This is a genomic window from Catenulispora pinistramenti (genome assembly GCF_018274385.1).
GTDB classification, from domain to species: Bacteria; Actinomycetota; Actinomycetes; order Streptomycetales; family Catenulisporaceae; genus Catenulispora; species Catenulispora pinistramenti.
Genome location: NZ_JAAFYZ010000049.1, coordinates 1 through 55,222, shown reverse-complemented (window position 1 = coordinate 55,222; position 55,222 = coordinate 1). Strand labels below are relative to the sequence as shown.

General features: G+C 70.5%; 53 protein-coding genes. 28 read left to right on the top strand and 25 right to left on the bottom strand.

Annotation, left to right across the window (positions count from 1 at the left end):
• From KGQ19_RS16610 to purM, 3 genes are all read left to right on the top strand, one after another.
• On the top strand, positions 1 to 804 hold an 804-nt coding region (locus KGQ19_RS16610), incomplete at its 5' end, for a maleylpyruvate isomerase family mycothiol-dependent enzyme (protein ID WP_230418742.1).
• Between the two features lie 87 nt (positions 805 to 891).
• Positions 892 to 2,409, top strand: a complete 1,518-nt coding sequence (purF, locus tag KGQ19_RS16605) for an amidophosphoribosyltransferase (RefSeq protein ID WP_212010068.1) — start codon at positions 892 to 894, stop codon at positions 2,407 to 2,409.
• Positions 2,410 to 2,495: 86 nt separating this feature from the next.
• Entirely contained in the window at positions 2,496 to 3,584 is a 1,089-nt protein-coding gene (gene purM, locus KGQ19_RS16600) for a phosphoribosylformylglycinamidine cyclo-ligase (protein WP_212010067.1), read from the top strand.
• Between the two features lie 199 nt (positions 3,585 to 3,783).
• On the opposite strand, the gene KGQ19_RS16595 is transcribed toward purM, so the two are convergent.
• Both KGQ19_RS16595 and KGQ19_RS16590 read right to left on the bottom strand, forming a co-directional pair.
• The gene (locus KGQ19_RS16595) at positions 3,784 to 4,056 is read right to left on the bottom strand and encodes a DUF3073 domain-containing protein (RefSeq protein ID WP_212010066.1); all 273 of its coding nucleotides are present in this window, start codon (positions 4,054 to 4,056) and stop codon (positions 3,784 to 3,786) included.
• A 242-nt stretch (positions 4,057 to 4,298) separates the two neighbouring features.
• Positions 4,299 to 5,387, bottom strand: coding sequence for a Glu/Leu/Phe/Val family dehydrogenase (locus KGQ19_RS16590; RefSeq protein WP_212010065.1), 1,089 nt, complete (start codon positions 5,385 to 5,387; stop codon positions 4,299 to 4,301).
• Positions 5,388 to 5,634: 247 nt separating this feature from the next.
• Between KGQ19_RS16590 and KGQ19_RS16585 the strand changes: the two genes are divergently transcribed.
• Together KGQ19_RS16585 and bldC are read left to right on the top strand one after the other, a co-directional pair.
• Positions 5,635 to 6,564, top strand: a complete 930-nt coding sequence (locus KGQ19_RS16585) for a DUF8083 family protein (RefSeq protein ID WP_212010064.1) — start codon at positions 5,635 to 5,637, stop codon at positions 6,562 to 6,564.
• Between the two features lie 403 nt (positions 6,565 to 6,967).
• Complete coding sequence (gene bldC / locus KGQ19_RS16580) at positions 6,968 to 7,171, top strand: developmental transcriptional regulator BldC (RefSeq protein ID WP_012784549.1); 204 nt, start codon at positions 6,968 to 6,970, stop codon at positions 7,169 to 7,171.
• A 369-nt stretch (positions 7,172 to 7,540) separates the two neighbouring features.
• On the opposite strand, the gene KGQ19_RS16575 is transcribed toward bldC, so the two are convergent.
• The 3 genes from KGQ19_RS16575 to KGQ19_RS16565 all read right to left on the bottom strand — a co-directional run bounded on the left by KGQ19_RS16575 (position 7,541) and on the right by KGQ19_RS16565 (position 11,711).
• Positions 7,541 to 9,073 carry a cellulose binding domain-containing protein gene (locus KGQ19_RS16575; protein WP_212010063.1) on the bottom strand — a complete coding sequence of 511 codons (1,533 nt, stop codon included), beginning with the start codon at positions 9,071 to 9,073 and terminating at the stop codon, positions 7,541 to 7,543.
• Positions 9,074 to 9,222: 149 nt separating this feature from the next.
• Entirely contained in the window at positions 9,223 to 10,242 is a 1,020-nt protein-coding gene (locus tag KGQ19_RS16570) for a cytochrome d ubiquinol oxidase subunit II (RefSeq protein WP_212010062.1), read from the bottom strand.
• Entirely contained in the window at positions 10,239 to 11,711 is a 1,473-nt protein-coding gene (locus KGQ19_RS16565; protein WP_212010061.1) for a cytochrome ubiquinol oxidase subunit I, read from the bottom strand. The genes KGQ19_RS16570 and KGQ19_RS16565 overlap by 4 nt, the downstream gene beginning before the upstream one ends.
• A gap of 57 nt (positions 11,712 to 11,768) precedes the next feature.
• Here KGQ19_RS16565 and KGQ19_RS16560 point away from each other — a divergent pair, with 57 nt between their 5' ends.
• A complete protein-coding gene (locus KGQ19_RS16560; RefSeq protein WP_212010060.1) occupies positions 11,769 to 12,158 on the top strand; it encodes a BlaI/MecI/CopY family transcriptional regulator in 390 nt (129 codons plus the stop codon).
• Between the two features lie 100 nt (positions 12,159 to 12,258).
• The gene (locus KGQ19_RS16555; RefSeq protein WP_212010059.1) at positions 12,259 to 13,179 is read left to right on the top strand and encodes a M56 family metallopeptidase; all 921 of its coding nucleotides are present in this window, start codon (positions 12,259 to 12,261) and stop codon (positions 13,177 to 13,179) included.
• A gap of 211 nt (positions 13,180 to 13,390) precedes the next feature.
• Here the strand turns inward: KGQ19_RS16555 and KGQ19_RS16550 are convergent, their stop codons facing one another.
• Together KGQ19_RS16550 and KGQ19_RS16545 are read right to left on the bottom strand one after the other, a co-directional pair.
• Positions 13,391 to 14,701: a M18 family aminopeptidase gene (locus KGQ19_RS16550; protein ID WP_212010058.1), complete on the bottom strand. Its 1,311-nt coding sequence runs from the start codon at positions 14,699 to 14,701 to the stop codon at positions 13,391 to 13,393.
• A 109-nt stretch (positions 14,702 to 14,810) separates the two neighbouring features.
• On the bottom strand, positions 14,811 to 17,033 hold the full coding sequence (locus KGQ19_RS16545) for an MMPL family transporter (protein ID WP_212010057.1): 2,223 nt from the start codon (positions 17,031 to 17,033) through the stop codon (positions 14,811 to 14,813).
• A 138-nt stretch (positions 17,034 to 17,171) separates the two neighbouring features.
• On the opposite strand from KGQ19_RS16545, the gene KGQ19_RS16540 reads away from it, so the two are divergent.
• The 3 genes from KGQ19_RS16540 to KGQ19_RS16530 all read left to right on the top strand — a co-directional run bounded on the left by KGQ19_RS16540 (position 17,172) and on the right by KGQ19_RS16530 (position 20,186).
• Entirely contained in the window at positions 17,172 to 17,834 is a 663-nt protein-coding gene (locus KGQ19_RS16540; protein ID WP_212010056.1) for a TetR/AcrR family transcriptional regulator, read from the top strand.
• Between the two features lie 57 nt (positions 17,835 to 17,891).
• The gene (locus tag KGQ19_RS16535; RefSeq protein ID WP_212010055.1) at positions 17,892 to 18,815 is read left to right on the top strand and encodes a LysR family transcriptional regulator; all 924 of its coding nucleotides are present in this window, start codon (positions 17,892 to 17,894) and stop codon (positions 18,813 to 18,815) included.
• Between the two features lie 225 nt (positions 18,816 to 19,040).
• Complete coding sequence (locus tag KGQ19_RS16530; protein ID WP_212010054.1) at positions 19,041 to 20,186, top strand: peptidoglycan-binding domain-containing protein; 1,146 nt, start codon at positions 19,041 to 19,043, stop codon at positions 20,184 to 20,186.
• Between the two features lie 77 nt (positions 20,187 to 20,263).
• Here KGQ19_RS16530 and KGQ19_RS16525 read toward each other — a convergent pair whose 3' ends face one another.
• Together KGQ19_RS16525 and KGQ19_RS16520 are read right to left on the bottom strand one after the other, a co-directional pair.
• A complete protein-coding gene (locus KGQ19_RS16525) occupies positions 20,264 to 20,569 on the bottom strand; it encodes a TfoX/Sxy family DNA transformation protein (protein ID WP_212010053.1) in 306 nt (101 codons plus the stop codon).
• 63 nt (positions 20,570 to 20,632) lie between these two features.
• Entirely contained in the window at positions 20,633 to 21,046 is a 414-nt protein-coding gene (locus KGQ19_RS16520) for a M67 family metallopeptidase (protein ID WP_212010052.1), read from the bottom strand.
• Positions 21,047 to 21,123: 77 nt separating this feature from the next.
• On the opposite strand from KGQ19_RS16520, the gene KGQ19_RS16515 reads away from it, so the two are divergent.
• Positions 21,124 to 22,563 (top strand): sugar porter family MFS transporter, encoded by a 1,440-nt coding sequence (locus KGQ19_RS16515; protein WP_212010051.1) that lies wholly within the window; start codon positions 21,124 to 21,126, stop codon positions 22,561 to 22,563.
• Between the two features lie 39 nt (positions 22,564 to 22,602).
• The gene (locus KGQ19_RS16510; protein WP_194893591.1) at positions 22,603 to 23,115 is read left to right on the top strand and encodes a tetratricopeptide repeat protein; all 513 of its coding nucleotides are present in this window, start codon (positions 22,603 to 22,605) and stop codon (positions 23,113 to 23,115) included.
• Positions 23,116 to 23,199: 84 nt separating this feature from the next.
• On the opposite strand, the gene KGQ19_RS16505 is transcribed toward KGQ19_RS16510, so the two are convergent.
• A complete protein-coding gene (locus tag KGQ19_RS16505) occupies positions 23,200 to 23,955 on the bottom strand; it encodes a class I SAM-dependent methyltransferase (RefSeq protein ID WP_212010050.1) in 756 nt (251 codons plus the stop codon).
• 173 nt (positions 23,956 to 24,128) lie between these two features.
• Here KGQ19_RS16505 and KGQ19_RS16500 point away from each other — a divergent pair, with 173 nt between their 5' ends.
• A complete protein-coding gene (locus tag KGQ19_RS16500) occupies positions 24,129 to 24,992 on the top strand; it encodes a TIGR03621 family F420-dependent LLM class oxidoreductase (protein ID WP_212010049.1) in 864 nt (287 codons plus the stop codon).
• A 45-nt stretch (positions 24,993 to 25,037) separates the two neighbouring features.
• On the opposite strand, the gene KGQ19_RS16495 is transcribed toward KGQ19_RS16500, so the two are convergent.
• The 4 genes from KGQ19_RS16495 to KGQ19_RS16480 all read right to left on the bottom strand — a co-directional run bounded on the left by KGQ19_RS16495 (position 25,038) and on the right by KGQ19_RS16480 (position 30,168).
• Complete coding sequence (locus KGQ19_RS16495) at positions 25,038 to 25,781, bottom strand: phytanoyl-CoA dioxygenase family protein (RefSeq protein ID WP_212010048.1); 744 nt, start codon at positions 25,779 to 25,781, stop codon at positions 25,038 to 25,040.
• Between the two features lie 42 nt (positions 25,782 to 25,823).
• Complete coding sequence (locus tag KGQ19_RS16490; protein ID WP_212010047.1) at positions 25,824 to 26,702, bottom strand: sterol desaturase family protein; 879 nt, start codon at positions 26,700 to 26,702, stop codon at positions 25,824 to 25,826.
• A gap of 91 nt (positions 26,703 to 26,793) precedes the next feature.
• Positions 26,794 to 28,368 carry a TROVE domain-containing protein gene (locus KGQ19_RS16485; protein WP_212010046.1) on the bottom strand — a complete coding sequence of 525 codons (1,575 nt, stop codon included), beginning with the start codon at positions 28,366 to 28,368 and terminating at the stop codon, positions 26,794 to 26,796.
• 228 nt (positions 28,369 to 28,596) lie between these two features.
• On the bottom strand, positions 28,597 to 30,168 hold the full coding sequence (locus KGQ19_RS16480; protein WP_230418740.1) for an MFS transporter: 1,572 nt from the start codon (positions 30,166 to 30,168) through the stop codon (positions 28,597 to 28,599).
• A gap of 147 nt (positions 30,169 to 30,315) precedes the next feature.
• Between KGQ19_RS16480 and KGQ19_RS16475 the strand changes: the two genes are divergently transcribed.
• Together KGQ19_RS16475 and KGQ19_RS16470 are read left to right on the top strand one after the other, a co-directional pair.
• Positions 30,316 to 30,771 carry a MarR family winged helix-turn-helix transcriptional regulator gene (locus tag KGQ19_RS16475; protein WP_212010045.1) on the top strand — a complete coding sequence of 152 codons (456 nt, stop codon included), beginning with the start codon at positions 30,316 to 30,318 and terminating at the stop codon, positions 30,769 to 30,771.
• A 181-nt stretch (positions 30,772 to 30,952) separates the two neighbouring features.
• Positions 30,953 to 31,780 carry an alpha/beta hydrolase family protein gene (locus KGQ19_RS16470; protein WP_212010044.1) on the top strand — a complete coding sequence of 276 codons (828 nt, stop codon included), beginning with the start codon at positions 30,953 to 30,955 and terminating at the stop codon, positions 31,778 to 31,780.
• A 61-nt stretch (positions 31,781 to 31,841) separates the two neighbouring features.
• Here the strand turns inward: KGQ19_RS16470 and KGQ19_RS16465 are convergent, their stop codons facing one another.
• Both KGQ19_RS16465 and KGQ19_RS16460 read right to left on the bottom strand, forming a co-directional pair.
• On the bottom strand, positions 31,842 to 32,561 hold the full coding sequence (locus tag KGQ19_RS16465) for a DUF6882 domain-containing protein (RefSeq protein ID WP_307856433.1): 720 nt from the start codon (positions 32,559 to 32,561) through the stop codon (positions 31,842 to 31,844).
• 90 nt (positions 32,562 to 32,651) lie between these two features.
• Positions 32,652 to 33,698 (bottom strand): helix-turn-helix transcriptional regulator, encoded by a 1,047-nt coding sequence (locus tag KGQ19_RS16460; protein WP_212010043.1) that lies wholly within the window; start codon positions 33,696 to 33,698, stop codon positions 32,652 to 32,654.
• A 92-nt stretch (positions 33,699 to 33,790) separates the two neighbouring features.
• Between KGQ19_RS16460 and KGQ19_RS16455 the strand changes: the two genes are divergently transcribed.
• Positions 33,791 to 34,192, top strand: a complete 402-nt coding sequence (locus tag KGQ19_RS16455; RefSeq protein WP_212010042.1) for a VOC family protein — start codon at positions 33,791 to 33,793, stop codon at positions 34,190 to 34,192.
• Between the two features lie 20 nt (positions 34,193 to 34,212).
• Here KGQ19_RS16455 and KGQ19_RS16450 read toward each other — a convergent pair whose 3' ends face one another.
• Positions 34,213 to 35,103 carry an AraC family transcriptional regulator gene (locus KGQ19_RS16450; protein WP_212010041.1) on the bottom strand — a complete coding sequence of 297 codons (891 nt, stop codon included), beginning with the start codon at positions 35,101 to 35,103 and terminating at the stop codon, positions 34,213 to 34,215.
• Positions 35,104 to 35,168: 65 nt separating this feature from the next.
• Here KGQ19_RS16450 and KGQ19_RS16445 point away from each other — a divergent pair, with 65 nt between their 5' ends.
• The 3 genes from KGQ19_RS16445 (at position 35,169) to KGQ19_RS16435 (ending at position 38,123) form a co-directional block, all read left to right on the top strand.
• A complete protein-coding gene (locus KGQ19_RS16445; RefSeq protein WP_212010040.1) occupies positions 35,169 to 35,489 on the top strand; it encodes an EthD family reductase in 321 nt (106 codons plus the stop codon).
• A gap of 133 nt (positions 35,490 to 35,622) precedes the next feature.
• Positions 35,623 to 36,336: a response regulator transcription factor gene (locus KGQ19_RS16440; RefSeq protein WP_212010039.1), complete on the top strand. Its 714-nt coding sequence runs from the start codon at positions 35,623 to 35,625 to the stop codon at positions 36,334 to 36,336.
• 8 nt (positions 36,337 to 36,344) lie between these two features.
• A complete protein-coding gene (locus tag KGQ19_RS16435) occupies positions 36,345 to 38,123 on the top strand; it encodes a sensor histidine kinase (protein WP_212010038.1) in 1,779 nt (592 codons plus the stop codon).
• Between the two features lie 67 nt (positions 38,124 to 38,190).
• Here the strand turns inward: KGQ19_RS16435 and KGQ19_RS16430 are convergent, their stop codons facing one another.
• Positions 38,191 to 38,421: a hypothetical protein gene (locus tag KGQ19_RS16430; protein WP_212010037.1), complete on the bottom strand. Its 231-nt coding sequence runs from the start codon at positions 38,419 to 38,421 to the stop codon at positions 38,191 to 38,193.
• On the opposite strand from KGQ19_RS16430, the gene KGQ19_RS16425 reads away from it, so the two are divergent.
• The 4 genes from KGQ19_RS16425 to KGQ19_RS16415 are packed head-to-tail and all read left to right on the top strand — an operon-like array spanning position 38,420 to position 41,922.
• Positions 38,420 to 38,791: a hypothetical protein gene (locus tag KGQ19_RS16425; RefSeq protein WP_212010036.1), complete on the top strand. Its 372-nt coding sequence runs from the start codon at positions 38,420 to 38,422 to the stop codon at positions 38,789 to 38,791. The genes KGQ19_RS16430 and KGQ19_RS16425 overlap by 2 nt on opposite strands.
• Position 38,792: 1 nt before the next feature.
• Positions 38,793 to 39,875, top strand: a complete 1,083-nt coding sequence (locus KGQ19_RS49640; RefSeq protein WP_307856432.1) for a peptidoglycan-binding protein — start codon at positions 38,793 to 38,795, stop codon at positions 39,873 to 39,875.
• A complete protein-coding gene (locus KGQ19_RS49635; protein ID WP_307856431.1) occupies positions 39,872 to 40,594 on the top strand; it encodes an ABC transporter ATP-binding protein in 723 nt (240 codons plus the stop codon). Before KGQ19_RS49640 ends, KGQ19_RS49635 begins: the two co-directional genes overlap by 4 nt.
• Positions 40,591 to 41,922 (top strand): ABC transporter permease, encoded by a 1,332-nt coding sequence (locus KGQ19_RS16415; RefSeq protein WP_212010035.1) that lies wholly within the window; start codon positions 40,591 to 40,593, stop codon positions 41,920 to 41,922. Before KGQ19_RS49635 ends, KGQ19_RS16415 begins: the two co-directional genes overlap by 4 nt.
• Before the next feature lie 7 nt (positions 41,923 to 41,929).
• On the opposite strand, the gene KGQ19_RS16410 is transcribed toward KGQ19_RS16415, so the two are convergent.
• A complete protein-coding gene (locus KGQ19_RS16410) occupies positions 41,930 to 42,664 on the bottom strand; it encodes a TetR/AcrR family transcriptional regulator (protein ID WP_212010034.1) in 735 nt (244 codons plus the stop codon).
• Positions 42,665 to 42,741: 77 nt separating this feature from the next.
• On the opposite strand from KGQ19_RS16410, the gene KGQ19_RS16405 reads away from it, so the two are divergent.
• The 3 genes from KGQ19_RS16405 to KGQ19_RS16395 all read left to right on the top strand — a co-directional run bounded on the left by KGQ19_RS16405 (position 42,742) and on the right by KGQ19_RS16395 (position 48,187).
• A complete protein-coding gene (locus KGQ19_RS16405; RefSeq protein WP_212010033.1) occupies positions 42,742 to 43,734 on the top strand; it encodes an ATP-binding cassette domain-containing protein in 993 nt (330 codons plus the stop codon).
• Complete coding sequence (locus KGQ19_RS16400) at positions 43,731 to 44,585, top strand: ABC transporter permease (RefSeq protein ID WP_212010032.1); 855 nt, start codon at positions 43,731 to 43,733, stop codon at positions 44,583 to 44,585. Before KGQ19_RS16405 ends, KGQ19_RS16400 begins: the two co-directional genes overlap by 4 nt.
• 83 nt (positions 44,586 to 44,668) lie before the next feature.
• Positions 44,669 to 48,187, top strand: a complete 3,519-nt coding sequence (locus KGQ19_RS16395; protein WP_212010031.1) for a DUF4132 domain-containing protein — start codon at positions 44,669 to 44,671, stop codon at positions 48,185 to 48,187.
• An 88-nt stretch (positions 48,188 to 48,275) separates the two neighbouring features.
• Here the strand turns inward: KGQ19_RS16395 and KGQ19_RS16390 are convergent, their stop codons facing one another.
• The gene (locus tag KGQ19_RS16390; RefSeq protein ID WP_212010030.1) at positions 48,276 to 49,493 is read right to left on the bottom strand and encodes an FAD-dependent oxidoreductase; all 1,218 of its coding nucleotides are present in this window, start codon (positions 49,491 to 49,493) and stop codon (positions 48,276 to 48,278) included.
• A gap of 83 nt (positions 49,494 to 49,576) precedes the next feature.
• On the opposite strand from KGQ19_RS16390, the gene KGQ19_RS16385 reads away from it, so the two are divergent.
• Both KGQ19_RS16385 and KGQ19_RS16380 read left to right on the top strand, forming a co-directional pair.
• Entirely contained in the window at positions 49,577 to 50,164 is a 588-nt protein-coding gene (locus KGQ19_RS16385) for a TetR/AcrR family transcriptional regulator (RefSeq protein ID WP_212010029.1), read from the top strand.
• A gap of 71 nt (positions 50,165 to 50,235) precedes the next feature.
• Complete coding sequence (locus tag KGQ19_RS16380; protein WP_212010028.1) at positions 50,236 to 50,667, top strand: YybH family protein; 432 nt, start codon at positions 50,236 to 50,238, stop codon at positions 50,665 to 50,667.
• Positions 50,668 to 50,728: 61 nt separating this feature from the next.
• Here KGQ19_RS16380 and dnaB read toward each other — a convergent pair whose 3' ends face one another.
• From dnaB to KGQ19_RS16355, 5 genes are all read right to left on the bottom strand, one after another.
• Complete coding sequence (gene dnaB / locus KGQ19_RS16375; RefSeq protein ID WP_212010027.1) at positions 50,729 to 52,111, bottom strand: replicative DNA helicase; 1,383 nt, start codon at positions 52,109 to 52,111, stop codon at positions 50,729 to 50,731.
• Between the two features lie 350 nt (positions 52,112 to 52,461).
• Positions 52,462 to 54,075, bottom strand: a complete 1,614-nt coding sequence (locus tag KGQ19_RS16370; RefSeq protein ID WP_212010026.1) for a N,N-dimethylformamidase beta subunit family domain-containing protein — start codon at positions 54,073 to 54,075, stop codon at positions 52,462 to 52,464.
• 173 nt (positions 54,076 to 54,248) lie between these two features.
• Positions 54,249 to 54,701 carry a 50S ribosomal protein L9 gene (gene rplI / locus KGQ19_RS16365; protein WP_212010025.1) on the bottom strand — a complete coding sequence of 151 codons (453 nt, stop codon included), beginning with the start codon at positions 54,699 to 54,701 and terminating at the stop codon, positions 54,249 to 54,251.
• Between the two features lie 18 nt (positions 54,702 to 54,719).
• The gene (gene rpsR / locus KGQ19_RS16360) at positions 54,720 to 54,956 is read right to left on the bottom strand and encodes a 30S ribosomal protein S18 (RefSeq protein WP_194895644.1); all 237 of its coding nucleotides are present in this window, start codon (positions 54,954 to 54,956) and stop codon (positions 54,720 to 54,722) included.
• Between the two features lie 86 nt (positions 54,957 to 55,042).
• The coding region (locus KGQ19_RS16355; RefSeq protein WP_212010024.1) for a hypothetical protein at positions 55,043 to 55,222 on the bottom strand (180 nt) is incomplete at its 5' end.

The following is a 55,222-nucleotide window of genomic DNA, read 5'->3' as shown; positions in this document are numbered from 1 at the left end:
CCCCGGCCGTCTGGGCGCTCCGCTATATTCCGCGACATGCCGAAGACCCGCCGTCCCGCCCCCGCCAAGGTCCGCCAAGCGGTCGCGAACCAGTGGCAGGCCCATGTCGGATATGCCGCGCGCCTGACGCCGGAGCAGCTGGCCGAGCCGTCGAAGCTGACCGGCTGGGACGTGAAGACGCTGGTCGGCCACGTGGCCTTCACCGTGCACACGGTCCTGGCCCGGGCGGCCGAGCCGGTGTCCGGGGAGCAGGCCGAGGTCTACGACTGGCTGACCGCGACGCCGACCGCCAGTGCCGCGGTCGACGCCGGCACCCGGGAGCTGGTGGCCGACGGCGTGGTGCTGGCCGACGAGGTCGCCGAGGCCGAGAAGCTCATGGCGCGCTACGGCGACGAGGACCTGATCGCCATGCGGTTCGGCCCGATGCGGTTCGACGACTTCCTGGTCTCGCGGATCGTCGAGGCCACGGTGCACGCCGACGACCTGGAGCGGTCCACCGGGATCGAGTTCCCGCACGACCGGGAGGCGCTGGCGATCACGGTCCGCCAGTTGGCCGACGCGATGGCCGCCAAGGTCCCGGGCAATTCCGTGGAGCTGCGGGTGCCGCCGTTCGCCGCGGTGCAGTGTGTGGCGGGTCCGCGCCACACCCGCGGCACCCCGCCGAACGTGGTCGAGATGGCGCCGCGGACCTGGATCCGGCTCGCCGCCGGCCGGATGACCTGGGCTGAAGCGATGGACGAGGCCCTGTTGGCGGCCAGTGGGCAGCGGGCGGACCTGAAGGAGTTCCTGCCCCTGATGGGATGAGCCATAGCCCCGCCGATGGGCATATTTGCAGATAGGAAGGTATATCGGTCGGGAGGATCATCACAGTCCGTGGCTTAGACTCGATGTGTGATCCACCCTTCCGGCTTCCGCCCCGGCGATGGCAGACTCACCCACGAACTCGACCCCCAGGACACCGGCCCGCAGGACGCCTGCGGAGTCTTCGGCGTCTGGGCCCCCGGCGAAGAGGTCGCCAAGCTCGCGTACTTCGGCCTGTACGCGCTCCAGCACCGCGGCCAGGAATCCGCCGGGATCGCCGTCTCGAACGGCAACCAGATCCTGGTCTACAAGGACATGGGCCTGGTCTCCCAGGTCTTCGACGAGGCCACCTTGCAGTCCCTGCAGGGCTACCTGGCCATCGGCCACAACCGCTACTCCACCACCGGTTCCTCGGTGTGGGAGAACGCACAGCCGACCTTCCGAGCCACCGCGCACGGCGCCGTGGCCCTGGGCCACAACGGCAACCTGACCAACACCGGCGAGCTGGCCCGGCTGGCCGCCGAGCGGCGGGCCGTGACCGGGGTCACCGACAAGCACGCCATGACCTCGGACACCGGCCTGATGACCGAGCTGCTGTCGTCCTACCCGGACCGGTCCCTGGAGGACGCGGCCGTCGAGGTGCTGCCGCAGCTGCGCGGCGCCTTCTCCCTGGTCTTCATGGACGAGACCACGCTCTACGCGGCGCGCGACCCGCAGGGCGTGCGGCCGCTGATGCTGGGCCGGCTGGACCGCGGCTGGATCGTGGCCTCCGAGCAGGCCGCGCTGGACACCGTCGGCGCCGGCTTCATCCGGGAGATCGAGCCCGGCGAGCTGGTCGCCGTGGACGAGAACGGCCTGCGCTCGCGGCACTTCGCCGAGCCGCGGCCCAAGGGCTGCGTCTTCGAGTACGTGTACCTGGCCCGCCCGGACGCCACCCTGGCCGGCCGGAACGTGCACGCCGCGCGCGTGGAGATGGGCCGCACCCTGGCCCGCGAGGCGCCGGTCGAGGCCGACCTGGTGATCGCCACGCCGGAGTCCGGGACGCCGGCCGCCATCGGCTACGCCGAGGAGTCGGGCATCCCGTACGGCTCGGGCTTCGTGAAGAACGCCTACGTCGGCCGCACCTTCATCCAGCCCAGCCAGACCCTGCGCCAGCTGGGCGTGCGGCTGAAGCTGAACCCGCTGCGCGAGGTGATCGAGGGCAAGCGGCTGGTCGTCGTGGACGACTCGATCGTGCGCGGCAACACCCAGCGGGCGGTGCTGAAGATGCTGCGCGAGGCCGGGGCCGTCGAGGTGCACCTGCGGATCTCCTCCCCGCCGGTGAAGTGGCCGTGTTTCTACGGCATCGACTTCGCCACCCGCGCCGAGCTGATCGCCAACGGTCTGAGCACCGAGGAGATCGCCAAGTCGATAGGCGCCGACTCGCTGGCGTACATCACCCTGGACGGCATGACCGCGGCCACGCACCAGAGCGCCGAGCGGCTGTGCCGCGCGTGCTTCGACGGTGTCTACCCGATCGAGCTGCCCGAGGAGGAGCTGCTGGGCAAGCACCTCCTGGAGATCGCGGTCGATCCGCTGGCCCACACCGACGCCCTGTCGCGCCCGTGACCGAGCGCGGCCGACGCCGACGCTGACCGCCGCTGACCGCTGCCGCCGCTGAGCGCCGCTCAAGGCGAACCACCGAAGGAACCCCCATGTCAGGAGCCACTTACGCCGCCGCCGGCGTCGACATCGAGGCCGGCGACCGCGCGGTCGAGCTGATGAAGGAGTGGGTCGCCAAGACCCGGCGGCCGGAGGTGCTGGGCGGTATCGGCGGCTTCGCGGGTCTGTTCGACGCCTCCGCGCTGAAGGCGTACGACCGGCCGCTGCTGGCCACCTCCACCGACGGCGTCGGCACCAAGGTGGCGATCGCGCAGCGCCTGGACCGGCACGACACCATCGGCCGGGACCTGGTCGGCATGGTCGTGGACGACCTGGTGGTGTGCGGGGCCGAGCCGCTGTTCATGACCGACTACATCGCCACCGGCAAGGTGGTGCCCGAGGTCGTCGCCGGGATCGTCAAGGGCATCGCCGAGGGCTGTGTGCTGGCCGGCTGCGCGCTGGTCGGCGGCGAGACCGCGGAGCACCCGGGCCTGCTCAAGCCGGGTGAGTACGACGTGGCCGGGGCCGGGACCGGCGTGGTCGAGGCGGACAGGGTGCTCGGCCCGGAGCGGGTCCGCGAAGGCGACGTGCTGGTCGCGATGGCCTCCTCCGGCGCGCACTCCAACGGGTACTCGCTGCTGCGGCACGTGTTCTTCGATGTCGCCGGCTGGCAGCTGGACCGCGAGGTGCCGGAGTTCGGCCGCACGCTCGGCGAGGAACTGCTGGAGCCGACCCGGATCTACTCGCTGGACTGCCTGGCCCTGATCGCGCACGTCCAGGTGCACGCGTTCTCGCACATCACCGGCGGCGGCGTGGCGGCGAACATCGCGCGGATCATCCCGGCCGGGCTGGAAGCGCGGCTGGACCGCGCGACCTGGACGCCGCCGGCGGTGTTCACCACGGTCGGCGCGCTCGGCGGGGTCGCGACGCTGGAGCTGGAGAAGACGCTCAACATGGGCGTCGGGATGGTCGCGGTGCTGCCGGCGGCCGCGGTCGACCCGGCGCTGGCGCTGCTGGCCGAGCGCGGGTTGCCGAGCTGGGTGTGCGGCGAGGTCGTCGCGGCGGCGGACGGCACGGCGACCGTCGGCGGCGCGAAGGGCGGCGACGGCGCGGCGTCCCTGCACGGCGACTACGCGGAGTAGTAAGTAGTACCCGTCACTTTTCGGGAAAGCCGATTTTCGGGAAAGCTGAAAGGGCGCCTCGGCGGTGACCCCGCTGGGGCGCATCATCTGTCCCACCGACCACACGCGCCTCACGCGTGGGCGTCTTCTCAAGGCGTGACGAAGGCCCGTCCCAGGGGGACGGGCCTACTCAACCGGTGCTCGGCGGCCCGGTCCAGCCTCAACTGCGGTGGTGACTGCGGTGGGAACCGCCGTCGTCCGCGCTGTCGTAGTCGTCATCGCCGTCATCGTCGGCGTACTTCGCGTACAACTCGTCGTCGTCCGCGTCGTCGTCGTCGTCCTGCTGCGACGGTGCCTCGGCGGTGTGCCCGTTGGACGTGTGCCCGTCCCGCTGCAGCTCCCGCTGGAGCTGCGTCAGGTCGGTCCCCACGTCGCGATACTTCAGGTCTCGGGCGACCCGCGTCTGCTTGGCCTTGGCCCGGCCGCGCCCCATTGGCTCGACCCCCTCAACGATCGGGGCTGGTCTGCCCCTGCTCCGGTCATACGGTCAGTCGTGAGAACTCACGGTACCTGTTTCCCCAACCGATCGGTACGAGCCATACGGCTGATCGGCACGAACAGGCATAGCCGACCGCGTTACTCGGGTGTCACAGGCACGACCCCACGATAGCGCTTATACCCGCATCGATGCCACGCGCCACCGGGGGTATCTGACGAGGCGTCCTGTCGGGAGGCTTACGGAAGGTATACGCCTCGCAAGCGACCCACGTCCCGCATGCGCCGCTCCGCGAGCCTGTCAGCGGCCACCGAGGGGGGCACACCCTCCTCCGACGCCAGGGAGTAGATCCGCATCGTGGTGTCGAAAATCCCCGACGCCCGGCGCTTGGCCCGCTCGAAATCGAAGCCGTTGATCTCGTCTGCGACCTGGATCACACCGCCGGAGTTCACCAGGTAGTCCGGTGCGTAGAGGATCCCGCGGGCCTCCAGCTGCTTCTCCACGCCGGGGTGCGCGAGCTGGTTGTTCGCCGCACCGCAGACGATCTTCGCGGTGAGCGCGGCGACCGTGGCGTCGTCCAGGGCGCCGCCGAGCGCGCACGGGGCGTAGACGTCTATGTCGGCCCCGATCAGCTCCTCGGCGCTCGCGGCGACCTCCACCTGCGCGAAGTTGTCGCGCAGCCACTGGATGGCGCCCTCGTACGGGTCGGTGGCGACGATCGACGCGCCGTCCTCGATCAGGTGCCCGACCAGGTAGCGGCCGACCTTGCCGACGCCGGAGATGCCGACCCGCTTGCCGGCCAGCGACGGGGCGCCCCACAGGTACTCGGCGGAGGCCCGCATGCCCTGGAAGACGCCGTAGGCGGTGAGCACGGAGGAGTCGCCGGCGCCGCCGGACTCGACCGAGCGGCCGGTGACGAACTTCGACTCCCGGGAGACGATGTCCATGTCCTGCACGTAGGTGCCGACGTCGCAGGCGGTGTAGTAGCGCCCGTTGAGGGACTGCACGAAGCGGCCGTAGGCGCGCAGCAGCGCCTCGGACTTGATCTCGTTCGGGTCGCCGATGATGACGGCCTTGCCGCCGCCGAGGTCCAGACCGGCGAGGGCGTTCTTGTAGGACATGCCGCGCGACAGACGCAGGACGTCCTTCAGCGCGTCCTGCTCGCTCGCGTAGGGGAAGAAGCGGGTACCGCCGAGGCCGGGGCCGAGCAGGGTGTTGTGGACCGCGATGATGGCCTTCAGGCCGGTCTCTTCGTCGCGGCAGTACACGACCTGCTCGTGGTCGTTGGCGAATACCTCGCTGACGTCGTTGTCAGTCTTGTCGGACACTGCGTCGCTCCTGGTGATGACTGGTGGTCGGGGAGGCTTGCTGTGGTACTCGGCCTCCGGCCTCCGCAGGGCCGCGTGGGGATCGCCCGGTTTCGATCCTGGGATCGGAGGCAGCATGGAGGAAGCCTATTCGGGCCGGGGCGCGCAGGGGCGCGTGGGGCTGAGATGGCGCGGGACGCGTCGGGATCGGCTGACCGACCGGCACATGCGTGACGCGCGGCGGCGCCATAGGTGAGAGCATCACTACGTGCGCGCATCCCCCGGCGGCGCGATTCCGGCGCCCTACATGGCCTACTTGCGGGTCTATGAGCCGCTGGCCGCCTTCCCGGCCGGAGAGCGCGCGCAGTGGGAGGACTGGCTGCGGCGGAACCCCGAGCCGAAGACCGTCGCCGAGGAGCAGAGTGCCGCCCTGCGCGGGCTGATCGCGGTCCCGCCGATCGCCGTCCCGGAGAACGAGGCGCGGGTCGCCTATGTCCTGGACGCCGGTGCTGACCCGCTGCTGTGCCCGTGGCAGTCACGGCTGCGGTCCTGGCTGGCGCTGACCGAACTCCGCGCGGTCCACGGCGACGGCGGCGTGCGGTTGTTCTGGCCGCAGGCGGTGCTCGACCGGGCCGACAGTGAGTACGAACGGTGGTGGGCCGACGACCCGGAGGCGCTGCCGCACATCCTGACGGCGTCCTGGCAGGTCCCGATCCGCTGGCTGGTCCTGTTCGGTCTGGAGGACGCGGTACGGGGCGGCGAGGACGGCGGCGGGGGTGCCGGTGACGGCGACGACGGACGCGAGGGCGCCGAGAAGGTCGCGGTCCCGACGCTCCACTTCCGCACCGCGATGAGCCAGGCGCGCAAGCGATGTGCCAGGGCGTTGAGAGTCCTGAAGCGCTCGCTCGGGGCGGGTCCGCTCGTGGAGGCTGTGGAGACGCTGGGGATGTGGCTGGAGGAGTTCCATCCGTTGTCCGTCGTAGAGCTCGATTACGGCGGCCTGATGGGGTTACTGGTAGCGCAGGGCGCGCTGGGCGCCGAGGAACGGGTGGACGGAGTGATCCTGGATTGTTCGGTCCGGTACGTAGCAGATGGTCTCGGCGCTCTGGCTCAGGGTGACGACACCGGCGTGACCGCTGCGTATCTGCGTTATCGCGCTAAGTGGGACGCCGTAAGGGTTCTAGCGCGCGCGAACTAGCGCTCAGCACCTGCGACGATCAGAGGCCTTCCGCAGCGGGTGCAGTCCGTGTCAAGATCGCCCTCGGGCCGGTCGCGACCGGCACCCCGGGGTCGAATCCGGGCATGGCGGGTGAAGCAACCAGCTGATGCCGTCCTCGATCGACACAGCGTTACAGGGGTGAAGCTGTCCGTATATCGGCCCCTACGTCCGCGGTCGGCCGGTGCGGGTTTTGTGTATCGATTTCATAGATATCGCCCACGGCCCCGGTCGGATGGTGTACTTGTACTGTGAACGACAAGCCGTTCGTCCTATAACCGACACGGCCGCACGGTCTTCCCGGGACCGGGCAAGCGAGGCTATCGGGGAGGGTCCACGAGAAATCGGGCGCGCTGGGTGCCCGTTTCCGTCAGGAGGAGTCCATATGACCGCACGTACGCCGGACGCTGAGCCTCTGCTCACGCCCGCCGAGGTCGCCACGATGTTCCGCGTCGATCCCAAGACGGTCACGCGCTGGGCAAAGGCCGGCAAGCTGACCTCGATCCGCACCCTGGGGGGTCACCGCCGCTACCGCGAGCAGGAGGTGCGCGCGCTGCTGAACGGTATTCCGCCGCAGCGTGAGGGCTGACCCGCCCAGGGAATCTCGTCGCAGTACCCAACGGGGGACGTACCGGCGGCGCTCCAGGGGGCGGGCCCCTTGGAGCGCACCGCTACCGCTTCCCCGACCTTGCCACCACCACGGGTCATGACCCACAGCGGCGCCCCCGCCCCGAACTCCCGTTGGCGCCCACGTGGGGAAAAAACGTAACGCCCGCCACCTGAGGGTGTCCCAGGAGGCGGGCGTTGTCGTGTGCGCGACAGCATTTTGGTGTGCGACACAACACTGTGAACCCACCAGTTGAACGTCTGCTTAGACGAACGCTTCACAAGCGAACAGGTGCCGATCCCGTCCGCAGACGGAACCGGCACCTGTGATCCGAGGCACCCGGGGTGGGGGTCAGCCGGAGAAGGCCTCGAAGGTGTGCGAGAAGTCGTACGCGCCCTGCTGGATCGAGGAGCAGGTGGGCGAGGCCCACGACGACGGCTGCGCACACGCCTGGTCCCGCGTCAGCGACCACATGGCCAGCCGGCCGATGTGGTGCTGCGCGGCGAACTGTTCGACCGCCTTGGCGTCGGCGACCTGGAACACCTCGTCGTTGGTGTCGTTGACACCGATCATCGGGGTGATGCCGACCATCGCCCACAGCTGGGCGTCGGTGGCGCTCGGGTAGACGGTCTTGAGCTGGTCGTGCAGGGACTGCCCGGCCTGGTCGGCGTACTGGCCCATCTTGCCGGCCGGGGACGGGGCGGCCCAGTCGCCGTAGTCCATCGCCATGACGTTGACGACCGAGACCTTCAGGCCGTTCTTGGCCGCCGCGCTGACCACGTTCAGGCCGTCAGCGGTCAGGCCGGAGGGCAGGACGGGCAGGGTCAGCGAGACGCTCAGGGTCTTGCCGGCCGCGGCGTAGTCCGACTGCAACTGCGCCAGCGCCTGCGCCCGGCGGGTGATCGAGGCCTGATCGGTGCCGGCCGCGCCCTCGATGTCGAAGTCGACGTGGGTCAGGTTGTAGGTGTCGATCACCGACTTGTAGGCCGCCTTCAGGCTCGGCACGTCGGTGCAGGCCTGGGCCAGCTCGGTGCCGTTGGCGCCGCCGAAGGAGGCGATCACGTCGCCGCCCTTGGCCCGCAGGTCGGCGATGCCGGCCTTGAGGTTGGTCTCGAAGGTCGGGTCGGCGGTGCCGTTCCAGGCCGGGGCGCAGCCGCTGCCGGAGGCCAGGACGAACGCCCCGGTGACGTACTTCGTGCCGGCCGCCGCCGCGATCGCGCCGAGGTCCTGGCGCTGGGCGGTGTCGACGTAGGGCGCGAAGGAGTAGGAGCCGCCGGCCGCCGGCGGGGCCGGCACCGAGGATGGGGCCGAGGTCGGCACGCTGCTCGGCGCCGACGAGGGAGCGGAGCTGGGCTTGCCCGACGGCTCGCCGATCGGGGCGGCGCTGGAGCTCGGCGCCGAACTCGGGGCGCTCGAACCACTGCCCGGCGCGGAGGTCGGGCCGCCGCCGGGCGCCCCGCCGGTGCAGGCCGCACCGTTGATCAGGCAGTTCAGCGGGGTGGCGGACCCGGCGGTGGCGTCCACCACGAACCCGAACATGGCGCTGGTCCCGGTCGCGATGTCGGCACCCCACGTGGGGCTGGTCACCGTGATGTGCTGCCCGGCGGCGGTCATCGTGCCGTCCCACAGGGAGCTGATTCGCTCCCCGGCCGGCAGGTCGAAGGAGACCGTCCAGTTGTGCACCGGTTGCCCGGTGCCGTTGGCGATCGTGTACTGCCCCTGGAAACCGGTGCCCCAGTCCGAGGTCTTGGCAAAGGCGGCGGTGACGGTTCCGCTGCTGCTTCCGGTGGCGCCGGCCGAGAAGGCGGCGACGGCCCCGGCGCCCACGACGGCGGCGGTGGCGAGCGATATCCCGATGACGCGGGCGCGCTTGGACAGTCCCATGATCGTGCGGTGTCTCCTTGCGTTCGGCGGACGTTCGGTGGCAGACCGAGCCAACCGCACGGACGAACGGGGGCGGAAGGTGGTTAAAACGATCCGGTGCGGATCTTGACCGCCTCTTGGCACTCGCACGGGTGTTCTTGGTGTCTCCTTTACTTAATTTGCGCCCCCTGTACCACTGGGGTGCTTTCGGGCCCTGAGAAGACCTTCAACAGCAGGTAAAAGGCTGGAAGGATGACCACCAGGCCGAAGCCCATGGCGATCAGCAGGGCGTGCAGGTTGGCCGGGCCCGCGGCTGAGTCGCGCGCCGTCGCGGTGCCCACCGCCAAGTCCGGGTACTGAGCCACCGCCCAGCCGAGCAGCACGCCGATCACCGCGGTCGCCGCGGTGGCGCGGGCCAGGACGTAGTGCCGCTTCCAGATCACCGCGATCGAGCCGAAGCCGCAGATAACTGCCACCGCCACGAACGGGATCGAGCGGTCGGTGAAGCGGTGCGCGACGGTCGGCGCGTCCTGATACAGCAGCGGCAGCAGGGCCAGGCTGACCACGCCGGCCAGGCCGGCCGCGCCGAGCGCCTTGCGGCGGAAGGCGGGGACCAGGTCTTCGGTGTCGGGCTCGGAACCGGCGTCGTGGCAGAGGTAGACGGCGGCCAGGAACGCGGTCACGATGACCGCGAACGCGCCGGCCACCAGTGTGAAGGCGGAGTCGAACGGGGTCAGCGGGCCGGACGTCGCGGTGATCTTGCCGGTGGCCAGCGCGGCGCCGCTGACGCCGAGCATGAACGGGGTGATCGAGGAGGCCACCGCGAAGACCCGGCTCCACAGGCTCTCCGGTCCGGCGGCGCCCTCGCCGTAGGCGCGGTAGACGTACGCCGCCCCGCGCAGCACGATCCCGGCCAGTGCCAGGGCCAACGGCAGTTCCAAGCCGCGGGCGATGAGGCCGAACGCGGTCGGGAAGCCGCTGAAGGTCGCGACGATCACGAAGATCAGCCAGACGTGGTTGGCCTCCCAGACCGGGCCGAGCGCGTGCGCGATGAGATTGCGCTGGCGGTCGGCGTGGCGGCCGCGGGCCAGCAGGTCCCAGACCCCGGCGCCGAAGTCCGCGCCGGCCAGCAGGGCGTAGGCGGCCAGGGCGCAGACGATCACGCCCAGCAGCAGGTTGACCGCGGTCATCGGGCCGCTCCTTCCAGTTCGGGGCTTCGCGCGGGCTGCCCGGTGTCGGTGTCGGAGCCAGGGGCGGTGTCGGCTCCGGGGTCGGTGTCAGGGTCCTGTGAGTCGGACTCAGGGCCCTGTGGATCGGGGCTCTCGGTCCCGCTGCCGAGCTCCGGCGGGGCACCGGTGGCCAGTCGGCGCAGGATGAGCAGCAGCGCCGTGGCCAGTCCCAGATAGACGACGATGGTCGCGATCAGCGACCAGCCGATGCCGCCGCTGGTGGTGGCCGCCTGGCGGACCGTCATCCGGCCGTAGACGATCCACGGCTGCCGCCCGGCCTCGGTGACCTCCCACCCGGCCAGCATCGCGGCCATCGCGGCCGGACCGGTGAGCGCGCCGGCCAGGAGCCAGGGCCGGGTCAGCGGAATCAGAGGACGGATTCCCTTGCGGCGCCGCCAGAGCGCCACGACCGTGAGCAGCGCCGCCAGAGCGAGGATCGCCATCCCGCCGGCCACCATCGTGTCGAAGGCCAGGTGCACCACGGGCGTCGCAGGCTGCTGCTTCGCCGGCAGGATGTCCAGGCCGCGGATGGTCTTGTCGGTGCGGAAACCGGTGAGCAGCGACAGGCCGTCGGGGATCTCGATGCCGAACCGGGTCTTGCCGGTGCTCGGGTCGTAGATCCCGCCGAGCGTCAGCGGCGCGTGGCTCTGGGTGTGGGTCAGCGCCTCCATCGCGGCGAGCTTGGCCGGCTGGTACTTCTCCACCACGCGCGCGGCCAGGTCGCCGACCACCAGCTGGAGCGGGGCCATGGCCAGCACCGCGACCAGCCCGACCCGGAAGCCGCGGCGGTGGTAGGCGTCGCGCCGGCCGCGCAGCATCCCGACCGCGTAGACCGCGGCGACCACCCCGCCGGTGCACATGATCGCGGCGAGCAGCATGTGCAGCGACTCCGGCAGCGCGCCGGGGCCGGTGAGCGGGGCCAGCGGCTCGGCCGAGACCACCTTGCCGCCGACCTCCTTGACGCCGGTCGGGACGTTCATCCAGGAGTTGGCGGTCACGATGAACAAGGTGGACAGCGTGCCGGAGATCGCGATCGGCCACAGCGTGAGCCAGTGCGCGCGCGGCGACAGGCGCTTCCAGCCGTACAGATAGAGGCCGACGAAGATCGCCTCGGCGAAGAAGGCGAACGCCTCCAGCGTGAAGGGCAGCCCGAGCACGCCGCCGTACCGGGCCATGAACGCCGGCCACAGCAGCCCGAACTCGAAGGACAGGACCGTCCCGGACACCGCGCCGATGGCGAACAGCACCGCCATCACCCGGGACCACTTGCGGGTCAGGGCGAGCCAGGTGGCGTCCCCGGTCTTCAGCCAGCGGCCCTCGGTGAACAGCAGCAACCAGGGCAGGCCGACCCCGAAGACCGCGAAGACGATGTGGAACGCCAGCGAGAACCCGGTCTCGACTCTGGCGTCGGTGAGCGTGCTGCCGAGCATGGGCGACTCCCAAAGTTCTACGATCCGTAGAAGTTCTACCGGTTGTAGAGTAACCCCATGGCGAACGAGCGCGCGGGCGGCCCCCCACGACTGGGCGAACTGGAACGCGCGGTGATGGACGTCCTGTGGAACGCCCCCGACGGAACCACCGCGCAGGAGATCGTGGAACGCCTGGCGGCCCGCGACGGCACGGCGGAGCTGGCCGCCACCACGGTGCTGACGGTGCTGGATCGCCTACGCCGCAAGGACTTCGTCACGCGCGAACGCGCCGGCCGCGCCCACCGCTACCGCGCGGCCCGGACCCGGGACGACGTGATCGCCTCCTCGATGCTCGCGGTGCTGGAGACCACGGACGACCGCCGCTCGGCGCTGGTGCGGTTCGCCGGGGCGGTGTCGGCCGAGGAGGCGGCGCTGCTGCGGGAGGCGCTGGCGGAGCTGGAGGAGTAGCGCGGCAGGTCTGAGAAACTTGTCGCGATGAGCACGCCCTCAATCGCCTCAGTGCCGACAGCCCCGGGCCTGTGGACCACCGGCCCGTGGGCGGCGGATCATGTTCGCTGACGCCTGGCCGTTGGCTGTTCTGGCGATTCTGTTGGCGTGGCCGATCCCGGTGTTCTTGGCTCGTGCTTCATGGCCGCGTCGGCATGCCCGGGCGGCGATCGCGTTGTGGCAGGCGGTCGGCATCGCCGGTGGCCTGTCGCTGATCGGTGCGCCGCTGGCAGTCGGAGTGGCGCCGCTGGACCGGCACCTGCGGACCGGCCTGTTCGTCCTGTGGCGCGATGCCTTCCACCTGCGAGTGCCCGCCTCGCTCGGGTTGGCGCAGGAGATCGCCCTGGCCCTGGCCGCGGTGCTGACCGTCCGGTTGGTCGGCGTGACTTTGCTCTCAGCGCTGCGCATAGAGCGCGACCTGCGACGCCAGCGCGACGCCGTCGACCTGGCCGCCGAGCACGCCGACCGCCAGCTCCGCGTCCTCGAACACGCCGCACCCGCCGCCTACTGCCTGCCGGGTACGCGACCGCGCATCGTCATCACCGAGGGCACGATCGCCGCCTTGGCACCCGACGAGCTCGAAGCGGTCCTCGCGCACGAGCGGGCCCACGCGCGGTGGCGCCACGAGCTCGTGGTCCAGCCCTTCGTCGCCTGGGAATCGGCGCTGCCGCTGCCCCCGGCCCGCCGCGCGACCGCCGCGGTCACCGGCCTGGTCGAGATGCTGGCCGACGACCACGCGGCCCGCAGCGCCGGCCGTCCGGCTCTGGCCCGGGCGCTGGTCGCCATCGGCGGCACCGCCGGGCCGGTCCCGAGTCAGCGCGCGGGCGACAGTCCGAAGCCCGGTGCCACCCCGACCCTCGATCGGGTCCAGCGCCTGCTCCGGGCCGCCGCGCCGAACCTCACTGAACGGCTGATCGGCCCGGCGGCCTGGTTCGCCGCGATCCTGCTCGTGGCCGGGCCGACCTGGTATGTTCTGCGCTGACATGCGGCGGTGTGAATCATTTCATACTAAGAGAAATGATTCGCCCCTTATATATGTGTACCGCGCGCTACAGACAACCGGCTGAGCCCTCCGCCCGGCAGGAAGCCCTACCCGCGGAACGCCGCCCCGCAGGAAGCCCTATCTGCGGAACTCCCCGCGGGAAGCCCTACCCGCGGGGGAGCCTTACCCGCGGAACGGCGCGCGGGAAGTCCTACCCCGCGAAGAAAGCCGCCGCCGCCGAGGCCAGCAGATGCGGGTCGTCCGCCCCGCCCATCTCCCGCGCCGAGTGCATCGACAGCGACGTGATGCCCACGTCGAACGTCGTCACCCCGAGCTTGGCCGCCGTGATCGGGCCGATCGTGGTGCCGCACGGCATCGAGTTCTTGCCCACGAAGTACTGCGTCGGGATGCCCGCGCGCTCGCAGACGTCCGTCCAGATCGCGCGGCCGAGGCCGTCGGTGGCGTAGCGCTGGTTCACGTTGGTCTTCAGCGCCGGGCCGCCGTTCAGCCGGGGCCGGTGGCCGGGCTCGTGGCGCTCGGGGTAGTTGGGGTGGACGGCGTGGCTCATGTCGCTGGACATCACCACGGTCGCGGCCAGGGCCCGCGCGTAGTCGTCCGCGCTGCCGCCGAGCTGGGCCTGCGCCACCCGGCTGAGTACGCTGCCCAGCAGCGGTCCGCCGGCCCCGGTGTCCGACTCGCTGCCGGCCTCCTCGTGGTCGAACGCGGCCAGGACCGGGATCGCCGAGAAGGGCTCGCCCGCGGCGGCAGCGGCACCCGCGCCGGCCGCCGCGACCAGGGCCTGCACCCCGGCGTGCACCGACACCAGGTTGTCCATCCGCGGCGCCGCGATCAGCTCGAAGTCGCGGCCCAGATACGTCGGCGGCGTGACGTCGTGCAGCATCAGGTCGTAGCCGAGCACGTCGGCCGCGGACACCCCGGCCTCCTTCGCCGCGAACTCCACCAGCGCGCCGTCCTCGATCGGCCCCAGCCCCCAGGCCGGGGTCAGGTGCTGCTGCTTGTCCAGCAGCAGCCCGTTGTCGTTCACGCCGCGGTCCAGGTGCACCGCCAGCTGCGGCACCCGCATCAGCGCCCGGTCGACGTGCACCAGCGTGGCCTCGCCCCCGCGCAGCACCAGCCGCCCGGCCAGGCCCAGGTCCCGGTCCAGCCACGAGTTCAGCAGCGGCCCGCCGTACAGCTCCACCGCCACCTGCCGGAAGCCCGCCGAGCCGGTGTCCGCCAGCGGCTTGACCCGCAGGTTGGGGGAGTCGGTGTGCGCGCCGACCACGCGGAAGCCGGCGTGCGCCGGGGCACCGGCCGGCAGGTACCAGGCGATGATCGCCGCGCCGCGGATCACGTAGAACCCGCCGCCCTCCGCGCGGTCCCAGGCGGCGGCCTGCCTGAGCTGGCGGAACCCGGCGGCCTCCAGGCGGGCGGCCGCGTTCGCGACCGCGTGGTACGGCGTCGGGGACGCGGCGAGGAACGACAGGAGGTCGTCCGTGTGGGCGCGATCGAATATCGGCATGCTCCGAGCATAAATCGAGGACTCCGCTGTCACCTGCGGCGACAGCGGAGTCCTCGATTTCGTTATGGCAGTGGAACCGTCGTGCGGGTATTACCGCCGCGGCCGGTCCTCAGCGGTGGGAGCCGGCTCCCACCATCTCGTCGTCCAGGTCGCTGATCCGCGGCCGGCCGGTGCCGCCGGAGTGCGAGGCGACCCCCTTGTGGCCGGGCCACCAGGCCTTCGCGCCCATCAGCGCGGTGAACGCCGGGACCAGGAACATCGACATGATGAACGCCGCGATGCTGATGCCGAACGACACCGCGAACCCGATCTGCTGCATCATCGACAGCCCGCCCAGCATCAGCGAGGCGAAGGTGCCGGCCAGGATCAGGCCGGCCGAGGCCACCGACGGCCCGGCGTGCTCGACGGCCAGCGCCGCCGCCTGCCTCGGCGCGTTGCCCTCGCGGGCCTCCTCGCGGAGCCGGGAGATCATCAGGATGTTGTAGTCGGTGCCGATCGCCACCACGAACAGGTAGACCATGACCGGCAGCATGAACATCATGCCGGGCTTGTTCTGGATGTTCTGGAACATCAGCACCGAGGCGCCCAGTGTTCCGGTGTAGCCCAGACCCACGGCCACCATCAGGTACAGCGGCGCGACCAGGGCCCGCAGCTGGAGCGCCAGCACCAGGAAGATCAGCAGGCCGGCCACCGGCAGGATCAGCGCCAGGTCGGAGTTGTTCGCCGACTGGATGTCGGCCAGCGCCGCGGTGCCGCCGCCGACCAGCGCCTTGGTCCCGGCCGGGGCCGAGCTGTGCGCGAGGTCCTTCAGCGGGCCGTTGACCGCGCTCATCGAGGACGACGCGAACGGCGAGTCCTTGGTCAGCACCTGGATGTGCGCCGCCGTGCCGTCCTGGTTGTACTGCACGGTGTCGCCCTTGGTGCCGGCCGGCGAGCCCGGCTTGACCGGGAACGGCATCAGACCGCCCAGCTGCGGCGAGGCCGAGCCCAGGCCGTTGGCGTAGGCCTGGACCTGGGTGTGGTCCAGCGGCTTGCCGTCGGTGGAGCTGACGATGACGTCGGTCGCGGACGTGGCGCCCTGGGCGAACCCGGCCTTCTGCATGTCGTTGATCGCGATCGTGGACTCCACGCCGGCCGGCAGTTGCGACTGCTGGTCGTAGTCGGCCTTGAAGCCGACCGCGCCGACCGCCAGGCCCGCCATGATGACGAACGAGACCAGGGCCACCGCCGCCGGCCGCTTGCCGACCAGGTTGCCGACCTTGCGGGCCGGGCCCGCGGCCGGGATCCGGCGCCACTTCTTGCCGGGCCAGAAGATCTTCGTGCCCAGCTTCACCATCAGCGCCGGGACCAGGGTCAGACCGGCCAGCAGCATCACCGCGACGGCGATGGCCAGCGCCGGGCCGAGCGAGGTGAAGGCCTTGAAGGTGGCCAGACCCAGGGCGCAGAACGCGATGATGACCGCGGCCGCGGCCGAGGCGATGGCCTCGCCGACGCGCTCGACGGTGGTCGCCACCGCCTCCTCGATCGTGTCCCCGGCCCGCAGCCGTTCACGCAGTCGGAACAGCAGGAAGACGATGTAGTCGGTGCCTATGCCGAACAGCACCACGACCAGCATGATCTCCAGGAACGACTGCACGTGCAGTCCGAACCCCTTGGCCATCAAGGCGATCACCGGCTGGGAGACCATCATCACCAGGAACACCGACAGGATCGGCAGCAGCACCGCGATGACGCCGCGGAAGATGAAGCCCATCAGGACGATGATCAGCAGCAGGGTGGCCATCATGACGATGCTGGTGGCCTTGTTCGAGGAGTCCGACGTGTCCAGGCCCATGGCCGCGTCGCCGGTCACCTCGGCCTTCATGCCGGTGCCGTTGAGCTTGTTCGCCAGGTCCGCGCGCAATGCCTTGACGGCGTTGCTGCTCCCGGTCTGGTCGCCTTCGTCGGCGGTCAGCTTGGCGAACATCAGCTGCGCGGTCTGCTTCGGTGCGACCTGACCGGCCTGCACCCCGGCCACCTCGGTGATGTGGTCGTCGGTCAGCGTCGTGGCCAGGTCCGAGACCTTCTGCTGCTCGGCCGTGGACAGCGTGCCGTCCCCGACCGGGCGGATCACGATGGTGGCGACCTGGCCGGTGGCCGAGGGGAACGCCGCGTCCAGGGCGTTCTTGGCCTGCACCGACTCGTACTTGGAGGGCAGGAAGGAGGACTGGTTGTCGTTGGTGACACTGGACAACTGCGGGCCGAGGGCGACGAGCGCCACGGCCGCGATGATCCAGCCGACGATGATCTTCCAGGGATTGTGGACGACGAAGCGTCCGAGCCGTCCGAACATGGGCGAACTCCTGAGGGCGGTTCGATTTCGAGATATGTCTTGTGCGTACTTTCACAAACTTACCGTGCGGCAAGTAGACTGAGCTTCGGGGATTGCCCCTCTTGGAGCTTCCTGAGACACAACTCACAGTCGGAATCGGTGCAATCGGTGTATACGCACACGAAGGCCGCGCCGGACGCCGGCGGAACCAAGGAACGCATCCAGCAGGTCGCGTTGGAACTGTTCGTGCTGCACGGATACGAGAAGACGTCACTGCGCGAGATCGCCGACCGGCTCGGCATCACCAAGGCGGCGCTGTACTACCACTACGCCTCCAAACAGGACCTGCTGAAGTCGGTCACGCAGCCGCTGATCGACGAGTTCGAGGCGATGGTGCACGCCGACCCGCCGGCCGAGGAACTGCTGCGGTCGTACATCGATCTGCTGTACCGGCACCGCGCCGTCTTCCAACTGGTCGCGAACGACCACTCCTGTCTGGCCGCCGCCGAACTCGTGGAGCGGTCGGTGCAGCTGCGGCGCGACGTCGTCCGGCAGTTGGCCGGGCCCGATCCCCGGCCGGCCGACTATGTACGCGCCGCGGCGGCGTTCGGCGCGATCTCGCAGGGGTTCATGGTCGCGCGGCGGGCCGAACCGGCCGCCGATCCGGCGGTGCCGGACCTTGAGGCGGCCGCGGAGGCGGCGGCCGGACTGCCGGGGCCGGCGGACTATCCGGACGGCGCGGAGCTCGCGCGGATACTGCTGGACGCGGCGCTGGCGGTGCTGCGCCCGGGGTCGGGCGACCGGGGCATTTCAGAACCCTGATTCAGGGGGCCGAAAAACCCTGATTCGCCGGACCGAACCGTGCCTATCCTGGTGGGGATGGATCTCGCGCTGCTGAGGACGTTCCTCGCCGTTCACCGCGCCGGCTCGCTGACTCGGGCCGCAGCGAGCCTCGGCGTGTCCCAGCCCGCGGTGACCGCGCAGATCAGGACCCTGGAACAGCGCGTCGGCCGCGAGTTGTTCGTCCGGCTGCCGCGCGGCGTGGCCCCCACGGCCGCCGCCGACGAACTGGCCCGCGCCGTGGCACCGCATCTGGACGCGCTCACGGCGGTCGCGCACGAGACGCTGATCCCGGACTCCGGCTCGCATGCGGTGGTCCGCCTCGGCTGTCCGGCCAGCCTCACCACGACGCTCCTGCTCCCGGCCCTCGCTCCCCTGATGGACGAGGGCCTTCGTGTCGTCGTGGCCGGCGGGCAGAGCGAGGAACTGGTCGCGCAGCTGGCCGCCGGGCGCCTGGACCTGACGTTGAGCGCCATCCCTCCCCGGCTGCCGGGCGTCACGGTGCTGCCGCTGGCCGACGAGGAGTACGCCCTCGTCGGTGCCCCGCGGTGGAAGCCGTTCAACCACACAGAACTGTTCAACCAGGCAGAGCCGTTCAACCGCACAGGGCCGTTCAACCGCACAGGTCGTGTGCCGGTACCGGTGCTGGATCTCGCCGAGGACCTGCCGTATATACGGCTCTACTGGTCCTCCGTATTCGAGGCCGAACCCCCTTCCGACGCCGCGCTGGTCATCCCCGACCTGCGCGGCGTTCTCGATGCGGCGGTCCAGGGCTACGGGGTCGCGGTGCTGCCCCGGCCGTTGTGCGCGCCGGCGCTGGAAGCCGGGACGCTGGTGCTGCTCGACGAGCCGGAGGTGCCGCCGATCCGGACATTGTTCGTCGCGGTACGTGGTCAGCGGGCCCGTTCCAAAGGCGTGGCCCGGGTGCGGGACCGGCTGGTCGGTGCCGCTTCCCGCTGGTAGCGGCGTCGCCGATGGCAAAGCGCAGGCCAAGTCTGGGTCAAGAACCGCCTCCCGGGCATGCCGCGGCCTGGGCCGGAAGGTCAGAGCGCATACGGGCTTTGCTTGGTTGTTCTACAGTGGGCGGGTCTGCCCGAGGGGGTTCCGAGAACCATGGAGTCTTGTCATCACTGCGGGACCGTCCTGCCCAGAACACCGGGCGCTCGCTACTGCCCTAATTGCGGCGAGATGTCGGTTCCGGTCTCAGATACCGCGTCCGATCCTTCCCAGGCCTACGCCGCGGCATCCGTCGGCACGGGCGGCCGGGGCGGGGCCGGCCTGCCGCCGTCCGAAGGCGGGATGACCTGGGAGCTGCCGTCGCGCGACGACGCGACGCAAGCCATTCCGGCACAGAGCGCGCCGCCCGAGCCCGACCCGTACGAGCACCTGTACCGCCCCGAGGGCGGCGCCGCGCGGGCCAACCCGAACGCCACCCAGGTCATGGCGCCGGTCGCGGCCGACTACGGGGCCCCGGCCGGTCGGCCCGGGTACGACCAGCCCGCCTATGACCAGCCGATCGACTACCAGGCCGGGGGCGGCGGGGCGTACGCCGAGCCCTATGACGGCGGTTACGCCGACGACTACCCGGGCGAGCCCGGCCGCGGACCCCGCGCCAGCCGCGGGGCGATGATCGGCATCGGGGTCGCGGCCGGTGCGGTGCTGGTGATCGTGGTCTCGCTGATCACGCTCGGCGGGCACAGCTCGACCCCGTCCGCCGGGCCGAGCGGAGCCCAGGGCTCGGTCACCACCCCGACCGGGACGCCCAGCTCCTCCGCGCCGTCGTCGGCGTCGGCGACCACCTCGACCAGCTCCTCGCCGAGCAGTTCGGCGAGCTCGCCCAGCCAGCACACGCCCGGCGTGATGCAGCTCGGCGACTCCGGGGCCGACGTGAAGTGGCTGCAGAGCCGGCTCAAGCAGCTCGGCGTCTACAACGGCCCGATCAGCGGCACCTTCGACCAGGCCACACAGGCCGCGGTCGCGGCGTTCCAGGCCAAGGCCCACCCGGCCGATCCGTCCGGCTCGGTGGGGCGCAGCACCAAGACGGCGCTGATCGCCGCGGGCAGCAAGCCCACGCTGACCGCCGCGCTGCCGAACATGCCCGGCGGTCCCTTCGGCGGTGACAAGCATCACAAGGGGGGCAGCGCCGCGGACGTCAAGCGGCTGCAGCAGGCGCTGGCCTCGGCGCTGAACATCGATCTGAAGGCCACCGGCCAGTACGACGTGGACACGTTCGGCGCGGTGGTGCAGTACCAGAGCGCGATGCACCTGATGGCCGACGGGGTCGTCAACGGGCCGGTGTGGGCGGACTTGCAGCAGGGGAAGATCACGGGCTGAGGCGGCGCGGTGCGGGGCGGGCGTGTGCTCGCTAGTCGCTAGTCGCGAAGCGGTCGGCGCTCGGCGCGCCGGCCGCTTCAGCGTTTCTTGGGCGCCCGCAGCTCCGAGGCGTCCTTCAGGCCGACCTCGACCAGCAGCGCGTCACGTTCGGAGCGCGGGATCGACGTCCAGCGCTGGCCGCGCAGCGCGCCCTCCAGCGCCAGCAGCATGTGCGCGCACTCGTTGCCCTCGGCGGTGTCGGCGATCAGCTGCCACACCTCGATGGCACCGCGGTCCCGGACCTCGTCCAGGGTGGTGACGCCGACGTCGCGGAGCCGTTGCGTCAGCACCGGCCCTATGTTCACGGCGTTCTGGATCGGGGTGACCGTCTCAGTCGAACTCACGCCTCCAGCTTGATCCAGCAGGGCTGAGGCGGCATCCGGACTGACCCGTCAGTGGATATGTCTTCAGATGATCGTGACGGGTTCCTCGGTCACGGCACCGTCGACGATCCGGAACGAGCGGAACTGGAACTCGCCGAGTTTGTCCGTGTCGCGCGTGGACACCAGGACGTAATGCGCGTTGGGCTCAGAGGCGTAACTGATGTCGGTCCGCGAGGGGTGGGCCTCGGTCGAGGTGTGCGAATGGTAGATGATCACCGCCTCCTCGTCCCGGTCGTCCATCTCCCGCCAGACTTTGAACTGCTCGGCCGGATCCAGACTGTAGAACGTCGGCGAGCGCTCGGCGTTGGTCATCGGCACGAAGCGCTCGGGGCGGTCCGAGCCCTCGGGTCCGGCCACGATTCCGCAGGCCTCGTCCGGGTGGTCCTTGCGGGCGTGGGCGACGATCGCGTCGTAGATCTCCTGCGGCACGTTCAGCATGCGACCCACGGTAGGGCAACCACCCGATCGGGCGCATCGCCGCATCGCCAGGCGGGATCGGCGGCAGGGGTAGGGGCATGACGACCAGGACCGGCCGCCCCGGCGGCCCACAGCCGGCGGCCGGCGGCGCGGGGACGAGCGTCGCGCCGCGCATCGTGTTCATCGCCGCGGCGGCGGCCCTGGGCGGATTCCTGTTCGGATACGACTCGGCGGTCATCAACGGCGCGGTCACCGGCATCCAGCACGACTTCAAGGTGGGCAGCGGCACCACCGGCTTCATGGTCGCCGCGGCCCTGCCGGGAGCCGCGGCCGGGGCGATCGCCGGCGGCTGGATGGCCGACCGCATCGGCCGGATCCGGGCCATGCAGATCGCGGCGGTCCTGTTCACGATCAGCGGCATCGGCAGCATGTTCTCCTACCAGCCCTGGGACCTGACGGTCTGGCGCGTCATCGGCGGCTTCGCGATCGGCATCGCCTCGGTGATCGGCCCGGCCTACATCGCCGAGGTCTCCCCGCCGGCCTTCCGCGGCCGGCTGACCGCCTTCCAGCAGCTGGCGATCGTGCTGGGCATCGCCATCTCCGCGGTCGTCAACTACCTGATCAACCTGGCGGCCGGCGGCACCAACACCGACCACCTGGGCGGTCTGGCGGCCTGGCGCTGGATGCTCGGCGCCGAGGTGGTGCCGGCGATCGTCTACGGCGTGCTCAGCTCGATGATCCCGGAGTCGCCGCGCTACCTGGTCGCGGTCGGCGCCGACGCCAGGGCCCGCGAGGTGCTCACCGAGGTCGAGGGCGGCGGGGCGAACGTCGAGGCCCGGATCGCCGAGATCCGCCGGCAGCTGGCCGGCGAGGTCAAACCGAAGCTGGTGGACCTGCTGACCCCGAGCCGCAGGAACCTGCTGGCGGTGGTCTGGATCGGGATCGGCCTGTCGGTGTTCCAGCAGTTCGTCGGCATCAACGTGATCTTCTACTACAGCTCCCTGCTGTGGCAGTCGGTCGGCATCAACACCTCCAACTCGCTGCTGATCTCGATGATCTCCGCGGTGGTGAACATCGCCGGCACCGCCCTGGCGATGGCCCTGGTGGACCGGATCGGCCGGCGTCCGCTGCTGCTGATCGGCTCGGTGGGGATGGCCGTCACGCTGGGCCTGTGCGCATGGATGTTCTCCTACGGCAGCCACGTCGACGGCAAGACGACCATGCCCAAGGCGCAGGGCATCATCGCCCTGATCGGCGCGAACGCCTACGTCTTCTTCTTCGCGATGTCATGGGGCGTCGTGGTCTGGGTGCTCCTCGGCGAGATGTTCCCGAACCGCATCCGCGCCCTGGCCCTGTCGGTCGCGGCCAGCGCACAGTGGCTGGCGAACTGGCTGGTGACGGTCTCCTTCCCCTCCCTGTCCCGCTGGAGCCTGTCCGGCGCCTACACGCTCTACGCACTCGCCGCCGCGATTTCCATCCCCTTTGTGTACTACTTGGTACGGGAAACGAAGGGAAGAACCTTAGAATCCATGGGATAGGTGTCGCGTAAGGACCCTTCTGCGTCGCAGGATGGACCCATGGGCCTTGACTTCCGTACCGACCCGGAGACGCTGCGCGAGATCGCCGACGACCCCGCGGCACTGTCCACCCGGATCGACACCCTGGCCGCCCTCGACTTAGAGGAGCTCCCCGACGCCCGCTCCGAGTACGCGACTCTGCTCCGCATCGCGGGCCGCCTGGACGAAGCCGTCCTCGAAGCCGAACTCACCCTCGCCGCCGCCGACATGTCCGGCGACCTCCGCCGCATGGTCCGCGCCCAACTCCTGGTAGGCCACGCCCGCCAATGGCGCGGCGAATGGGACCAAGCCGACACCATGTTCCACCGCGCGGAAAAACTAGCGCTCTACCTGAAGGACGACCGCCTGGTCGCCGCCGCGGCCCACCACTCCGGCCGCAGCTTCTACGACCAGGGCAAGCACGTCGAAGCGGCCCTGCGCTTCCGCCTCGCACTGGAGATCGACCAGCGGATCGGCAGCCCGAAGCTGGGCGCGGTGCGCGAGGCCTTTGAGGCGGCTATGGGGAAGTTGTAGCTGGAGCTGCTCGCGGCCTCCGCGCGCCGCCAACCTTCCGCCGAGCCACTAGCTCCGGCTCGGCCACTACCTCCGGCGCGGCCGCTACTTCCCGCCCAGCCGGAACCCGGCGACCTTGTACACCGGATCCGCCCGCCTGACCTCCTGCCCCGGCAGCGCCTCCAACGCGCGGCAGATCTCTGCCACTCGCGCCGGGTCTGCTCCGCGCGTCCAGGTGATGTCCTCGCGGACGCGCCGGGCCCACTCACGCGGTGGCCGTCCCTGTCCGTGGCCTACGTAGCCGGCCAGGCCCGCGGGTTTCAGGCCTACCGTGGCTGCCAGCTCGCGTACGCGTTCCACGTCGTCGCTCGCCGGTGGTGCCAGCTCCCTGCGCGCGGGGCGGAGGATCTCGCCGACGTCGCTGTCCGTCTCGTACTGTGCCGCGTTCTTGTCGACCGTGGTGATCATCATGCCGCCGGGGCGTAGGGCTCGCGCTGCCTCCGCGATCGCCGACGCCACCAGCGCCTCGTCGACCAGATGCAGTAGCCACATGAAGGTCACCGCGTCCACCGAGCCGGTCGCCAGAGGCAGTTGGGTCGCATCGCCGCGTACTACGTGTCCGCCGCCGCCGAGCCTCGGCTGCGCCAGGGCCAGCATCGCGGCTGCCGGGTCCACGCCGATCACCGTGCGGCCGGGTGCCGTCAGCAGCTCCGAGACGATGCCGGTCCCGCACGCCACGTCCACCAGCACCGCGCAGTCCGCGGGCAGCAGCTCCAGCACCGCGTCGGCCGCGGCTCCGGCCCGCGCCACGCCCCCGCGGGTCTCGTCGTAGTGGGCGGCTTCGAGGTCGTAGTCCAGCACCCTGGAGACGATACGTCGTGTACTCCCCGCAGAGTACGCGCGAGACCTCCCCTGGCCGGACGCACGTCGGTCCCCGACAGGGGCACGATCGGCTTAGACAGCCAGACAGCTAGACCCACGCAGACACGCAGACACGCAGACACGCACCCAGACCTCCGACTCAGGGAGCACCCATGCATCCCCGCACCTTCCGCTTCGCCGTAGTGGCGGCGCTGGCCCCGACCGCCCAGGCCTGGCAGGGGCTGGCCCGGCGGGCCGAGAACCTGGGCTACAGCACGCTGCTCGCCCCGGACACCATGAACACCCTGGAGCCGTTCACCGCCCTCGCGGCTGCCGCGACGGCCACCGAGACGCTGCGCGTCGGCACCTTCGTGCTGCCCGCGCCGTTCTACCCGCCCTCGGAGATCGTGTGGCGTGCGCTGGCCCTGGACCTGCTCTCCGGGGGCCGCCTCGACCTGGGGTTGGGGGCCGGCCGGCCGGGTGCGGAGGCTGAGGTCGTGCACCGGGAACGGCGGTTCGGTACGCCGGCCGAGCGGGTTAAGCAGCTCTCTGATGCGCTGCACATGGTGAAGGAGGAGATGGCCGCCGCGGCTGACGGCCACTCTCCGCTCAAGCCGGCCCAGCGGCCGCACCCGCCGATCCTGGTGGCGGCGGCCGGACGCAAGATGTTCCAGCTCGCCGCCGCCGAGGCCGACATCATCACCCTCGGCCTGCCGCCGGGGACGACCGAGGACGGGCTCGCGGCGAAGGTCGCCGAGTTGCGGACGATCGCCGGTTCGCGCTTCGACGACCTCGAACTCAACTACAACATCGCCGGAGTCGGCACCGACCTGCCCGCCTTCCTGAGCCGGGAGATGGGCGTCGACCCCGACGAGCTGATCCGCGACGGCGCCCCGTCGATCCTCACCGGCACCACCCAGGAGATGGCCGACAAGCTGCGCCGCCGCCGCGACGAGCTCGGCATCTCCTACATCGCGGTGAACGGGATGTTCCTGGAGAAGCTGGCGCCGGTGGTGGAGCTGCTGGCCGGGACGTGATGAGCGGGACGTGATGAGCGGGGCCGATGCCGTCCGTCCCCGAAACTAAATCAAGGCTCGAATAGGCCCGTATTCATACCAGGGCTCGGTGAGGATACGCGCGGGCTCCCCGCCGTGCCCGCGCCCGCTGACCCGGTAGTACAGCATCCGCCGCGTCGTCTCCGACGCGTAGTTCCCGCCGATGTTGTGGCCGAGCAGATAGTGCGCCAGCAGCAGATCGCCGGCGCGCGCGGTCACCTGTTCCGGCTCCGGCAGCTCGATGTCCGGGTACGCGCAGTACATCTGCACGCCGCGCTCCCGGAAGTACTCCGCGTGGGTCCGGTGCGTGCCCGGCCAGACCCACAAGTTCCCCGAGTTCTCGGACAGCTGATCGGTGACGAACACCCCGGCCAGCAGCGTGAAACTGTTCGGCTGGAAGCCCGGCGTCGGCTCGCTGATCGCGGCGTCGATGTGCGGGCGGCCCGGCTGGTGCGGGAACGGCGGGATGTTCAGCGCGACCTGCACCTGCTCCGGTGACTCCAGGAGCCCGGGGTCGGCCAGCGCCTCGGCGTAGGCGAAAGCGCTGACGCCGTCCGGCCCGGCGGCCGTCAGCGGCGCGGTCAACGCCGGCTCGTCCGCGGCCTGCGGAAAATAGAAGTGGTGCCCCACCTGGCCTTCGGACGGCGGTTCGGCCGCGATCAGCTCGTCGATCCGCCGCTGCGCACCGGCCACGAGTTCCGCCGCCACCACACCGGGTACGACCAGGTAGCCGCGCTCGCCGAACTCCTTCAACTGTTCGTCGCTCAACACACGGACCACACTATGTGCCGGTTCCGTTACCACCGAAGGGTTTTAGGCGACGTTCGTAGCTCCGGTGGCGACAGCGGCGACGGTGGCCGGCGACCAGCCCGGCCCGCGCAGCACGTACCCGAACCGAGCCCGCCAATCGGCCGCCCCGCGCACGTCCCGGGCGATCGCCGCGTATTCGTGGACTGCGACCCGCAGCGGATTGAACGTGCCGATGTTCTTCGTCAGCCCGTACCGCACCGGCTCGCCCTCCGGCTCGAAGGACCGGAACAGCCGGTCGAAGACGATGAACACGCCGCCGTAGTTCTTGTCCAGATAACCCTGGTTGGAGCCGTGGTGCACGCGGTGGTGCGAGGGCGTGTTCATCACGAACTCCACCGGGCGCCACATCTTGCCGATCCGCTCGGTGTGGATCCAGAACTGGTACAGCAGGTTCATCGACGCCGTCGCGAAGATCATGTACGCCGGGAAACCGGCCAGCGCCAACGGCAGCAGGAACACCGTGTTGCCGACGCCGGTCCAGGTCTGCCGCAACGCGGTCGACAGGTTGTAGTGCCGGCTGGAGTGGTGCACCACGTGCGAGGCCCACAGGATCCGGACGCGGTGGTTGGCCCGGTGCTCCGAGTAGTAGAAGAAGTCGTACGCCACGAAGAGCACGATCCAGCTTGTCAGCGAACCGCCGATCCGCCACGGCGCCACCGCGTGCACGCCGGCCACCGCGGCCACGGTCACCAGTCCCCAGCCCAGATTGCAGACGATCGAGCCGATGCCCATCGTCAGCGACGTCGTGGTGTCCTTGGCGGCGTAGCCCTGCTCGCCCGGGTCCGGGAAGAACCGGAGCGAGAGCAGTTCCAGCGCCATGAACAGCACATAGAACGGGACCGCGAGGGTGGTGAGGTCTATGCCGTCGATCACACGGCGCATGTTACTGAGCGGTAGCACGACTGGCTAGAGCCATCGCGCTACCGCTCCTTACGCGCTCCTTACGCCGTCCCTCAGATCCTCATGCCGCCCCTCAGAACGGCCAAGCGGGCCGGTCCCCGTCCGCGAGCAGCGCGAACATGCTGAAAACCTTGTCCGAGAACCCGCCGATCTCGAACCGGTTCCGCTTCCCGGGCGGCAGAGCCGAAGGCCCGTACCCGGCGGTGTTGATCGCGAAGACGGGCACCGTGTCGGGGATGAACGCGTCCGCGCCCTTGTTCTGGCTGTTGTAGTAGTACGGGAACGCCTGCATGTCGCTGACGATCACCACCCGGTCGTGCTCGTCGTAGCTGTTCGCCACGGCGTCCACCAGCCGCGTGCCGTGCCCGACCTCCCCGTAGCGCTTGGCGAACCGCTCGATCTCGCGCAGCACGCTGCCGCCCCGGGCGAGCTTGTGCGTGAACAGGCCGTCGGCGAACCCGATCAGGTCCACATCATCACCGCGTCCCGAGCCCGCGGCCCGGTCCGCCAGCGCGACCCCGATCAGGGCTCCGATGTCCAGGTGCGTGATCGTCGACCGCGCCGACACCCCGCGGGTCATCGACGCCGAGGTGTCCACCAGGACCAGCGTGCGTCCGGGCAGTTCCGGGACGGCCCCGATCGCCGAGCCCAGCGCACCCTCCAGCGCGTGACCCCAGCGCAGCGACGGCGCCGCCTTGTACGCGGACAGCCACCGGTACGGCAGCATCCGCGACCGGGCCACCTGCTCGGGGTCCAGGAACCGCGCGCAGACCTGCCAGGCCACCGCGTCGGCGACCTCGGCCTGGTCGAAGTTCCGCAGGTTCCGGGCCAGCGCCATCAGACCCATGGACGGGATGACCGACTCCCAGGCGGCCTTGTCCATCGGCCCCTGCAGCCAGCCGGCCAGCGCCTCCCAGGTCATCCCGGCCTCGGCCAGCCGCGCCGCCCCGCCCTCGGCGAGCAGCACGCCGCGCCGCTCCTGGACGGGAGTCGCGAGCAGTTCGGCCCGCTTGGTCAGCTTCACCAGCGTCTCCGGGACCGGGTTCTCCCGGCTGTGCCGGCGGTCCAGCGCGTGCCGGAACAGGTCGCCCTGCCACGGCTTGTCGGCCGCGGCGACCGGGTGCACGAGGTCGATGACGTCACCGAACCGGAAGCTCTTGGCGTCCGAGTCGTACTTGGCGAACGAGTACTCGTTGTACAGGCGCGCCACCGCGTCGGCCACTCCGCGCTTCACCGGCTTGGGCAGCGCGCGGCCGTAGCGGCCGGTCCAGTACGCCAGCACCTCGCCGGGCTCGTCAGCACGCTGACACGCCGCGGCGATCAGCTGCCGGCTGTGCCCGGACGCCCCGGCGTCCAGCCGCGCCCGCACCGCCTCGCACGCCGCGACCACGGCGGCGCTGCGCATGTTCGCCCCGGCCCGCAGCCAGGTGACGAAGCGCAGCATCCACTCCGGGTCGGCGACCGCGACGGTGTGCACCAACTCGCGATAACGCTGGTCGCGTATGTCGGCGGCCTCGTAGAACGTGTCCTCGCCGACCATGTTCGTGACGGCGAACAGGAACAAGTCCGACTTCGCGTCGCGCTTGTACGCCTTGCCGCCCTGGAAAGTCTCGGTGGTGTCGGTCGGACTCTTGTTGAACTTCGACATCTGAGAATCACCCCGTGGAACTGCGGGGAGCGGCGCCGGCCTCGGGCAAGGGAGATGACAGGGCCGGCCGATATATCGGCCGACCCGCCGAGAAGTCGGAGCGCGCTCCCGAGATCAATAGTCGGCTGCGGGTTGACCCTTTTGGTGGATGAAGTATCCGCTGCCTGCGCACCGGGAGGTGCCCTCACAGAATGCTCGTCCTCAGCTGATCGCGTCCAGTAATTTTCCTTATGCCGACGCGGATTCCCGCACCGCTGCTTCTTCCGGGACAACCTCCGGCGCTCTGCCCTTCCCGGCCTTCGCGAATCCGCCGAACACCAACAGCGCCCCGATCCCGGTGGCCGCCGCGGACCACACCATCCCGGTGTGCATGGCGTGCACGAATGCCAGGTCCGCTTGGTGCACAAGACCCGGGATCCCGTTGTGCCGGGCCACGTTCCGCGCCATCTCGGCCGACGTCTCAGCCTGCTGCTTCAGTGGCGCGGGCAGCCCGCCGACCGAGCCGCTGATCGCGTGCCGATAGCCGATCGACAAGATGGTGCCGCCCAACGCGATGCCCAGCACGCTGCCGGTCTGCCGCATCGTGGCGTTCACCGCGCTGCCCGCGCCGGCCTGGGTGAGCGGCAGCGAGCCGAGGATCGCGCCGGTCAGCGGGGCGATCGTCATGCCGATCGCGGAGGCCTGGACGATGGACAGGACCAGGTACACGGGGATCGGCATGCCCAGTCCCACCCGGGAGAAGAGCGCCAACGTGATCGTGACGACCACCAGCGCGGTGCCGCTGACCCGGCGCACCGACGTCCGCCGCGCCAGCCGGGCGGCCAGCGGCCCGCCGACCACGACGCCGAGCGCGCCGGGGATGCCGATCAGGCTCGCGCGCAGCGCCGAGAACCCGCGCGCGCCCTGCAGGTAGAACGCGAAGTAGAAGCCGCTCGCGCTCAATGCGAGGAACAACAGCGTCAGTGTGACGTTGCCGGCCGCGAACTGCCGCAGCCGGAACAGCCGGGGGTCGAAGCTCGGGTGCCGGCGCCGCAGTTCCACGACCACGAACGCGGCCGTCACCACCAGCCCGCCGGTGACCGTGCTCCAGACCTGCGGTTCGGTAACTGTGCCGTCCTGCCCGGCGCGGATCAGGCCGTAGGACAGCAGCCCCAGTCCGGCCGTGGACAGCACCAGGCCGGGGAAGTCCAGTCCGCGCTTCTGCGGCGGCTGGAAGTTCGGCACCGTGCGGGCGATCGCCACCAGCCCGACCAGCACCACCGGCACGTTGATCAGGAACACCGAACCCCACCAGAAGTTCGCCAGCATCAGACCGGCCAGCACCGGGCCGGCGGCGATGCCGACGCCCGCGAAGCTGCTCAACACCCCGAAGGCCTGCGGCCGCTGCTCCGGCGGATAGGTGAAGCTGATCACCGCCAGGGTCGCCGGGATCAGCAGCGCGGCGCCCAGGCCCATGACGGCGCGGGCCGCGATCAGCTGGCCGGAGCTGTGCGAGTACGCGGCGAAGACCGAGGCCACGCCGAACAGCGCCATGCCGGCCAGCAGGGTGTTGCGATGGCCGAAGCGGTCGCCGAGCGCGCCGCCGGTGAAGGTGACGGTGGCCAGCACCAGCGTGTAGGAGCCGGTGGCCCACTGGAGCTGGCCGGGGGTGGCGCCCAGGCCCCGGACCGGGTCGGCCAGGGTCTCGTAGGCGGTGGACAGCACGGTGCCGTCGATCCAGATCAGGAGCTGGGCGAAGATCAGGACGGTCAGGATCAGGCTCTGCCGTCGGCCGGACGGTGGGCTGCTGTTTGCGGGCATGGCGGAACGACCCCCCAGGATCGCTGAATGTGCGGGCGGAAGTGCACGGTCGAGCGCGGCTGCGCGTAGAATCGACAGGTACCTGTCGGATATCAGCCTGGCAAACTCGTCAGGTACCTGTCAATCATGCGGCCGGAGGATCCCGAAATGTCGTTTTCTGAAGGATCCGGGTCCGACAAGTGGGGCGACGACGGCGTCATCAGCTTCGCCGTGCGCCACGTCTGGCTCGGCATGCGCGCCGCGATCGAGGACGAGCTCGCCGAGTTCGGGCTGACCGTGCCGCAGTTCGCGACCCTGACGATGCTCGACAGCACGCCCGGTCTGTCCGTGGCCGAGGTGGCCCGGCTGTGCGGCAGCACCCGGCAGTCCGCCACCGAGATGGTCGCCGGACTGGAGTCCCACGGGCTGGTCGAGCGCTCCCCGCATCCGACGGACCGGCGCGCGCATCAGGTGCACGCGACGGAGGCCGGGCGTGAGCTGTACCGGAAGGCGCGGCCCGCGGTGCGCAGCCGGGAGGAGCAGCTGGAGTCCGGACTCAGCCCGGAGGTGCGGCGGGCCGCGCGCGAGTGGATGGCGGTGCTGGCGGCCGCGTGCGGGGCCTGAAGAAAACCCTGTTGCCCGAAGCCACGGCGGGTCGTTAGCGTGCAGACGCCGTGACCGGACGCTAAGGAGGTGAGACCCATGAAGGCGGTATCGACGTGGGTGCTCCCCGTGCTGTCACGGGCAGGCCAGGCGGCATAGGAGTCGTCGGGAGCGCCGTCATTGCTCCCGAAAGGCGACTGCCATGTCTTCTCTCTTCTTCACCGGCGACACCAGCGCGGACGGCGTCCGCGAACGCGAATTCACGGTGGGCGACGTCCCCGGCGTCCTGTGGTCCCCGCGATCCCGTCCCGGCCGCGCACCCCTGGTCCTCATCGGCCACGGCGGCGGCATCCACAAGAAGGCTCCGGCCAGCGCGGGCCGTGCGCGCCGGCTGGTGCTCGGCTGCGGGTTCCACGCGGTCGCCATCGACGCCCCCGGGCACGGTGACCGGCCGCGTACCGAGCACGACGAGCGCGAGATCGACGCCCTCTACGCGGCCTGCGAAGCCGGCGAGCCGCAAGGCCCGATCGTCGTGCGCTACAACGCCCGTCTGGCCGAGCAGGCGGTTCCGGAGTGGCGTGCGACCCTGGACGCGCTCCAGGAACTGCCGGAGATCGGCACCGACGGGCCGGTCGGGTACTGGGGCCTGAACATGGGCACGGCGACCGGCGTACCGCTGATCGCCTCCGACGCCCGGATCACGGCCGCCGTGCTCGGCCAGCACTGGCCCGACGCGCTGGCCGAACCGGCGAAGCGGATCACCATCCCGATCGAGTTCGATCTGCAGTGGGACGACGAGCACATCCCGCGCGAGGCCGGGCTGGCGTTGTTCGACGCCTTCGGCTCACCGGAGAAGACGTTGCACGTGAACTCGGGGCGGCACAAGGAACTCCCGCGGTTCGAGGCCGACAGCGCCGTGCGGTTCTTCGCCCGGCATCTCGGTTCGGCCGCGGCGATCTCGCCGGATACAGGCCCGGGTGCAGGTGCAGGCCCCGGCGCGCGTACGGCTACGGATCCGGTCGCCGCGTGACCGCAGCGCAGAACAGGCACTCGGCGTCCGGCCACCCGGCCGGGCGCCGGTGCCGCGCCGCTCATCCGCCGGCGCGGTTCCCCAGCGATTCCTTGGTGATCGAGCCCATCGACACCGCGGTGACCCGGCCCTGGTCGTCGAACTGGACCGACGCGGTGGTGCCGCCGGGCAGCTCGGCGGCGATCGTGTCGCCGTCCTTGCGCCACGGGAGGTTGAAGTGGTGGAAGTAGCCGGCGACCACCTCGAACGACGAGCGGTTGAAGAACTGCGCCCCCTGCATCAGCAGTCGGGGCAGCGCTATCGGGTCCGGCGGGGCCACCGGCACCTGCGGGTCGTCCGGGACCATGTACAGCCGCCCGGTCTCGTTGGCCTGCACCCCGATGTAGCCGTCGGCGCGCAGCACGCCCATCGCCCCGAACGCCAGCATCTCCGCGGCGTACCGGGGGTCTTCGAAGCCCGACAGGTCCACCAGTTCCTCGGCGAACTCCGGCACCCCGTGCTGCTGCCCGAACCCGCGCAGCGCCTCGGCCGCGGCCACCACCGGCAGTTTGCCGAAGCCCGGGTTGGCCCAGCCCCACAGCCAGGAGCCCTCCGAGGTGTCGAAGCTGCCGAGCACGCTGATCCGCAGTTCCCGTCCCGACTGCCGGTACCGGCGCTCGTCCAGGTTCACCGTCCACGGCCCGATCGGCAGGAACTCGTTGAACTCCTCGATCTGGCGCATGCCCCAGGCAGCGTGGGGCTCCGCCATACGGAGGAAGGCATCGCTGAACGCAGAAGTCACGTGTCGACAGTAGCGGGGCGCGGCGGATTCTGTCGGGGCGATAGTTCATCCTGCGGGGTTAATTGCAGGTGACGGCCTTGATCTGGAATCTCACGCGAGCCCGGGGCGCGCCCGGAGCGCGAGCCGTTCGCTCAGGGCGAGGACGAGATCGCGGAGCTCGGCCGGGCGCTCGATCCGGAAGGGGAGGTCGAGGGCGGCCAGGGTGGCCGGGATCCAGTCGAGGCGTTCGGCCCGGATCTCCAGGCGTTGCCATGGCGCGCTTTCGCCACCTCCGCGACCGCTGCGGTCAGTGGCCCTCCTGCCGCCTTCGCCGGAATCGCCCGCGCCGCCTTCGTCGACGGCGTTGAGGATCGCCACGCTCGCCGGGAAACGAGTCCGGATCTGCTCGACGGTTCCCTGGACGCGGATGGTCACCTCGTGGCGGTAGTCGGCGGTGGCGAAACCGGTGAGGAGACTGTGCGCGGGATCGTCGTCGCCGGCCGGCGGTTCGAAGGACCCCGAGAGCGTTCTGACCCCGGTGATCCGGTCGAGCCGGAAGCTGCGCTCCTGGCCGATCGCCGGATCCAGAGCCCTGATATACCAGCGGTCCCGATGGTTGACGATGGCGTAGGGGTGCAGCGTCCGATCGGTCCGGGCGCCGTCGCGATCGGTGTAGGCCACGGTGATCGGCCGGTGCCCGGCGACGGCGTCGGAGACGGTGAGCAGCACCGTGGCGTCCGGGGCGGGGTCCTGGTCGGGCGCCGTGGTGAAGGCCACGGTGTCGAGCACGTTCCGCAGCCGGTCGGCCAGCCGGGCGGGCAGCACCCGGCGGATCTTGGCGGCGGCCGTCTCCCCGGCCGGCCCGAGCGCCGCGGTCAGACCGCTGCGTCCCCCGGCGAGCAGGCCGAGCAGGACGGCGAGGGCCTCGTCGTCGCCCAGCATCAGCGGCGGCAGCCGATAGCCCCGGGCCAGCCGGTAACCGCCGTAGCGGCCGCGTACGGACTCCACGGGGATGTCCAGGTCGAGGAGATGGTCCACGTAGCGGCGCACGGTGCGCCTGTCCACGCCGAGCCGGTCGGCGAGTTCGGCCGAGGTGCGCAGCCCGCCGGACTGCAGGAGTTCCAGCAGGGTCAGCACGCGTCCGGCGGGGCGGTTCATGCTTCCCAAACTAACCCGGATACCGGACCGATTCTGTCCGCTATCGCTCCTAGGGTGGAGGAAAGAGATCGAGATCCAGCAAGGAGACCGCCATGAACTTCGCTTCCACCCGCCTGATCGCCGCGGACATCAACGCCTCGGTCGCCTTCTACGAGAAGGCCACCGGCACCCCCGCCACCTGGTCCACCCCCGACTTCGCCGAGCTGAGGACCCCGGCCGGCGCCACGCTCGCGATCGGCAGCGAGCGCACCGTCCCGCTCTTCGCCCCGGACAGCGCCGTCCCCGCGGCGAACCGCAGCGTGATCCTCGAGTTCCTGGTCGAGGACGTGGACGCGCTGTGGAAGGAGCTGGCCACCTGGGTCACCGACGTCGTCGCCGAGCCGCAGACGCTGCCCTGGGGCAACCGTTCGCTGCTGGTCCGCGACCCCGACGGCACGCTGGTGAACTTCTTCACGCCGGTGACGCCCGAGGCGCGGGAGAAGTTCGGCGTGTGAGGCGGCCCTACAGCCCGCCGTCAGCGCCCGCGGGCGTCCCGCCGCCAGCGGGCCGGCGGCGTGCCGTAGCGGCTCTTGAACGCGCGGCTGAACGCCGGTTCTGAGGTATAGCCGACGCGCTCGGCGATGTGCGTCACCGGCAGCGAGGTGTCGCGCAGCAGCCCCATGGCGGCGTCCAGGCGTACGTGCGCGAGATACGTGGCCGGCGGCTTCCCCACCCGCTCCGCGAACCGCGCGGCGAACGTCGACCGCGACAGGCTGCACACCCGCGCCAACTCCTCGACCGTCCACTCGTGGGCCGGCTCCCGGTGCATGGCGCTCAAGGCCAGCCCGATCTGCGGGTCGAAGGCGCCGGCCAGCCAGTTCGGTTCGGCGTCCGGGCCGGCGGCCCAGGTGCGCATGATCTGGATGAAGATCAGGTCCAGGATGCGGGCGACCATCACCGCCGAGCCCTGGGTCGGCGCCTGCATCTCCAGCCCCAGCATCTTGCGCGCGACTTCGAGTCCTTCGAGCGCCGGATTCTCCCCGCCGCGCAGGATGATCACGGCCGGCAGGCTGCCGAGCAGGTGGCTGGCTTGCGGATCGCCGATCGCGAAGGTCCCGCACAGCCAGCTCGCCGGTTCCCCCGCGTCGGCGATGTGGTGCCGGTCGCCGCGCGGGAGCAGGACGAAGTCGCCGCGGTCGAGGTGTTCGACGTGCGGCGACCCGTCGATCCGCAACGCGAGCCGGCCGGCTTCGACGATGTGCAGGCTGCCGGTGTCCGCGAAGCCGACCGAGAAATCCGGCGGCGGCGCGTAGCGGACGACGCCTTCCCCGTTCAGCCGGACACTGCGCAGCAGTTCCGAGAGCAGGTCGTCGGACGCGACCGCGATCGCTGGACGATCGGCAAGGTTTTCCGGCGGAGCGGTCATGGTCGCTGCCCATTCCTCTGAATACGATCGGCGCACACCGACCTTAACAACCAGGAGGCAGACTCATGTCCGAGCGCGTCAAACCCACCAAGATCAGCTTCGTCTACTCCAATCCGACCGACCCGGAGGCCTTCGAGGCGGCCTACCCCGACCACCTCGCGCTGGCCCGCAAGCTCCCCGGCCTGACCCGGCTGCAGGCCTCGAAGGTCTGGCCCAAGGAGGACGGCGGCCCGACCCCGGCCTACCGCCTGCTGGACCTGTACTTCGCCGACTACGACGCCGCCAGTGCCGCCGCGGCGCAGGCCGGTCCGCTCGTCGCGGCCACCAAGGAGCAGGCCACTGGCGGCGTGGTGATCGCGTTCGCGGAAGTGCTCGAAGAGGACTGAGCGACCCGGCGAGCACGGCGCCCGCGGAGCGTGGAGAAGTCCAAGCTTCATGATCGCGCGGGCGGCGTGCCCGCCTCAACGCCGCCGCCGACCCGGCCGTCACGTTTCTCCGGAGCGCGTATGGTCACCCGACATGAGCGCGTTCGTACTGGTCGCCGAGGACGATGCGAAGCAGGCCGAGCTCGTCCGGCGCTACCTGCGGCGCGAGGACTACTCGGTGCTCGTGGTCGGCGACGGCCGCGCGGCGATCGACCAGGTCCGCAGCCGCCGCCCCGATCTGCTGATCCTCGACGTGATGATGCCCGAACTGGACGGCCTCGATGTGCTGCGCGTCCTGCGCCGCGACTACGACGTGCCGATCCTGGTGGTGACGGCGCGCTCGGCGGCCGAGGACAAACTCGCCGGCTTCGACCTCGGCGCCGACGACTACCTCACGAAGCCTTACGACCCCAGGGAACTGATGGCCCGCGTGCGCTCCCTGCTGCGGCGCGCGAAGGCCTCCGGCGGCTCCGGCGCTTCGGTCGTGCTGCCGCTGCACGTCGGCCCGCTCTCCCTGGACCAGGTCCGGCACGAGGTCCGGCTCGACGGCTACCGCATCGAGTGCACCCCGGCCGAATTCCGCATCCTGGAAACGCTGATGTCCAGCCCCGGCCGGGTGTTCAGCCGCCGCCAACTGCTGGACGAGGCGCACGGCCCGGAGAGCTTCGTCACCGAGCGCACGGCCGACGCCCACGTGAAGAACCTGCGGCGCAAGATCGAGGCGGATCCCCGCAACCCCGTGCTCCTGCAGACGGTCTACGGCGTGGGCTACAGGATCGCCGACCGCACCCCCACCTCCGATGGCTAGGTATCTCAATGCCTAGATACGGTCTCCGGACCCGGCTGCTGGCCGGCACCATTCTGGTCGCGGCCAGCGCCGTCGCCGCGACCGCCTGGCTGTCGGTCCAGCGCGCGACCACGTCCATCGCGCAGCGCGAGAACGTCGTCCGGGACGCGTACCCCCTGGTGTACGAGTCGATGGTCGACTACGCGGCCACCCACACCGACTGGTCCGGCGCCGGCCCCTTCGTGGACGGGATCGCGCAGGAGTTGGCGGTACGCGTCGTCGTCACTCCGGTCGGCGGCACCCCGATCGAGAGCTCGCCGGCGTCGGCGGGGGAACGACCGGGCGCCGAGCCCTCGGTGGCCATCGACCCGCTGACGGTCGACAACGCGTTGGCCGGGACTCAGTTCCCGGACGGTATCGACCCGAAGGTCGCGAGCCCGTTCCAGCTGACCCCCCAGGAACACTCCGACCTGGAAGTGCTCGTCGAGAAGGAGTCCGCCTGCCTGAAGCGGCACGGACTGGACCCGACGATCGCCGAGCTGGCCGGCGGCCGGCCCTACCTGCGTCTGCCGCGGGCCAGCGCGCCCCAGAGCTGCCAGTCCGTGCTGACCGACGGCGGCGGTTACGTCGGGTTCGAAGACTCGCCCTGGGTCACCCCGACCGGGACCGAGCAGGCGGCGCTCACCCAGCTGTCGGCGTCGGTGAAGGGCTGCCTTCAGGGCGTCGGGGTGAAGCTGGCCCTGACCGGGTCCGGCGAGGTCACCAACATCGCCGATCCGGCCGACAACCCGCGGGACCGGGCCTGTCTGCTCAACGCGCGGCGGCTCCAACTGCGGCCCTACGTCGCACCCGCCGCGTTCATGGCGGCCATGCCGCTCGGCAACACCGGAGGCCAGGCGGCCGTCGGCCTGTCCCGCGCCGACACCGCGCGGATCGCCGGTGTCGCGACGCTCGTGGTCCTGTTCACTGTCGGGGTCGCCATGCTGTTGGCGAACCGGGTGATCCGGCCGGTCCGCGCGCTCACCGAGGCGACCCGGCGGATGCGGGCCGGGGACGGGACGGCGCGCGCCACGACCGGCTCCCGCTGGGAGATCGCCGAACTGACGGCGGCGTTCAACGAGATGGCCGAGCACGTAGCCCGCACCGACCGGCAGCGCAAGGAGATGGTCAACGACATCTCGCACGAGCTGCGGACTCCGTTGAGCACGATCAAGGGCTGGCTGATCGCGGCCAACGACGGCGTGGCCGACCTGGACGCCGAGCTGGTCTCCTCGCTGCTGGAGGAGACGCAGCTGTTGCAGCACCTGGTCGATGATCTGCGGGACCTCGCCCTCGCCGACGCCGGGCAGCTGCGCCTGGAGCCGGTGGAACTCGATCTCGGCGACCTGCTCCGGCACATCGCGGCGGCCGGCGGCGGACGCGCTGAGGTGAGTGCGACGCCGGAGCTGCGGGTCGTGGCCGACCCGATGCGGCTGCGGCAGGCCGTCGGGAACCTCGTCGCCAACGCCGAGCGGCACACGCCGCCGGAAGGACGGATCACACTGCGCGCGTACCAGAGCGGTTCGGACGTACTCGTGGAGGTCGCCGACACCGGGCCCGGAATCGCCGAGGCTGATCTGCCCTCGGTCTTCGACCGGTTCTGGCGTGCGGACAAATCACGCAACCGGCGCACCGGCGGCAGCGGACTGGGGCTGGCGATCGTGCGGCAACTGGTCGAGGCGCACGGCGGCGAAGTCAGCGTGATCAGTACGTTGGGCGCGGGAACGACGTTCACCATCCGGTTGCCGGCGGCGAAGGACCCCGCATAGCGATCGCACAAGTTCTTCGCAATTGCTCGGCAGGCTCGTGCGCTGTGAAAGCTCATACTCGGCGTATTCAGCTTGCCGCCGGCGGCGTTTCGGCCATAGCCGCACTCGCCCTTGCCGCGTGCTCGTCCGCTTCCGCCAAGCCGCAGGCCCAGGTTCCGACGTTGCCCGCGCAAGTCTCGGCGAGCTCGTCCGGCTCGTCCGGTTCAGCTGGTTCAGCTGGTTCGGCCGGTACATCCGGCTCGGCCGGGGCCGCGACGAGCACGGCCACCACCGCCCGGCCGCGCATCACCATCGACATGACCAACGCCCAGATCAACGTGCTCTACGACCAGTACAACCAGTGCATGGCCCGGAACGGCTGGAGCAAGCAGACGAACGTCGGGGACCAGGTCGCCCAGACCAAGGCCCAGAACGCCTGCGTGGCCGAGGATCCGCTGCCGCCATGGCAGCTCGACGCGAGCAATCCCAAGGCCGGCGACTTCGTGCACGCGGTCGTGCAGTGCCTGCGTGACAAGGGAGTCCAGTACGTCGAGCAGAATTCGGCGCAGGGCGGCATCGAGAGCTTCTCCTTCGGCGGGCCCAACAACGATTCCACGTCGATCAGGCTGGGCATGCAGTACACCCCGGACTGCGAGAAGCAGGTCGCCGCCCGAGGGATCGGCAACTGAAGTGCGTAGATGGCTCCTTGTCATCCTCAGCGCGGTGGTCGTGTCCGCGGTCGCCGTCACAGCGCTCTACATGCTGCGGTTCAAGCCCAAGGCACCGCCGGCGGCGCTGCCCGCGCCGCCGCAGACGGCCACCATCGCGCGCACCGCGTTGGCCACGACCGCGACCCTCCAGGGGAACCTCGGCTACGGCACGCCATCGCCCTTCACCGGGCACAAGAGCGGGACGGTCACGTGGCTTCCGGCAGTAGGCGCGGTGGTGGGCCAGGGCCAGCCGCTCTATGACGTCGACGCGAAGCACGTGATGCTGTTCCTCGGCAGCACCCCGCTCTACCGCGCCATCAATGCTCAGGCCACGCCCGGCCCGGACCTCGCCGAAGTCAACGCGGACCTGCGGGCTCTCGGCTACGGCAAGGCCCTGACCGGCGACGCCTACACCCAGGCGACCGAGGACGCGCTCAAGAAATGGCAGCAGCTGAACGGGTTCACGGCCAGCGGCGCGCTGGCGGTCGGGGACATCGCGGTGCTTCCGGCGCCGGTGCGGGTCGCTTCGCTCGACGCGCAGCTCGGGGCGTCGGCCACCGCGGATCTGATGAGTCTGAGCTCGACGACGAAGCACGTCACGGTGAGCATCGACCCGCACCAGATCGATACCAGTGTGCTGACTCCCGGGCTGAGGCTCTCGCTCTCGCTGCCGAACGGCAAGCAGACGACGGGGACGGTGTCCGTGTTGACCACATCCGGTGCGGCTTCTCAGAGTGCTTCTTCCGGCTCCGGCTCCGGCGGCGGTGGCGGGGCGGGGGGTTTGTCGATGACGGTGGACATCGCCGACCAGTCCGCGTTGGCCGGTATGGACTCCGGCTCGGTCGGTATCACCGTGACCACGGGTTCGGTCAGCGACGTTCTGGCCGTACCGATCGAGGCGCTGGTGGCGGTCCAGGGCGGCGGCTACGCGGTGCAGGTGGTCACCGGCGACGGGCAGACCAGCATGCTGGTCGGGGTGCAGACCGGGCTGTTCGCCAACGGACTCGTGCAGATCTCCGGGCAGGGGATCACCGAGGGGCTGAAGGTCGTGACCGTCTCGTGAGTCCGGTGCTGAGGCTGGACCGCGCCACGAAGGACTATCCCGGCGGTGTGCGGGCGCTGGACGCGGCCAGCCTGGTCATCGAGGCCGGCGAACTGGTCGGGATCGTCGGGCCCTCCGGCTCCGGCAAATCCACGCTGCTCAACCTGATGGGGACGCTCGACCGGCCGTCCAGCGGGACGGTGGCCGTCCGGGACCAGGACGTCGACTCCCTCAACGACCGGGAGCTGTCCGCACTACGCGCCAGAGAGATCGGATTCGTGTTCCAGCAGTTCCAGCTCATCGAGGGGCTCAGTGCCGCGCAGAACGTGGCGACCGGTCTGCTCTACGCCGGTGTGCCCCGCGGGTCGCGTCGGCCGCTCGCCGAGGCCGCCCTGGACCGGGTCGGTCTGGCCCACCGCCGCGACCACCAGCCGCACCAGCTGTCCGGCGGCGAGAAACAGCGCGTCGCGATCGCCCGGGCGCTGGTCAACGATCCGGCGCTGGTGCTGGCCGACGAGCCGACCGGCGCTCTGGACACCGCCAACGGCCGCGCGATCCTGGCGCTGCTGCGCTCGCTCAACCAGGCCGGGACCACCATCGCGCTGATCACCCACGATCGGCAGATCGCCGACGAGCTGCCCCGGCGGGTGGAGATTCTGGACGGGCGGATCCGGTCGGACGAGGTGCTCGGTGCTCCGATGGCCGAATCCCTTGCCGGGCAGGGGGGATCAGGCGCATGACCGAATCAGATCCCGAATACGCCTCGGGCCGCGATCGGGTCGATCGCGCCGCTCGCGCCGACCAAGCTGATCGTGCCGCTCGTGCAGAGCAAGCTGATCGCGCATCCCGCTCCCCGCGAGGCTCCCGGCCGACCGTCCGCCTCAAGCCCGGCGACGTCCTCGGGCTCGGCCTGCTCGGCCCCCGCACCCGGAAGCTGCGAGCCGTCCTGTCCTCGCTCGGCATCTCGATCGGGATCGCGACCGTGATCATGGTCGTCGGCATCCCGGCGTCCTCCCAACGCGCCCTGACCGAGCAGCTCTCCGCCCTGGGCACGAACCTGCTCACCGCCCAGGCCACGGTCGACCAGCAGACCCAGACCCTGCCGCCGGTTCCGGCGTCGGCCCCGGCCATGGTCGCCAGGATCCCGCCGGTCCAGCGGGTCAGCGCGCTCGGCAACACGCAGGCCGAGGTGCGCCGTTCGCAGGCGATTCCGGCGCAGGAGAGCTCCGGGGTCATCGCCTTGGCCGCCCAGGGCTACGAACTGCCCGCGGTGATCGGGGCCGACCTGGCCGCCGGCCGCTACCTCACGCCGTCGGACGAGGCGTTCCCGACTGTCGTCCTCGGCTCCGTGGCCGCCACCTGGCTGGGGATCACCACGCTCCCGCCCGGCCAGCCCGCTCCGCAGATCTGGATCGGTTCCCAGGCCTTCACCGTGGTCGGCGTCCTCGCGGCCAGCCCGCTCGCCCCCGAGGTGCAGCAAGCCGTGGTCGTCGGCTGGGACGCCGCCCGCCACTACCTGGCCTTCGACGGGCACCCGACGCAGATCTACGCCCGGGTCCAGGAGTCCCAGATCGACGCGGTGCAGTCCGTCCTCGCCGCGACGGTGTACCCGCAGAACCCCGGCCAGATCGTGGTCAGCCAGCCCTCCGCGGCCCTGGCCGCCAAGCGCCTGACCGAGACCGCCCTGTCCGGTCTGTTCCTCGGCCTGGCCGGTGTGGCCCTGCTGGTGGGCGCGGTCGGGGTGGCCAACACCATGATCGTGTCAGTGCTCGAACGGCGCCGGGAGATCGGCCTGCGCCGGGCCCTGGGCGCCACCCGGCGCCAGATCCGGGGCCAGTTCCTGACCGAATCCGTCCTGCTGTGCCTGCTCGGCGGCCTGGCCGGGGCCGCGGTGGGCACCCTCGGCACCGCCGGCTACGCCATGTCCCGCGACTGGCCGGCGGTCATCCCGGTCGCCTCGGTACTCGGCGGCGTCGGCGCGGCGCTCGTGGTCGGCGTACTGGCCGGGGTGCATCCGGCGGTGCGGGCCTCCCGGCTGCCGCCGACCGAGGCGTTGGCCACCGTGTGACGGCGCGTCAAGCCGCCGGCAGCGTCGCCGCGATCCCCGCGATGATCCGCCCGAGTCCGCGCTCGAACAGCACCCGCGAATCAGTTTCGTGCGGCGTACTGGCGTCGAGGACGACCCGCCGCACGTAGGGGAGCTCACCGGACTCGATCACCGACATGATGTACGGCATCCAGTCCGGGCGCATGTGCGCGAGGTCGGCGCTGCCGGTCGCCGCCATGGCCCGGGCTGCGTGGTGTTCCTGCTGGGCGTGCCCGATCGCGAACGTCCGGATGATCTCGGTGACGTCCATCATCTCGTCGATGTCCAGGCCGAGTCCGTCCAGGCCGGCCAGGGTCCGGTCGACCATGCGCATGATCGTCGGCCCGAAGACCGGTCCGCGCATCATCACCTCGGCCCACCAGGGGTGGGCCAGCACCAGGGCGCGCAGGTTGTGCGCCATGCGCCGCAGCGTCTGCTCCCAGTCCGGCTCCGGCATCGTCGCCCAGCGCGGCCAGTCCTGGTGCAGCACTTCGTCGGTCATCAGCAGGTGGAGCTCGTCCTTGTTCCGGACGTAGCGGTACAGCGACATCGGGCCGGCGCCGATCTCGGTGGCCACCCGGCGCATCGACGCCGCCTCCAGGCCCTCGGCGTCGGCCACGGCGATCGCGGCCTTGGCGATCTGGGCGCGGCTGTAGCCCGGCACCCGGCCGCGGCCGGTCGCCTCGGGCCGCAGCCAGATGACGGCGTCGTCCTGGTCAGGCATGCCCTCATCGTAGTCATTGCGTACGGTGAACGCATAAGATAGCCTCCGATGCGTACGACGTACCCATAGGAGGGGCGATGCCGGAGACACTGCTGGAAGCCGAAGGGCTCCGCAAACGGTTCGGGACCACCCAGGCCCTGGACGGCGTGGACCTGACCGTGCCGAACGGATCGATCATCGGACTGCTCGGCCCCAACGGCGCCGGGAAGACCACGATGCTGCGCGTCCTGTCCACGCTCACCCGGCCGGACGCCGGCCGCGCGACCATCGCCGGATTCGACGTCGTCCGCGACGCGGCCCGGGTCCGCTCGGTGATCGGGCTGGCGGGCCAGTCCGCCGCCCTGGACGAGAAGCTCACCGGCTATGAGAACCTGCTGATGTTCGGCCGGCTCTCCCGGCTGACCGAACGCGACGCCAAGGCCCGCGCCACCGAGCTGCTGGCGCATTACGACCTCGCGGCGGCCGCCGACAAGCTGGTCTCGACCTACTCCGGCGGCATGCGGCGCCGCCTGGACCTGATCAGCAGCCTGATCGTCTCGCCGCGGCTGCTGTTCCTGGACGAACCGACGACCGGGCTGGATCCCCGCAGCCGCAACGAGATCTGGGCCACCGTGCGCCAGCTCGTCGCCGACGGCACCACCGTGCTGCTGACCACCCAGTACCTCGACGAAGCCGACCAGCTGGCCGACCGCATCACCATCGTCGACCACGGCCGCGTGGTCGCCGACGGCACCCCGGGCATGCTGAAGTCGGCGATCGGCACCCGGGTGCGCGTCCAGCTCGCCGATGACGCCGACCAGGCCCGGGCCGCGCGGGCGCTGACCGAGCTGACCGGATCCCCGGCCGGACCCGGGAGCCGTCCGCACACGATCGAAGGGGCCTGCGACCCCGCGCTCAAGGCCCCGGCCATAGTCCGCGGACTCGACGTCGTCGGTATCGCGGCCGAGGACGTCCTGCTGCACACGCCGAGCCTGGACGAGGTGTTCCTCACGCTGACCGGCAGCCAGGCCGGCGTTTCGACACCGGCCGGCGTCCCGGCCGACGCCCTGGAAGGAAGCGTGAACCGATGACCGCCCAGACCGGCACCCCGCTGACCGTCGGCCCGCCGCGTACCGCCGGCACCCCGCTCGGCCGCGCCGTCCTGGCGCTGCGCGACGGCCGGGCCATCGTCCTGCGCAACCTGTCCCAGATGCGCCACGCCCCCGGCGAGATCGTCGGCGCGGTGCTCTTCCCGATCATCATGGTCGTGATCTTCGGCTACATCTTCGGCAGCGCGATCTCCGTCCCCGGCGGCGGCGACTACCGCGACTTCCTGATGCCCGGCATGTTCGCGATGACCGCCACCTTCTCGGTCATCGTGACGATGAACAAGGTGGCGGCCGACAACGGCAAAGGCGTGATGGACCGCTTCCGCTCCATGCCGATGGCCCGCTCCGCGGTCCCCTTCGGCCAGACCGGCGCCGACCTGATCATGTCAATCCTCGGATTCGCCATCATGTCAATCGTCGGCCTGGTCGTGGGCTGGCGCATGCACGACGGGGCCGGCCCGGCGCTGGCCGCCTTCGGGCTCATCCTGCTGTTCGCGTACGCGCTGCACTGGGTCGGCGTCCTGCTCGGGCTGATGTTCAAGAACGAGTCGACCGCGGACCGGATGACGCCCCTGGTCTTCCCGGTGACCATGCTCTCGAACTCCTTCGTCCCGACCACCGGCATGCCGGCCTGGCTCCGCGTCATCGCGGACTGGAACCCGGTCTCCTCCCTGACCCAGGCGGCCCGCCACCTGTTCGGCAGCCCGGGCGCCGTCACCAGCCACGCCTGGCCGATGCGGCACCCGGTCCCGGCGGCGCTGCTGTGGGCCGTGGTGATCCTCGGGGTGTGCGTTCCGCTCGCGGTGCGGCGGTACCAGCGCGCCGGAAGGTGAGGCGCTGGGCACGGTGTGGGTCCTGGTTCCTACGATGGCGACTTCGGAGATTGCGTGTGATCTGAAAGAGGCGGCCCGGGGCGATGACGTACACCACGATCGGAAAGCTGCACCGGGACTGCGAGGACGACTTCACGCCGCCGCCGGTCTACGACGGCGGCGCGGTCGTCGACCGCTACCGGTTCGCCATCGGCAAGCGGCCCGAGATCGATCGCAGCGGGGCCGAGCGGGTGCTGGCCCGGCGCCGGGAACGGGATCCCGGTCTCCAGCGCCTGATCGACCGGGCGCGGACTTCGCCGCACAGCGATCCGGAGTTGGTCGCGGAGCTCGCCGACGTCGACGTCTTCGACCTCGCGGCGCAGACCCCGTGGCAGGCGGCGTTGGTGGCGGCGGTGATCCGCGCGGGCGGGTACTCGGATGCAGCGGACGCTCCGGATGAGGCTCAGGCGGCTCAGGCAGTTCAGGTGGCTCAGGCAGCTCAGGTGGCTCAGGCAGCTCAGGAGGTCCAGGCGGCCCGTGCGGCGGACGCTCCGGTTTCGGAGGACGCGGGCGCCGTCGCGGAGGTCGAGATCTGGGAGTGTGCAAGGGATCTGGCCTTCGCGCTGGAGGCGTTCGCGCACTTCTGCCACCTGGCCTGCGCGCCCGGCGCGGTCCGGTTGCGGCGGGCCGAGCAGGCGCCGATGCTGCTCGACGTCTGGCCGCACCTGAGGCGCTTGCTGGAGCTCCGGCGCCGGGTTCCGGGCCCGGACCACGTCGACGCCAAATCCGCTGCGGCCCGGTTGCGGGAAGACGATCCCACCGGTTTTCATCGAACCCTGACAGGTTTCCTGTTCCCCGAACAGGGTGACTGGGGTCGCGACGACCGGGAAGCCGCGATACAGGGGCTTATTCCGGCGATCGCGTTGCTTCCCGGGATCCGCAGCGCGGAGCACGCTTCGGCGCTCGGCCCGGCCTTTCGCGAGCAGTCCTGGGAGTGGTACGGCGACCTCGACATCGAGCTCACGCTCCTGACCTACGTCGGTTCCGGCGCCCTGCCGTTCCTGCTCGCCTGGCTCGACGGCGGCCATCGCTGTGAGCCCGGCGGGCCCTGCGCGGTCCACGATCGCGTGTTGGAGCTGGTCGCGCGGATTCCGAATGCCGAGGCGATATCGGCATTGCTGGAGCGGTCCGGGGACGCCAGAGTGCTGCCGCGGTTGCGCGAGGCCGTGGCGCGATTCCCGAGGCGGGCCTTGCGGGTTCTGGCCGAAGTCGATCCGGCCGGGGCCGAAACGGGGGAGATCGCCACCACGGTCCTGACCGAGGTCGTCCACGCCGACCCGGAGTTTGCGCGCGCGGAGCAGGCCTACTTGAGTCCGGGCGGGGAGAAGCGGGTCAGTGCACTGCTTCCGGATGATCCCGACAACGCCGCGCTTCTGTCTCAACTCCCTGTGATCCTTGCCGCCCCGCCGTGGCGAGACCGGAAACGTAAGCCCGCCAGGCTGATCACGGTCGACGGTCTGGTGCCGCCGTCCGACGCCGAAGCCGTCTGGGAGCCCGGCGAGCGCGAGCGCTGGCTGTGCCCGCAGGACGCCGGTTGGGCGCCGCAGGAGGGCTGGTCGGGTCTGCTGCGACAGATCGCCGAGGGCACCGCCGATGAGCCGACCGCGCTCTACTTCGCCGCGCACGGACCGGACGAGCTGGTCCGTCCGCTGCTGACCCAGGGCTGGCGGCCGGTGATCAAGTCGGACGAGGACCGGGTCCTGGCGTTCGTCGCGCGGTACGAAACCCTTGCGCTGCCGGCGATTCTCGGCATCGAACGGCGGCCCGCGCTGCGAGCGCGGCTGCTGCTGCCGTTCGCGAACCGGGAGATCGCCGCGTTGATGGTGGACGGCGTGGGTCGGCTGCGCAGCGTGCACGGCGCGGCGACGACCTGGCTGCGTCGGCATCCCGAGGCGGCGGCGCGGTGCGTGCTGCCGACGGCGTTGGGCAAGCGGGGCAAGGCCCGCCGTGGCGCCGAGGCCATGCTGCGGAGCGTCGAGGCGGCCGGTGTCGACGTGCCGGCGATCGCGACCCGCACGTATGGCACCGAGGTCGGCCAGGCGGTCAAGGAACTGCTGGCCGACGACGGTCTGGGCGCCGTCCCGCGCACCATGCCCCAGCCGCCGCCGGCCGCCCGGGCCGCGCTGTTGGCCCCGATCCGGCTGCGGGACGGTCGGACCGCGGTGCCGCAGAGCGCCGCGCAGGCCGTCGTCGACATGCTGACGATCTCGACGCCGGACGAACCGTACGCCGGGCTGGAGATCGTCAAAGCGGCCTGCGACGCCGGCTCGCTGGCCGAGTTCGCGTGGTCGCTGTACACGGCCGCGCGCGAGACCGGCCTGCCCGCGCTGCGCGCGTTCGGGGACGAGAGCATCGTGGAGCGGCTCCTTCCGGTGCTGCGGGAGCGGAACGAGATCGGCGAGAGCACCGTCGGGGACGAGTTCCAGGTACTGGCCGCGATCGGCGGTGACCGGGCCCTGACGACGCTGCACACGTACAGCGTGAAGGGCCGGCACGCGCTGACCAGGAAGACCGCGCAGGAGCAGTTCGACGCCGCCGCCGAGGCGATGGACCTGTCGGCGCTCGCGCTGGCCGACCGCGTGGTTCCGGACCTCGGCCTGGGACCGGACGGCACGCTGGGGCTGGACTACGGGCCGCGCCGGTTCGTCGTCGGGTTCGACGAGCTGTTGCGCCCGGTGGTCTGCGACGAGGCCGGCGATCCGCTGAAGGCGCTGCCGAAGCCCGGGAAGAACGACGACTCGGAGCTGGCGGACGCGGCGTACAAGAAGTTCACGGAGCTGAAGAAGACCGCTCGAACCGTTGCCCTGGACCAGATCAAACGGCTGGGGTCGGCGATGCGCGGTCGGCGGCGATGGGATCCGGAGGACTTCGCCACGTACTTGGTGGCGCATCCGGTCATGCGCCATCTGGTGCGGCGACTGGTCTGGGGCGTTTATGACGAGCAGCAGAACGTGCTCGGCTCGTTCCGCGTGGCCGAGGATTTGAGCTACGCGGATGTGCATGACGCCGGCTACGTGATCCCGTCCGACGCCAAGGTCCGCATCGGCGTCGCGCATCCCGCAGATCTGGGCACGACGCTGGGGGACTGGTCCGAACTCTTCGCCGACTACGAGATCCTGCAACCGTTCGAGCAACTGGGATGGCCGATCCCGGCGCTGACCGACCGGGATCGCACCTCCAAACTGCTCGATCGGCCGTACGTCACACCGGATCCGACGCACATCAGCTCCCTGAGTCCGCAGAGCGCGATCTCCGCCTGGGCGATCGTCTGGCTTCAGTCCCGGGGCTGGCAGCGCGGTCCTCTCCAGGCCGGCTCGCTCGCTGACGGCCCACGCTGGCGCCGTACGCTACGGCCGGTGGGCGGCGATCGGCACGTGGTGCTGGAGCTGGAGCCGGGGATCCTGGCCGGGGCGCCGGGCCAGTCCGAGCATCAGTACGTCACCGCGGTCTGGCTGAGCGGGACCGGCGCGAACCCCGAGTTCGATCGGGACGCGTTGCCCTGGTCGGAGCTCGATGAGGCGACGGCGGCGCAGGTGTTGCGGGAGCTGGAGGAGATGGTCTGACGGCCGGTGCCGCCGGTGCCGCCGGTGTGCCGGTGTGCCGCTATGGCTGAGCCGCCGAGCTGCACCTGCGGCGCACGCGTGTCGTCTTCTAGCGATCGCCCGCTGCCCGCCGGCGCCGGTATTCCGCCGCCCTGGCCCGGTAGTTGTCGTGCTCCTGTTGGTGATCCGGCGGAAGATGCGGCGCGTCCGCGGATGTCGTGGCGAAGAACCGCGCGAGTGCGGTGTTCGAGCCCGCGGCGAGTTCCCCGGAGCGCGGGAACATCTCCGCCTCGTAGCGCGCGACCGCGTCTTCGAGGCTGCTCTCCTTCTTGACGGCGTGCTTGATGGCATGCGCTAGTTCCGCACCGTCGAGCAACGCGAGGTTCGTGCCGTGGCCGCCGAAGGGCGCCATCAGGTGGGCCGCGTCGCCGAGCAGCGTCACGCCGGGGACCCGGTCCCAGGTCAGCGGAGCCGGCAGCGCCCAGAAGCTGCGTGCCACGTAGTCGCCGTCGTTGTCGGTGATCAGCGGGCGCATGACCTCGGCCCATCCGCTGAACTCCCGCACCAGGTGGGCGCGGACGGCCTCGTGGTCGGCGACGTCGACGCCCGCCGTGACGGCCCAGTCGAGAGCGGCGCGGAAGGCCACGTAGCCGCGGACCACGCCGTTGCTGTTGCGCTGGACGATCACCGCGCGGCCGGCGCCGTCGGTGGAGAACATGTGACCGTCGCCGACGATCGCGGCGACCTCGGGGTGCCTGGTGTCGACGGCGTCGAAGCGGGCGTCGAGGAACTGGACGCCGAGGTACCGCGGCGCCGCGTCGGTGAGCAGTGGGCGGATCCGCGACCAGGCGCCGTCGGCACCGATGACGAGGTCTGCTTCCCTCTGATGGCCGTCGGCGAACTCCAGCCGGTGCGCGCCGCCCCCGAGCGGGGCCACGTGGACGAGTTTGTGCCCCCAGCGAACGGTGCCGGGCTCCAGGTGCTCGTAGAGCATGGTCCGCAGTTGGCCCCGGTCGATCTCGGGAGCCGCCTGGTCGTCCCCGGCCGGGGTGAACGCGGCCAGCACGGTGCCGTGCTGGTCCCGGCGGGTCTTGGCCTGCCCTTCGAGCCGGGCCAGCGCCAGGAAGGCGTCCATCAGGCCGGCGTCCTCCAGCGCGATCTGGCCGCTGTCGGCGTGCAGGTCCAGGGTCCCGCCCGGGTCGCGGGAGTCCACGGCGGTGTCCGCGTCGTAGACCGCCGCTTCGATGCCGTGTCGTTGCAGAACGCGGGCACACATCAGGCCGGCGGGGCCGCCGCCGACGATGGCTATGCGAGGTGTGGTCGTCATGCCTCCCACGATAAGTGAATCGGATCTAAAAGTCGAACGGTTCTAAGTTTTGATCCGATCGACTGATGCCCTAGGCTGAGCCCGTGACCGAGCCCGGACGCCGCGAACGCAAGAAGGCCGCCATCCGCCAATCCCTGGCGGACACGGCCCGTGACCTGTTCCTCGAACGCGGCTACGACGCGGTCGGCGTGAGGGAGATCGCCGAAGCCGCCGACGTCTCGGTGGCCACCCTCTTCAACCACTTCCCCGACGGCAAAGAGGCACTGGTCTTCGACCAGGACGCCGACCGCGAGGCAGCCCTCGTAGCCGCCGTCCACAACCGCCCCGCCGGCCGGACCATCCCCCAGGCCCTCCGCCAGTCGCTCCGCGACGAGCACTCCCTCCAGATCCGCACCGACCCCCGCTTCGCCGCCTTCCTCCACCTGATCGACACCACCCCACCCCTGCGCGAATACGCCCGCCGCATGTGGCTCCGCCACGAGGACGCCCTGGCCGCGGCGATCGCCACCGACACCGGCCTGCCCACCGACGACCCCGCCTGCCAGGCCCTGGCCCACTTCGCCCTCGAAGCCGTGGCGCTGGTCCGCGGCCGCGACGACGCCGAGGCCGCGCTGGACCGCGTCTTCGCTCTCCTCGACACGGGATGGACGAGCCTGACGCAGGGCTACTAGGTCGCACCCCCACACTGCGGCGAAGGCGAGTTCCTTGAGACCATTCACGGGACACGAGGAGTGAGTCGGCCATGAACGACCAGGAAAACGACCAGGAAAACGACCAGGAACCCGTCACCCCCCGGATCGCTGACCCGGCCCGCCTCCCGTTCGCGTACGCGGACGCGCTCAACGCCGGGGACGCCGAAGCCGTCCTCGCGCTGTTCCATCAGGACGCGACGATGCGCACCTTCAGCGGCGAAGTCCTCACCGACCGGGAGTCACTGCGCACTGAGACCGTCCACTCGATCGCGGCCCGGGCACATCTGACCAACAAGCCCAGGTCCACCCTGATCGGGGGCGACACGGCCCTGAGCATCGTCGACTGGGACCTCGAAGCGACCCTGCCGGACGGCACCCGGATCTCGCCGACCGGAACGACGACGGCCGTCGCCCGCCGGTCCGCCGACGGGTCGTGGCGGTTTGCCGTCCTCCGCTGCCACCCGAACGAGCTACCGGGTTGACCTGTGGTTCTGTGAATCATGCCCCCTGGGACAGCCAAGGGCCCGACCAGGGACCATCAGGTCAGCTCTGCGCCATATCCACGAACCGCGAGTAGTGGCCCTGGAAAGCCACCGTGATGTTCGCGGTCGGACCGTTACGGTGCTTGGCCACGATCAGGTCCGCCTCGCCCGCGCGCGGCGACTCCCGTTCGTAGGCGTCCTCGCGGTGCAGCAGGATGATGACGTCCGCGTCCTGCTCCAGCGACCCGGATTCGCGCAGGTCGCTCATCATCGGGCGCTTGTCGGTGCGCTGCTCGGGGCCGCGGTTCAGCTGGCTGATGGCGATGACCGGGACCTCGAGTTCCTTGGCCAGCAGCTTCAGCGACCGCGAGATCTCCGAGACCTCCTGCTGCCGGCTGTCGGGGCGCTTGGAGTTGGTGCTGCTGTGCTGCATCAGCTGCATGTAGTCGATGATCACCAGCTGCAGGTTGTGCCGTTGCTTCAGCCGCCGGGCCTTGGCCCGGATCTCCATCATCGACATGTTCGGCGAGTCGTCGATGAACAGCGGCGCCTCCGACACCGGCCCCATCCGGCGCGCCAGGCGGGCCCAGTCCTCGTCGGTCATCGTGCCGCTGCGCATGTGGTGCAGCGCCACCCGGGCCTCGGCCGAGAGCAGGCGCATGATGATCTCGTTGCGGCCCATCTCCAGGGAGAAGATGACGCTGGTCAGGCCGTTCTTGATGGAGCAGCTGCGAGCGAGGTCCAGGCCCAGGGTGCTCTTGCCGATGGCGGGGCGGGCCGCGATGATCACCATCTGCCCCGGGTGCAGCCCGTTGGTCAGCGCGTCCAGGTCGTGGAACCCGGTCGGGACGCCGGTCATCTGGCCCGAGCGGTTGGAGATCGACTCGATCTCGTCGAGCGCGCCCTCCATGGCGTCGGCCAGCGGGATGAAGTCCTCGCTGGTGCGGGCCTCGGTGACGTTGTACATCTCCTGCTGCGCCGCGTCGACGATCTGCTCGACGTCGCTGCCGTCGGTGCTGTACCCCATCTGGACGATGCGGGTGCCGGCCTCGACCAGGCGGCGCAGGACCGCGCGCTCCTTGACGATCTCGGCGTAGTAGCCGGCGTTGGCCGCGGTGGGGACCGAGTTGATCAGGGTGTGCAGATAGGGCGCCCCGCCGACGCGGTTGATGTCACCCTTTTTGGTGAGCAGGGCCGCGACGGTCACCGGGTCGGCCGGCTCGCCGCGGCCGTAGAGCTCCAGGATCGAGGCGAAGACCAGCTCGTGGGCCGGCTTGTAGAAGTCGATGGCCTTGATGACCTCGATGACCTCGGCGATCGCGTCCTTGGACAGCAGCATGCCGCCCAGCACTGACTGCTCCGCCGGGATGTCCTGCGGCGGGGTCCGCTCGAAGCCGCCCTGGTAGGCCTCGTCCGCGGTGTACGGCAGGTCGTCGATGCTCATGTCCCGCCTCCCTTGCCCGCATCACCACACCCGCGAAACCATCGTCTTCCTTTGTACGCGACGGGTCCGACAGGGCCGAAGCCTCCACGGTACGGAACCGCGCCCCGCGGGTCGAGGCGGTCGTCCACACCCCCTGTGGATAACCTGTGGAAAACCAGGGGATCGCTGTGGAAACACGCCGGTGAGCCTGGGGACAGAGTGTGGAAGCCCGCTGTGAATAATCTGACCATCGACCGATCGTGAAGCCCTGACGTGCACGGGAGCGTCGCCGGTTCGTCCACCGGCTGTGGACGAAAATTTTCCCGGAAGAATCTTGCTGAGATGCCAGGCCTTTGCTAGACAGCGGGCCGTTATGCCGTGGTCTTCCCCGTCATCCGGTCCAGCAGGTTCCGGGTCGCGGTCTGGATCCGCTTGTCCACGAACCCCGGTGTGGACAGCCCGTGGTTCCAGTGGAACGTCCCGGCGTCGAAGATCCACGCCCCCGACGGGTACTGACACAGCACCGTCTGCTGGGTGTCGGTGATCGGCTTGTCCTTCGGCCCCTCGGCGGTGAACGGCGAGGCGGCCAGGATCGTAGCCTGGGGCCCGCCCTTCACCCGCGGGAACACCTTGTCGGCCTCGCCGGCCACCAGGTGCGGGATCTGCTCCCCGTCCTTGAGCCCGGTCCCGCGCCAGAACCAGTGCGAGGTCGTGGACACCACCAGCGGCAGCGGCTTGGGGTCGGTGATGATCGCCGTGTACATCGACCCGAGGATCTGCTGCTCGGGCTGGTTCAGGTCGCGCCACAGCACGGTGGGCGGCACGCCGCCGGTCGCCGCCGGGTCCGGGTGCCGCTTGTAGCAGGTCACCTGCCGGTGCTCGGTCCCGGTCGCGGAGGGGTCCACGCGGATGTTCCAGTAGATGTTGTTCGCGGCCATGAACGCAGCACTGACACCCCTAGTAAGCGCACCCTGAAGAACGGAGCGCATCTGCGGCGACCAGTACTCGTCGTGGCCGGAGAACACCATCGCCTTGTACAGCGTCGGGTCGATCCGGCCGGCGTGCAGGTCGATCCCGGAGGCGTAGGAGATCGTGTACGGCTGCGCCTCGACCCACTGCGCGAAGGCCTGGTCGAGCTCGAACAGCCGGGGCAGCCCGTCCTGGTGGTAGGGCCGGTCGAAGGAGACCCGGGTCGAGCAGATGTCGGCGCCGCCCTCCTTCCCGCTGGGCAGGTAGGCGTTGTACAGGCTGGCACCGATCGACTTGTCCACCGGGTACATGTTGTACGCCTGGTAGGTGGTGAACGGCAGCACCACCAGCAGGTCCGCGGCCTTGCCGTCCTCGCGCACCACGAACGGCACGCAGCTGCGGTACTTCTCCGCGGTCTCGAAGGTGGCCACATACAGCCCGCCGCGCCAGGTGGCCGGCACTTTCAGCGTGTACGAGGACTGCCACGGCGCCAGCACGGTCCGGGTCGGCTCGGTGACCTTCAGGCCGGCCTGGGTCCGGCCGCTGATCTTCGGGCTGGTGAAGACCAGCTCGGAACCCTTGCCGGCGGCGCTGCGGCCCAGCCGGTAGAACTTGACCGTGAAGCTCTGCGAAGGGCGCACGCTGACGTGGAAGTCGATCGACTCCCCGAGGTTGATGCTGGTCGCCGAGGCGTAGCCCTTGATCTGCTGGCCCTCGTCGTCGACGGCCTGGTAGCCCTCGGCGTCCGGACGCCAGGCGCCGTCGTCGGACAGGGCCACCGACAGGGCCGGGACGGTCTCGCCGGTGTTGGTGTCCGGGACGCCTTCGGCGCCCTCGGACTCGCCGTCTCCGTGGGCGTGGGGGTCGCCGTGGCCATGTCCGCGACCGTAGAGCGGCTTGGCGGCGTCCTCGGCGGCCCCGCCGTGGTTCTCCAGCATGTAGGCGCCGCCGGCCACGGCGGCTAGGCCCAGACTGCCGAGTATCAGCAGCGATTGGCGGCGGGAAGGGGCGTGCATGAACGAAGTCAACCAGCTGCGCGCCAACGGCGGCAAACAGAACCGGAACAGAACCGCTCCACCGCGTTTGAGCTGCGATGGAGCGGTTCTGTTAACAACCTGTTTTGAGCCTTCCGCCAGACCTGCGGAAATGAATTCCGCAAGGTCGGCGAAACGCCTTCAAAAGGCCTGTGTCAGGCGGAGACGACGGTGATCTCCACCTTCGCCTGCACCTCCGGGTGCAGCCGCACGGACACGGTGTGCGCGCCGACGGTCTTGATCGGGTTGCCGATCTCGATCCGGCGCTTGTCCACGTCCGGGCCGCCGGCCTTCTTGACCGCGTCGGCCACGTCGGCGACGGTCACGCCGCCGAACAGCCGGCCGGACTCCCCGGCCCGGGTCGCCAGGCGGACCCGCAGGCCCTCCAGCTCGCCCTTGAGCTCGGTGGCGTGCGCCAGGTCGCGGACCGTGCGGACCTTGCGGGCCTTGCGGATCAGGTCGATCTGCTTCTCGCCGCCGCGGGTCCACGCGATCGCGTAGCCGCGCGGGATGAGGTAGTTGCGGGCGTAGCCGCCCTTGACCTCGACGACGTCGCCGGGCTCGCCGAGCCCGCCGACCTCGTGGGTGAGGATGAGCTTGGTGTTCATGTTCTCTCCTCCCCCTTCCTAGCGGGTGGTGCTGGTGTAGGGCAGCAGCGCCATCTCACGGCTGTTCTTGACCGCCACGGCGACGTCACGCTGGTGCTGGGTGCAGTTGCCGGTCACGCGACGAGCACGGATCTTCCCGCGGTCCGAGATGAACTTCCGGAGCAGCGTGGTGTCCTTGTAGTCGACGTACGCGACCTTGTCCTTGCAGAAACCGCAAACCTTCTTCTTCGGCTTGCGGAGAGGGGCCTTGGCCATTGGATCTCTCCTGGTTACTTCTTCACTACGAGTTCAAGGGTCCGTTTGAGGGACCGGGCCGGTAGGCCCTTGGCGGGTGAGTGCCTTTAGAACGGGGGCTCGTCGTTGCCCCAGCCGCCGTCGCCGCCGGATGCCCAGGGGTCGTTGCCGCCACCCTGGTTCCCGCCGCCACCGCCGCCGGAGTTACTGCCACCGCCGCCGCCGGAGTTGCCACCCCAGCCGCCGCCGCCTCCGCCACCGGAGTTGCCGCCGCCGGAGTTCCCACC

Excerpts from the sequence above, each read along its gene's own strand:
- KGQ19_RS16515 (WP_212010051.1), top strand. The coding sequence starts at position 21,124 with ATGACGACCAGGACCGGCCGCCCCGGCGGCCCACAGCCGGCGGCCGGC.
- dnaB (WP_212010027.1), bottom strand. The coding sequence starts at position 52,111 with ATGAGCATCGACGACCTGCCGTACACCGCGGACGAGGCCTACCAGGGC.
- KGQ19_RS16490 (WP_212010047.1), bottom strand. The coding sequence starts at position 26,702 with ATGCGCCGTGTGATCGACGGCATAGACCTCACCACCCTCGCGGTCCCG.
- rplI (WP_212010025.1), bottom strand. The coding sequence starts at position 54,701 with ATGAACACCAAGCTCATCCTCACCCACGAGGTCGGCGGGCTCGGCGAG.
- KGQ19_RS16550 (WP_212010058.1), bottom strand. The coding sequence starts at position 14,701 with ATGCCGATATTCGATCGCGCCCACACGGACGACCTCCTGTCGTTCCTC.
- KGQ19_RS16415 (WP_212010035.1), top strand. The coding sequence starts at position 40,591 with ATGACCGAATCAGATCCCGAATACGCCTCGGGCCGCGATCGGGTCGAT.
- KGQ19_RS16470 (WP_212010044.1), top strand. The coding sequence starts at position 30,953 with ATGTCTTCTCTCTTCTTCACCGGCGACACCAGCGCGGACGGCGTCCGC.
- KGQ19_RS16435 (WP_212010038.1), top strand. The coding sequence starts at position 36,345 with ATGCCTAGATACGGTCTCCGGACCCGGCTGCTGGCCGGCACCATTCTG.
- KGQ19_RS16555 (WP_212010059.1), top strand. The coding sequence starts at position 12,259 with ATGTTCGCTGACGCCTGGCCGTTGGCTGTTCTGGCGATTCTGTTGGCG.
- KGQ19_RS16480 (WP_230418740.1), bottom strand. The coding sequence starts at position 30,168 with ATGCCCGCAAACAGCAGCCCACCGTCCGGCCGACGGCAGAGCCTGATC.
- KGQ19_RS16455 (WP_212010042.1), top strand. The coding sequence starts at position 33,791 with ATGAACTTCGCTTCCACCCGCCTGATCGCCGCGGACATCAACGCCTCG.
- KGQ19_RS16570 (WP_212010062.1), bottom strand. The coding sequence starts at position 10,242 with ATGACCGCGGTCAACCTGCTGCTGGGCGTGATCGTCTGCGCCCTGGCC.
- KGQ19_RS16560 (WP_212010060.1), top strand. The coding sequence starts at position 11,769 with ATGGCGAACGAGCGCGCGGGCGGCCCCCCACGACTGGGCGAACTGGAA.
- purM (WP_212010067.1), top strand. The coding sequence starts at position 2,496 with ATGTCAGGAGCCACTTACGCCGCCGCCGGCGTCGACATCGAGGCCGGC.
- KGQ19_RS16410 (WP_212010034.1), bottom strand. The coding sequence starts at position 42,664 with ATGCCTGACCAGGACGACGCCGTCATCTGGCTGCGGCCCGAGGCGACC.
- rpsR (WP_194895644.1), bottom strand. The coding sequence starts at position 54,956 with ATGGCCAAGGCCCCTCTCCGCAAGCCGAAGAAGAAGGTTTGCGGTTTC.
- KGQ19_RS16575 (WP_212010063.1), bottom strand. The coding sequence starts at position 9,073 with ATGGGACTGTCCAAGCGCGCCCGCGTCATCGGGATATCGCTCGCCACC.
- KGQ19_RS16390 (WP_212010030.1), bottom strand. The coding sequence starts at position 49,493 with ATGACGACCACACCTCGCATAGCCATCGTCGGCGGCGGCCCCGCCGGC.
- KGQ19_RS16485 (WP_212010046.1), bottom strand. The coding sequence starts at position 28,368 with ATGTCGAAGTTCAACAAGAGTCCGACCGACACCACCGAGACTTTCCAG.
- KGQ19_RS16535 (WP_212010055.1), top strand. The coding sequence starts at position 17,892 with ATGGATCTCGCGCTGCTGAGGACGTTCCTCGCCGTTCACCGCGCCGGC.
- KGQ19_RS16440 (WP_212010039.1), top strand. The coding sequence starts at position 35,623 with ATGAGCGCGTTCGTACTGGTCGCCGAGGACGATGCGAAGCAGGCCGAG.
- KGQ19_RS16510 (WP_194893591.1), top strand. The coding sequence starts at position 22,603 with ATGGGCCTTGACTTCCGTACCGACCCGGAGACGCTGCGCGAGATCGCC.
- KGQ19_RS16565 (WP_212010061.1), bottom strand. The coding sequence starts at position 11,711 with ATGCTCGGCAGCACGCTCACCGACGCCAGAGTCGAGACCGGGTTCTCG.
- KGQ19_RS16545 (WP_212010057.1), bottom strand. The coding sequence starts at position 17,033 with ATGTTCGGACGGCTCGGACGCTTCGTCGTCCACAATCCCTGGAAGATC.
- KGQ19_RS16595 (WP_212010066.1), bottom strand. The coding sequence starts at position 4,056 with ATGGGGCGCGGCCGGGCCAAGGCCAAGCAGACGCGGGTCGCCCGAGAC.
- KGQ19_RS16370 (WP_212010026.1), bottom strand. The coding sequence starts at position 54,075 with ATGCACGCCCCTTCCCGCCGCCAATCGCTGCTGATACTCGGCAGTCTG.
- KGQ19_RS16450 (WP_212010041.1), bottom strand. The coding sequence starts at position 35,103 with ATGACCGCTCCGCCGGAAAACCTTGCCGATCGTCCAGCGATCGCGGTC.
- KGQ19_RS16475 (WP_212010045.1), top strand. The coding sequence starts at position 30,316 with ATGTCGTTTTCTGAAGGATCCGGGTCCGACAAGTGGGGCGACGACGGC.
- KGQ19_RS16530 (WP_212010054.1), top strand. The coding sequence starts at position 19,041 with ATGTCGGTTCCGGTCTCAGATACCGCGTCCGATCCTTCCCAGGCCTAC.
- KGQ19_RS16395 (WP_212010031.1), top strand. The coding sequence starts at position 44,669 with ATGACGTACACCACGATCGGAAAGCTGCACCGGGACTGCGAGGACGAC.
- KGQ19_RS16405 (WP_212010033.1), top strand. The coding sequence starts at position 42,742 with ATGCCGGAGACACTGCTGGAAGCCGAAGGGCTCCGCAAACGGTTCGGG.
- KGQ19_RS16430 (WP_212010037.1), bottom strand. The coding sequence starts at position 38,421 with ATGTCGATGGTGATGCGCGGCCGGGCGGTGGTGGCCGTGCTCGTCGCG.
- KGQ19_RS16520 (WP_212010052.1), bottom strand. The coding sequence starts at position 21,046 with ATGCTGAACGTGCCGCAGGAGATCTACGACGCGATCGTCGCCCACGCC.
- KGQ19_RS16425 (WP_212010036.1), top strand. The coding sequence starts at position 38,420 with ATGACCAACGCCCAGATCAACGTGCTCTACGACCAGTACAACCAGTGC.
- bldC (WP_012784549.1), top strand. The coding sequence starts at position 6,968 with ATGACCGCACGTACGCCGGACGCTGAGCCTCTGCTCACGCCCGCCGAG.
- KGQ19_RS16400 (WP_212010032.1), top strand. The coding sequence starts at position 43,731 with ATGACCGCCCAGACCGGCACCCCGCTGACCGTCGGCCCGCCGCGTACC.
- KGQ19_RS16380 (WP_212010028.1), top strand. The coding sequence starts at position 50,236 with ATGAACGACCAGGAAAACGACCAGGAAAACGACCAGGAACCCGTCACC.
- KGQ19_RS16445 (WP_212010040.1), top strand. The coding sequence starts at position 35,169 with ATGTCCGAGCGCGTCAAACCCACCAAGATCAGCTTCGTCTACTCCAAT.
- KGQ19_RS16460 (WP_212010043.1), bottom strand. The coding sequence starts at position 33,698 with ATGAACCGCCCCGCCGGACGCGTGCTGACCCTGCTGGAACTCCTGCAG.
- KGQ19_RS16500 (WP_212010049.1), top strand. The coding sequence starts at position 24,129 with ATGCATCCCCGCACCTTCCGCTTCGCCGTAGTGGCGGCGCTGGCCCCG.